This is a genomic window from Lachnoclostridium phocaeense (genome assembly GCF_959599685.1).
In the GTDB taxonomy this organism is placed as follows: domain Bacteria; phylum Bacillota; class Clostridia; order Lachnospirales; family Lachnospiraceae; genus Claveliimonas; species Claveliimonas monacensis.
The window spans coordinates 1-57671 of record NZ_CAUGIN010000011.1 but is presented as its reverse complement, the minus strand read 5'-3'; the positions used below and the strand labels follow the sequence as shown (position 1 = coordinate 57671).

At 51.8% G+C, this 57671-nt stretch carries 56 protein-coding genes (1 of these 56 running past the window's edge); 9 read left to right on the top strand and 47 right to left on the bottom strand.

Going from position 1 to position 57671, the window contains the following annotated elements; genetic code table 11:
• From cdaA to Q5911_RS06790, 24 genes are all read right to left on the bottom strand, one after another.
• Window positions 1-287, bottom strand: the start of a protein-coding gene (gene cdaA, locus Q5911_RS06905; RefSeq protein ID WP_076776932.1) for a diadenylate cyclase CdaA. The gene continues 598 nt to the left of window position 1, outside the view; 287 of the gene's 885 nt are visible here — the first part of the coding sequence; it begins with the start codon at window positions 285-287; its stop codon lies beyond the left edge, outside the window.
• A gap of 17 nt (window positions 288-304) precedes the next feature.
• Window positions 305-1462 (bottom strand): hypothetical protein, encoded by a 1158-nt coding sequence (locus Q5911_RS06900; RefSeq protein ID WP_303181952.1) that lies wholly within the window; start codon window positions 1460-1462, stop codon window positions 305-307.
• Between the two features lie 2 nt (window positions 1463-1464).
• Window positions 1465-1860, bottom strand: coding sequence for a hypothetical protein (locus Q5911_RS06895; protein WP_226394633.1), 396 nt, complete (start codon window positions 1858-1860; stop codon window positions 1465-1467).
• A 58-nt stretch (window positions 1861-1918) separates the two neighbouring features.
• Complete coding sequence (locus Q5911_RS06890) at window positions 1919-2638, bottom strand: ComF family protein (protein WP_303181950.1); 720 nt, start codon at window positions 2636-2638, stop codon at window positions 1919-1921.
• Window positions 2639-4864 carry an SF1B family DNA helicase RecD2 gene (gene recD2 / locus Q5911_RS06885; RefSeq protein ID WP_303181948.1) on the bottom strand — a complete coding sequence of 742 codons (2226 nt, stop codon included), beginning with the start codon at window positions 4862-4864 and terminating at the stop codon, window positions 2639-2641.
• 64 nt (window positions 4865-4928) lie between these two features.
• Complete coding sequence (locus Q5911_RS06880) at window positions 4929-5918, bottom strand: rod shape-determining protein (protein WP_303181946.1); 990 nt, start codon at window positions 5916-5918, stop codon at window positions 4929-4931.
• A gap of 189 nt (window positions 5919-6107) precedes the next feature.
• On the bottom strand, window positions 6108-8948 hold the full coding sequence (gene uvrA, locus Q5911_RS06875) for an excinuclease ABC subunit UvrA (protein ID WP_303181944.1): 2841 nt from the start codon (window positions 8946-8948) through the stop codon (window positions 6108-6110).
• A gap of 53 nt (window positions 8949-9001) precedes the next feature.
• Entirely contained in the window at window positions 9002-10993 is a 1992-nt protein-coding gene (gene uvrB / locus Q5911_RS06870; RefSeq protein ID WP_303181942.1) for an excinuclease ABC subunit UvrB, read from the bottom strand.
• Between the two features lie 28 nt (window positions 10994-11021).
• Window positions 11022-11540 carry an ATP-binding protein gene (locus tag Q5911_RS06865; RefSeq protein WP_303181940.1) on the bottom strand — a complete coding sequence of 173 codons (519 nt, stop codon included), beginning with the start codon at window positions 11538-11540 and terminating at the stop codon, window positions 11022-11024.
• 139 nt (window positions 11541-11679) lie between these two features.
• The gene (locus tag Q5911_RS06860; protein ID WP_303181938.1) at window positions 11680-12237 is read right to left on the bottom strand and encodes an AlbA family DNA-binding domain-containing protein; all 558 of its coding nucleotides are present in this window, start codon (window positions 12235-12237) and stop codon (window positions 11680-11682) included.
• Window positions 12238-12274: 37 nt separating this feature from the next.
• Window positions 12275-12586, bottom strand: coding sequence for a hypothetical protein (locus Q5911_RS06855; RefSeq protein ID WP_076776866.1), 312 nt, complete (start codon window positions 12584-12586; stop codon window positions 12275-12277).
• 4 nt (window positions 12587-12590) lie between these two features.
• The gene (locus Q5911_RS06850) at window positions 12591-13553 is read right to left on the bottom strand and encodes an InlB B-repeat-containing protein (protein WP_303181935.1); all 963 of its coding nucleotides are present in this window, start codon (window positions 13551-13553) and stop codon (window positions 12591-12593) included.
• Between the two features lie 103 nt (window positions 13554-13656).
• Window positions 13657-13830 (bottom strand): hypothetical protein, encoded by a 174-nt coding sequence (locus Q5911_RS06845; protein ID WP_303181933.1) that lies wholly within the window; start codon window positions 13828-13830, stop codon window positions 13657-13659.
• Between the two features lie 200 nt (window positions 13831-14030).
• Window positions 14031-14384: an ArsR/SmtB family transcription factor gene (locus Q5911_RS06840; protein WP_076776863.1), complete on the bottom strand. Its 354-nt coding sequence runs from the start codon at window positions 14382-14384 to the stop codon at window positions 14031-14033.
• On the bottom strand, window positions 14384-15037 hold the full coding sequence (locus tag Q5911_RS06835) for a nitroreductase family protein (RefSeq protein WP_076776862.1): 654 nt from the start codon (window positions 15035-15037) through the stop codon (window positions 14384-14386). The genes Q5911_RS06840 and Q5911_RS06835 overlap by 1 nt, the downstream gene beginning before the upstream one ends.
• Window positions 15038-15157: 120 nt before the next feature.
• Window positions 15158-16549: a 23S rRNA (uracil(1939)-C(5))-methyltransferase RlmD gene (gene rlmD / locus Q5911_RS06830; RefSeq protein WP_303181929.1), complete on the bottom strand. Its 1392-nt coding sequence runs from the start codon at window positions 16547-16549 to the stop codon at window positions 15158-15160.
• Window positions 16550-16651: 102 nt separating this feature from the next.
• On the bottom strand, window positions 16652-16897 hold the full coding sequence (locus Q5911_RS06825; RefSeq protein WP_033126807.1) for a hypothetical protein: 246 nt from the start codon (window positions 16895-16897) through the stop codon (window positions 16652-16654).
• Between the two features lie 136 nt (window positions 16898-17033).
• Complete coding sequence (pcrA, locus tag Q5911_RS06820) at window positions 17034-19271, bottom strand: DNA helicase PcrA (RefSeq protein ID WP_303181926.1); 2238 nt, start codon at window positions 19269-19271, stop codon at window positions 17034-17036.
• An 89-nt stretch (window positions 19272-19360) separates the two neighbouring features.
• The gene (locus Q5911_RS06815; protein ID WP_076776857.1) at window positions 19361-21433 is read right to left on the bottom strand and encodes a heavy metal translocating P-type ATPase; all 2073 of its coding nucleotides are present in this window, start codon (window positions 21431-21433) and stop codon (window positions 19361-19363) included.
• A gap of 96 nt (window positions 21434-21529) precedes the next feature.
• Complete coding sequence (locus tag Q5911_RS06810; protein WP_226394615.1) at window positions 21530-21826, bottom strand: DUF6110 family protein; 297 nt, start codon at window positions 21824-21826, stop codon at window positions 21530-21532.
• A gap of 199 nt (window positions 21827-22025) precedes the next feature.
• A complete protein-coding gene (locus Q5911_RS06805) occupies window positions 22026-22277 on the bottom strand; it encodes a Fur family transcriptional regulator (RefSeq protein ID WP_076776853.1) in 252 nt (83 codons plus the stop codon).
• Between the two features lie 28 nt (window positions 22278-22305).
• On the bottom strand, window positions 22306-22680 hold the full coding sequence (locus tag Q5911_RS06800; protein WP_303181924.1) for a heavy-metal-associated domain-containing protein: 375 nt from the start codon (window positions 22678-22680) through the stop codon (window positions 22306-22308).
• A gap of 99 nt (window positions 22681-22779) precedes the next feature.
• Complete coding sequence (feoB, locus tag Q5911_RS06795; protein WP_303181923.1) at window positions 22780-24780, bottom strand: ferrous iron transport protein B; 2001 nt, start codon at window positions 24778-24780, stop codon at window positions 22780-22782.
• An 84-nt stretch (window positions 24781-24864) separates the two neighbouring features.
• Window positions 24865-25077 (bottom strand): FeoA family protein, encoded by a 213-nt coding sequence (locus Q5911_RS06790; RefSeq protein WP_076776847.1) that lies wholly within the window; start codon window positions 25075-25077, stop codon window positions 24865-24867.
• A 266-nt stretch (window positions 25078-25343) separates the two neighbouring features.
• Here Q5911_RS06790 and Q5911_RS06785 point away from each other — a divergent pair, with 266 nt between their 5' ends.
• Complete coding sequence (locus Q5911_RS06785) at window positions 25344-25703, top strand: metal-dependent transcriptional regulator (protein WP_076780762.1); 360 nt, start codon at window positions 25344-25346, stop codon at window positions 25701-25703.
• 107 nt (window positions 25704-25810) lie between these two features.
• On the opposite strand, the gene Q5911_RS06780 is transcribed toward Q5911_RS06785, so the two are convergent.
• Window positions 25811-29353, bottom strand: a complete 3543-nt coding sequence (locus Q5911_RS06780) for an ABC transporter ATP-binding protein/permease (protein WP_303181920.1) — start codon at window positions 29351-29353, stop codon at window positions 25811-25813.
• A gap of 379 nt (window positions 29354-29732) precedes the next feature.
• Between Q5911_RS06780 and Q5911_RS06775 the strand changes: the two genes are divergently transcribed.
• Window positions 29733-30212, top strand: coding sequence for a hypothetical protein (locus Q5911_RS06775; RefSeq protein ID WP_303181918.1), 480 nt, complete (start codon window positions 29733-29735; stop codon window positions 30210-30212).
• Between the two features lie 79 nt (window positions 30213-30291).
• Here the strand turns inward: Q5911_RS06775 and Q5911_RS06770 are convergent, their stop codons facing one another.
• The 4 genes from Q5911_RS06770 to Q5911_RS06755 form a co-directional block, all read right to left on the bottom strand.
• Window positions 30292-30513: a helix-turn-helix domain-containing protein gene (locus Q5911_RS06770; protein WP_076776840.1), complete on the bottom strand. Its 222-nt coding sequence runs from the start codon at window positions 30511-30513 to the stop codon at window positions 30292-30294.
• 25 nt (window positions 30514-30538) lie between these two features.
• Window positions 30539-31042 carry a hypothetical protein gene (locus Q5911_RS06765; RefSeq protein ID WP_303181916.1) on the bottom strand — a complete coding sequence of 168 codons (504 nt, stop codon included), beginning with the start codon at window positions 31040-31042 and terminating at the stop codon, window positions 30539-30541.
• 207 nt (window positions 31043-31249) lie between these two features.
• Window positions 31250-32545 (bottom strand): phosphopyruvate hydratase, encoded by a 1296-nt coding sequence (eno, locus tag Q5911_RS06760; protein WP_303181914.1) that lies wholly within the window; start codon window positions 32543-32545, stop codon window positions 31250-31252.
• A gap of 190 nt (window positions 32546-32735) precedes the next feature.
• Window positions 32736-33368, bottom strand: coding sequence for a cell wall hydrolase (locus Q5911_RS06755; protein WP_303181912.1), 633 nt, complete (start codon window positions 33366-33368; stop codon window positions 32736-32738).
• A gap of 256 nt (window positions 33369-33624) precedes the next feature.
• Here Q5911_RS06755 and Q5911_RS06750 point away from each other — a divergent pair, with 256 nt between their 5' ends.
• Window positions 33625-34260 carry an HAD family hydrolase gene (locus tag Q5911_RS06750; RefSeq protein ID WP_303181910.1) on the top strand — a complete coding sequence of 212 codons (636 nt, stop codon included), beginning with the start codon at window positions 33625-33627 and terminating at the stop codon, window positions 34258-34260.
• Window positions 34261-34272: 12 nt separating this feature from the next.
• Here Q5911_RS06750 and Q5911_RS06745 read toward each other — a convergent pair whose 3' ends face one another.
• Together Q5911_RS06745 and Q5911_RS06740 are read right to left on the bottom strand one after the other, a co-directional pair.
• Window positions 34273-35193: an AEC family transporter gene (locus tag Q5911_RS06745; RefSeq protein WP_303181908.1), complete on the bottom strand. Its 921-nt coding sequence runs from the start codon at window positions 35191-35193 to the stop codon at window positions 34273-34275.
• Window positions 35190-36110 carry an NYN domain-containing protein gene (locus Q5911_RS06740; protein WP_076780759.1) on the bottom strand — a complete coding sequence of 307 codons (921 nt, stop codon included), beginning with the start codon at window positions 36108-36110 and terminating at the stop codon, window positions 35190-35192. The genes Q5911_RS06745 and Q5911_RS06740 overlap by 4 nt, the downstream gene beginning before the upstream one ends.
• 185 nt (window positions 36111-36295) lie before the next feature.
• Between Q5911_RS06740 and Q5911_RS06735 the strand changes: the two genes are divergently transcribed.
• Entirely contained in the window at window positions 36296-36898 is a 603-nt protein-coding gene (locus Q5911_RS06735; protein WP_303181905.1) for a DUF1836 domain-containing protein, read from the top strand.
• A 44-nt stretch (window positions 36899-36942) separates the two neighbouring features.
• Here the strand turns inward: Q5911_RS06735 and Q5911_RS06730 are convergent, their stop codons facing one another.
• Window positions 36943-37239, bottom strand: a complete 297-nt coding sequence (locus tag Q5911_RS06730; RefSeq protein ID WP_076776821.1) for a YerC/YecD family TrpR-related protein — start codon at window positions 37237-37239, stop codon at window positions 36943-36945.
• 122 nt (window positions 37240-37361) lie between these two features.
• Complete coding sequence (locus Q5911_RS06725; RefSeq protein WP_281725369.1) at window positions 37362-38087, bottom strand: phosphatase; 726 nt, start codon at window positions 38085-38087, stop codon at window positions 37362-37364.
• A 130-nt stretch (window positions 38088-38217) separates the two neighbouring features.
• Here Q5911_RS06725 and Q5911_RS06720 point away from each other — a divergent pair, with 130 nt between their 5' ends.
• From Q5911_RS06720 to Q5911_RS06705, 4 genes are all read left to right on the top strand, one after another.
• Complete coding sequence (locus tag Q5911_RS06720; RefSeq protein ID WP_076776817.1) at window positions 38218-38436, top strand: hypothetical protein; 219 nt, start codon at window positions 38218-38220, stop codon at window positions 38434-38436.
• Window positions 38437-38490: 54 nt separating this feature from the next.
• Window positions 38491-38967 (top strand): hypothetical protein, encoded by a 477-nt coding sequence (locus Q5911_RS06715; protein WP_303181902.1) that lies wholly within the window; start codon window positions 38491-38493, stop codon window positions 38965-38967.
• Between the two features lie 54 nt (window positions 38968-39021).
• A complete protein-coding gene (locus Q5911_RS06710; RefSeq protein WP_303181900.1) occupies window positions 39022-40059 on the top strand; it encodes an ABC transporter substrate-binding protein in 1038 nt (345 codons plus the stop codon).
• Window positions 40060-40311: 252 nt separating this feature from the next.
• A complete protein-coding gene (locus tag Q5911_RS06705; RefSeq protein ID WP_303181897.1) occupies window positions 40312-41130 on the top strand; it encodes a hypothetical protein in 819 nt (272 codons plus the stop codon).
• A 192-nt stretch (window positions 41131-41322) separates the two neighbouring features.
• Here Q5911_RS06705 and fliB read toward each other — a convergent pair whose 3' ends face one another.
• The 6 genes from fliB to Q5911_RS06675 all read right to left on the bottom strand — a co-directional run bounded on the left by fliB (window position 41323) and on the right by Q5911_RS06675 (window position 47708).
• Window positions 41323-42474, bottom strand: coding sequence for a flagellin lysine-N-methylase (gene fliB / locus Q5911_RS06700; protein WP_226394601.1), 1152 nt, complete (start codon window positions 42472-42474; stop codon window positions 41323-41325).
• Window positions 42475-42506: 32 nt separating this feature from the next.
• A complete protein-coding gene (ptsP, locus tag Q5911_RS06695) occupies window positions 42507-44132 on the bottom strand; it encodes a phosphoenolpyruvate--protein phosphotransferase (RefSeq protein WP_076776793.1) in 1626 nt (541 codons plus the stop codon).
• 92 nt (window positions 44133-44224) lie between these two features.
• Window positions 44225-45157 (bottom strand): cysteine synthase A, encoded by a 933-nt coding sequence (gene cysK, locus Q5911_RS06690; RefSeq protein ID WP_303181891.1) that lies wholly within the window; start codon window positions 45155-45157, stop codon window positions 44225-44227.
• A 145-nt stretch (window positions 45158-45302) separates the two neighbouring features.
• Window positions 45303-45752 (bottom strand): RrF2 family transcriptional regulator, encoded by a 450-nt coding sequence (locus Q5911_RS06685; protein WP_303181889.1) that lies wholly within the window; start codon window positions 45750-45752, stop codon window positions 45303-45305.
• A gap of 71 nt (window positions 45753-45823) precedes the next feature.
• Window positions 45824-46276 (bottom strand): RrF2 family transcriptional regulator, encoded by a 453-nt coding sequence (locus Q5911_RS06680; protein WP_303181887.1) that lies wholly within the window; start codon window positions 46274-46276, stop codon window positions 45824-45826.
• Window positions 46277-46295: 19 nt separating this feature from the next.
• On the bottom strand, window positions 46296-47708 hold the full coding sequence (locus Q5911_RS06675; RefSeq protein WP_076776783.1) for an amidophosphoribosyltransferase: 1413 nt from the start codon (window positions 47706-47708) through the stop codon (window positions 46296-46298).
• 260 nt (window positions 47709-47968) lie between these two features.
• Here Q5911_RS06675 and Q5911_RS06670 point away from each other — a divergent pair, with 260 nt between their 5' ends.
• Window positions 47969-48169: a cold-shock protein gene (locus tag Q5911_RS06670; RefSeq protein WP_076776781.1), complete on the top strand. Its 201-nt coding sequence runs from the start codon at window positions 47969-47971 to the stop codon at window positions 48167-48169.
• Window positions 48170-48344: 175 nt separating this feature from the next.
• On the opposite strand, the gene Q5911_RS06665 is transcribed toward Q5911_RS06670, so the two are convergent.
• From Q5911_RS06665 to gcvPA, 8 genes are all read right to left on the bottom strand, one after another.
• Complete coding sequence (locus Q5911_RS06665; RefSeq protein ID WP_226394598.1) at window positions 48345-49040, bottom strand: P-II family nitrogen regulator; 696 nt, start codon at window positions 49038-49040, stop codon at window positions 48345-48347.
• Window positions 49041-49054: 14 nt separating this feature from the next.
• Window positions 49055-50581, bottom strand: coding sequence for a DUF1538 domain-containing protein (locus tag Q5911_RS06660; RefSeq protein ID WP_303181996.1), 1527 nt, complete (start codon window positions 50579-50581; stop codon window positions 49055-49057).
• A gap of 198 nt (window positions 50582-50779) precedes the next feature.
• Window positions 50780-51643 (bottom strand): bifunctional 5,10-methylenetetrahydrofolate dehydrogenase/5,10-methenyltetrahydrofolate cyclohydrolase, encoded by an 864-nt coding sequence (locus tag Q5911_RS06655; protein ID WP_303181879.1) that lies wholly within the window; start codon window positions 51641-51643, stop codon window positions 50780-50782.
• An 82-nt stretch (window positions 51644-51725) separates the two neighbouring features.
• Entirely contained in the window at window positions 51726-52352 is a 627-nt protein-coding gene (locus tag Q5911_RS06650) for a cyclodeaminase/cyclohydrolase family protein (protein ID WP_303181993.1), read from the bottom strand.
• A gap of 61 nt (window positions 52353-52413) precedes the next feature.
• Entirely contained in the window at window positions 52414-53820 is a 1407-nt protein-coding gene (gene lpdA, locus Q5911_RS06645; RefSeq protein ID WP_281725386.1) for a dihydrolipoyl dehydrogenase, read from the bottom strand.
• Window positions 53821-53842: 22 nt separating this feature from the next.
• The gene (locus Q5911_RS06640) at window positions 53843-54841 is read right to left on the bottom strand and encodes a lipoate--protein ligase (protein WP_303181876.1); all 999 of its coding nucleotides are present in this window, start codon (window positions 54839-54841) and stop codon (window positions 53843-53845) included.
• Window positions 54838-56280 carry an aminomethyl-transferring glycine dehydrogenase subunit GcvPB gene (gene gcvPB, locus Q5911_RS06635; RefSeq protein ID WP_281725388.1) on the bottom strand — a complete coding sequence of 481 codons (1443 nt, stop codon included), beginning with the start codon at window positions 56278-56280 and terminating at the stop codon, window positions 54838-54840. Before gcvPB ends, Q5911_RS06640 begins: the two co-directional genes overlap by 4 nt.
• Window positions 56281-56283: 3 nt before the next feature.
• A complete protein-coding gene (gene gcvPA, locus Q5911_RS06630) occupies window positions 56284-57594 on the bottom strand; it encodes an aminomethyl-transferring glycine dehydrogenase subunit GcvPA (RefSeq protein WP_281725389.1) in 1311 nt (436 codons plus the stop codon).
• Window positions 57595-57671 lie beyond the last annotated feature (77 nt).

Sequence of the window (57671 nt, the reverse complement as noted above, 5' to 3'; positions counted from 1 at the left end):
AGCTCAGGCTGGAACACAACAATCAGAGCCGTGGCAAGAACTGTCAGAGAGTTTCGCACGATCCACAGTATAGTGTGCATCTGAAAAAGATACGCCAGGAAAATGAACACACCAAGAACCAGGATACCCTTGAGCAGCATCCAGGCCTTTGTGTTCTTGATCCATATCATAAGCTGATATACCAGAAATGCAATGATCAGTATCTCGACGATATCTGTCAGATGCATTTCCGGAAAGTAGGCGTTTCTTATATATCTTTCAAAGAATTGCGTAATTCTTGCTTCCATGCGTTCACTTCCCGTCTTTAATCATTCCGCTCCTCTTCGTCCAGATGAAGTTCCTTCTGCAGGCTTCTTGTGAGAAGGAGCTGATCCATATTACCGGTGATCCGGCTTTCTTTTTTCCGGGGAGAACGGGATCTGCCGGCTGCGCCGGTTTTCTTAGGCTTCTTTTCGCCTTCCTCTTTTGCCCCGGCGCTCTCAGCGCTCTTTCTGCGGATCTCATCTGTATTGATGATCTCCGTCTCCTGGTTCTCCGCGCGCCGGTTGATGCGCTTCACCGTCTTCTCCGGTGCGGCGACCACGATCTTCGGCACCGCTTTCACGTAGTAATAATATTCATCATCTTCATACTGGACACTCTCCGTCCGAGAATAGTCCACAGCAAAGAACAAAAGTTCAAGGATCAGTCCCACGATCACTGCCGCCACATTTCCAAGGATCAGTTCCGGATAGGAGACTTTTACATCCAGCACAGCACTGCCCGCAGCTACGATAACGATGCCCGCGACAGCCCCGGCTGCCGATGCGCTCTTCCATGCATGGCTGACGGACATCCTGCGAACCTGATACACCAGGAAGAGAGCAATGACAAAGGCAAGGATCATGACGATCATCTCCCTGTTCTGGAACACCTGCTGCAGATACGTCATCACCTGGCTGATCATGCCTTCCGCACCGCCGTTCTCAAGGGCAGATGCGGAGGTTTTCACATAATCGATCATATAGTACACGACTGTACCGCAGATGACAGGCACCACACTGATCGGTGTTCCCACCAGCCCGAACGCCACGGGGATCACATAGGGAATGTGGAACATGAATGCCAGAGGCATCAGAAGGATCACGACCGCAGTCTTCGGACTGAACCGGACATAGAATACAAACATAATAACGAACACCACTGCCGTGACGGCCATGATTCCTAAAGACACAGCCGCCATCTGCACAAGGATCAAAACAGCCGCCGCAAGCACTGTGACGATCATGGGAAGGAACGCACAGATGACCGCCAGCCCCACCGTGATCAGTGGATTGGACAGAAGGCTCATAAAGCCAAGGTCGTGGTTGATCATGTAAAATACAGCCAGAGCCAGTATGAACTGGACACCTTTGTCTATAAACTTTGAATATTTTGCATATACCTGCTGGATCTGGCCCTTTATGACATATAAATTATCCATCGCTATTTATTCTCCTTTTCGTACATTTTCATCAGCTGTAGTAAACCGTGGTTATATCTTTTCATCCGCATTCTCGCATCTCTGTGTTTCCTGTTGGATATCCTGCTGGTGATGATAAATGTAATGATCAGGAGGGCAAGATAGCCGAGGAGGATCACCGCCACAAGCATAATGATCAGAGCCAGCGTCAGTTTCTCCATCCAGCCTGTCATTCCCCAGCCAAGGACCAGGAGCATGGCACAGCCGTATCCGATCGTCGTCCAGATAAATGTGGCAATCATTTTCATGCTCACATAATCTTTTTTATAGTAGGCGCTGATCTTCATATCCTCCCTGCCCTCGTTCTGCTCGTAGAGGGCAAGTTTGGTCATCAGCCTGATTTTTCGTTTATCTAACATAATGCACCTCAAAGTGTAAATTTTCTGGTTTTAATCATTATTTTCAGTATAACAAATATCAGTATCCTTGTCCAATACTTATAGTTAAAAAGTAAACTTTTTCAGCCCCCGCTTTTTTCAGTGTCCGGGACGCACTATCCAGGGTACTCCCGGTGGTATATATGTCATCTATAAGGAGGACCTTCTGCCCCGCAAGGGAACGTCCTGTCCACTGAAAAATCCCCCGCACATTCTCTCTCCTGGCCGCCGGATCCAGGCTCTTCTGCGGCCTTGTATCCCGCCATCTCACCAGATGGTCTGCGTCCAGAGGAATCTGCAGTTTCCCTGACAGTTTCTCCGCCAGGATCTCCGCCTGGTTAAATCCCCGGCTTCTTCGTTTCTTTCGCCCAAGCGGGATCGGAACGATCAGGGTGATGCCCCTTTTTCTGATATAGCCTCCATAGGTCCGGGCCATCTCAGAGGCATAGAACCCTGCGTAAATCCGCCGATTGTGAAATTTAAACTGGTAGATGGACCAGGCCGCCTGCTTCCGGTGCAGCCAGAGAGCCCGGCCTTCGTCAAAGTAGTGGCGCGTGCGGCTGCAGTCCCTGCAGAATTCCTCCTGGTCACTGCCAATAGGTTTCCCACACTTTTTGCAGAGTGGCTCCCGGAGGGGACGCACTTCCCGGGCACAGTCCGGGCAGACTTCCCGCTCTGTCACCCGCCCGCATAAGGGGCAGGTGTTTGGGTACAGGAGACGCAGCGCAGCCTCTCCTGCCTTCCTGATAAGCTGATTCATTTAACATATATCTTGGCAAAACTCCCGTATTCTCTCATCCAGGCTGGTATTCCGGTCCTGTTCACTGTCGTTTTGTATCATGCTCTGGAATACCGTCTCACTCCCCACAATGGTCACACACTTCCGGGCCCTTGTCACCGCCGTGTAAAGCAGATTCCTGTTGTACAGCTGCCTGGGGCCGGAAAGAAGAGGGATGACCGCAGCCGGATACTCGCTCCCCTGGGATTTATGTATCGTGATGGCGTAGGCCAGTTCCAGCTCGTCCAGCATCTGGAAAGGATATGTCACCACTCTGTGCTCATCATACTCAACGGCCAGTGTCTCCTCGTAGATGTTGATAGACTTCACGATCCCCATATCCCCGTTGAAAACCCCCACGCCCTTGTCAATGGTCATACCGTACCTGGTAGAGATCTCCCACTCCAGCTGGTAATTGTTTTTGATCTGCATCACCTTGTCGCCCACCCGGAATTTCTTTTCTCCATACTCCTTCTCTGCCTTGGACGGATCCGGCGGATTTAAGTATTCCTGCAGGATCTTATTCAGCCTCTCCACCCCAAGCAGTCCTTTTCTCATGGGCGTCAGCACCTGGATATCATATGTGGAGGCTCCCACATATTTAGGAAGCTTTTTCTGGATCAGCGTGAGAGTCACGCTGATGATGGTATTGGCGTCCTGCCGCTTGAGGAAAAAGAAATCCTGACTCTTGTTGTCCAACACCACCTGCTCTCCCCGGTTGATCTTGTGGGCATTTACCACGATATCGCTCTCCCCGGCCTGTCGGAAGATCCTGGTCAGCTCCACCACGGCAAAGGCTTTCGAGGCGATCATGTCTTTCAGCACGCTCCCCGGTCCCACGGAGGGCAGCTGGTTCACATCCCCCACCAGGATCAGCCGCGTTCCCGGGCACACGGCGCACAGGAGCGCATGCATCAAAGGCAGGTCCACCATGGACATTTCATCGATGATAATAACGTCGGCCTCCAGCTGATTTTCCATATTTCTCTGAAATCCTGTCCCTGCCCCCTCTTCCTCCGGATTTCCACTTACTTCCAGCAGCCGGTGGATCGTCTGGGCCTCCCATCCTGTAGCCTCTGTCATCCTCTTTGCCGCCCGACCGGTGGGCGCAGCCAGCCGTATATCCATGGCCTGGCTGTCAAAATACTGGATCATCGCATTGATGGTGGTGGTTTTTCCGGTTCCCGGGCCTCCGGTCAGGATCATCACGCCTCTTCCCACCGCCTCTGCCACTGCCTGGCGCTGTCTTTCATCCAGAGGCATATCCATCTGTTTCTCGATGGATGCCAGCCTTTTTGCCACATCCTCTCTGTCTGCTTTCGCGGCAAGATTCAGGTCATGGAGCATTTTTGCTGTGTTCAGCTCCAAATAATAATAGTTGGACGCATAGACCCGCTTTCCGTCGTCCCCCTCTTTGAGGACTACTTTTCTCTCCATGGCAAGATCCATGAGATATTTTTCAATATGCTGGATCTCCACTCCCAGAAGCTCTCCTGCCTTCTGAAGGAGCGGTCCCTCCAGAAGATAAACATGTCCTTCGCCCACGCTCTGGAGGAGCGTGTAAAAAATGCCGCTGCGTATCCGGTAGTCAGAGTCGGCGTGGATGCCGATCTTTCTTGCGATCTCATCCGCTGTCTTAAAGCCGACCCCGCTGATGTCATCTGCCATCTGGTAAGGATTTTCTTCCATGACCTGGTACATCCTGTTTCCGTAATAGTCATAGATCTTTGCAGCCAGCGTGGTGCTGATCCCATATTTCTGCAGGTAGATCATGGCTCTTCTCATATCCTTCTTCTCTTCGATCTGCTCCGCTATCTCACGGGCTTTCCGCTCGCTGATCCCCTTGACCTCTGCCAGGCGCTCCGGCTCCTCCTCGATGATCCGGAACGTGTCCTCCTTAAACCGGCGGACAATACGGCCTGCCAGAGCTGCTCCCAGCCCTTTGACTGCCCCTGATCCCAGATATCTTTCTATGGAGACCAGATCCTCCGGCTCGCACACCTCTGAAGTCTGCACATGGAGCTGGACCCCGTACAGGGAGTGGGTCACATATTCTCCTGTCAGTTTCAGCAGCTCTCCCTCGCTGATGTAGTGGAAAGTACCCACGCAGGTCAGCTCCCCGTCCTCGTTATTCAGATTAAACACAGTATATCCATTATCTTCGTTGCGAAAGATAATGTGCTCCACATATCCTTTTACTTCTTCCATGTAAGTACAAATCCTCTTTGTAATGAAAATTGCCGCCGGAAATCATTCCGGCGGCAGACTGTCTCTAAATCTCTTTCCGATTGCTCATAAATTCTACAAACTGTCCCGTTCCAATGGCAACCACTTTCATGGGATCTTCGGCTGTCATTGTATTGATACCTGTCCGCTCCTCGATCAGCTCCTCCAGCCCGCGCAGCATAGCGCCGCCGCCGGTAAGCACGATCCCACGGTCCAGGATATCCGCAGAGAGCTCCGGCGGTGTTCTCTCAAGCACGCTGATCACGGCTTCCACGATCTGGCTGGTTGTCTCCCGGAGAGCCTCCTCCGTCTCAGAGGATGTGACCGTAACTGTCTTGGGAAGACCGGTCACAAGATTACGGCCGCGCACTTCCATGGACTCCTCCTCCACAAGAGGATAGGTCGTCCCGATCTTGATCTTGATATCTTCCGCCGTCCGCTCTCCGATGAGCAGATTATGCTTTTTCCTCATATAGCGGACGATGGCCTCGTCAAAGTCATCTCCCGCAATCTTGATGGATGTATTGACAACTGTACCTCCAAGGGAGATCACCGCAATATCTGATGTACCGCCGCCAATGTCCACGATCATGTTTCCGCAGGGTTTGGAGATATCGATGCCCGCTCCGATGGCTGCCGCCACCGGTTCCTCGATGAGCAGCACCTCCCGCGCGCCGGCCGCATAAGTAGCCTCCTCCACGGCCTTCCTCTCGACTTCCGTCACGCCGCTTGGAACGCAGATGCTGATCCTGGGCTTTTTAAACGTGCGGCGCCCCATCGCTTTCTGCACAAAATATTTGATCATCTTTTCTGTCACTGTATAGTCAGAAATAACCCCCTGGCGCAGAGGACGCACTGCCACAATATTGCCCGGGGTCCTTCCCAGCATGAGTCTTGCCTCCTCACCGATGGCCTTGATAGCATTAGTATCCCTGTCAAAAGCCACCACAGAAGGTTCTTTTAATATAACGCCCTTTCCCTTAATGTACACAAGGACGCTTGCTGTACCCAAATCAATTCCGATATCTACTGACATGCGCAATGTCTCCTTTCACACGAGCTGTTTATGTCATTTATATTATTTGTCATCTTTCGTCAGATTCACCGTGTTTTCGCGGATTACACATGCTCCTGCATGCACATAACATTATAATAAACTTTCCTGAAAATGGAAAGTATTTTTTCTTAAAACTTTCTTATGTCTTTCTTTCCCTTTTCCGGCCGGCTATCGCTTCAGCATCATGTCAATATACTTTCCTGTATAAGATGCAGGATTCGCCGCGATCTCCTCCGGAGTCCCGCAGGCCACCACGGTACCGCCCCGATCTCCTCCCTCAGGTCCGATATCGATGATATAGTCTGCCGTCTTGATCACGTCCAGGTTATGTTCAATGACAAGGACTGTATTTCCATCCGACGCAAGTCGGCGCAGGATCTCTGTCAGCTTGTGCACGTCGGCAAAATGAAGTCCGGTGGTCGGCTCATCCAGAATGTAGATGGTCTTTCCCGTACTTCTCTTGCTCAGCTCCGTGGCCAGCTTGATCCGCTGGGCCTCTCCTCCGGAGAGAGTGGTGGAGGGCTGTCCCAGACGAATGTAGGAAAGCCCCACATCGTAGAGGGTCTCCATTTTTCTTCGGATGCTGGGCACCGGCTCAAAGAACTCCAGGGCCTCCTCCACCGTCATATTCAGCACGTCGTAGATGCTCTTTCCCTTGTAGAGCACTTCCAGCGTCTCCCTGTTGTACCGCTTTCCGCCGCAGACCTCGCAGGGCACATATACATCTGGAAGGAAATGCATCTCTATCTTTAAAATACCGTCCCCGCTGCAGGCCTCGCACCGTCCGCCTTTCACGTTGAAGCTGAACCTTCCCTTCTTATATCCACGCGCCTTTGCATCCGGCGTGGCTGCAAAGAGATCCCTTATCAGGTCAAACACTCCCGTATAGGTGGCCGGATTGGACCTGGGTGTCCGCCCGATGGGTGACTGGTCAATATCGATCACCTTGTCCAGCTGCTCCATCCCAAGGATGTCCTTATGCTTCCCGGGGATCGTCCTGGCACGGTTCAGCTCTCTGGCCAGCCGCTTGTACACGATCTCATTGACAAGGGAACTTTTGCCGGAGCCGGACACTCCTGTCACGCAGGTCATAACGCCAAGCGGAATATCCACATCTATATTCTTCAGGTTATTCTCCTGGGCGCCCAATACTTTGATCCACCCTGTCGGTTTCTTTCTCTCTGTGGGAACAGGGATTTTCGTTCTACCACTTAAATATGCGCCGGTAATAGAATTTTTATTCTTCATGATCTCCTGGGCCGTACCCTGGGCTACCACCTGGCCGCCGTGCTCCCCTGCACCGGGACCGATGTCCACGATATAGTCCGCCTCCATCATGGTGTCCTCATCATGTTCCACCACGATCACGGAATTTCCCAGATCCCGCAAGTGCTTCAATGTGGCCAGCAGCTTGTCGTTGTCCCTCTGGTGAAGCCCGATGCTGGGCTCGTCCAGGATATAGGCCACACCCACCAAACCGGAACCGATCTGGGTGGCCAGGCGGATCCGCTGGGCCTCCCCGCCGGATAGAGAGCCCGTGGCCCTCGCCAGAGTCAGATAATCCAGTCCCACGTCCATGAGAAACTGGATCCTTGCACGGATTTCCTTCAAAATCTGTCCGCCGATCAGCATCTGCTGCTTTGTAAGCTCCAGGTTTTGCAGGAATTCCTGCAGCTTTTCCACAGAGAGGGCTGTAATCTCCGCAATATTCCTTCCTCCCACTGTCACTGCCAGCGATGACTTCTTCAGTCTCTGGCCGCCGCACTCGTGACAGGGAGTGATGCGCATAAATGTCTCATACTCTGCCTTGGTCACCTCGGACCCTGTCTCTCTGTACCGGCGCTCCACGCTTTTGACCAGTCCCTCAAAAGCCACATCATAAATCCCTTCCCCTCTCTGTCCCCTGTAGTGCACTTTCACTTCTTTTCCATTGGTTCCGTAGATGAGGATATCATGTATTTTCTTGGGATAATCTTTAAAGGGCGTACTCAATGAGAATTTGTACTCTTTGGCCAGGGCTTCCAGAATGGCCCGTGTATAGCTTCCTTTGTCCGTGCAGGACTGCCACCCCAGCACCGCAATAGCCCCCTGGTCAATGCTCAGCGACTTATCCGGGATCATCAGATCCTCGTCAAATTCCATCTTGTAGCCCAGGCCATAGCACTCCGGGCAGGCGCCGAAGGGGTTGTTAAAGGAAAAGCTGCGGGGCTCGATCTCGTCAATGCTGATCCCGCAGTCCGGGCAGGAAAAGCTCTGGCTGAAATTCATAGGTTCCCCGCCGATCACGTCCACCACGAGAAGTCCTTCTGCCAGGTGCAGCACGCTCTCCACAGAGTCTGTGAGGCGCTTCTCGATCCCCGGTTTGACCACCAGCCTGTCCACAATAATTTCTATATTGTGCTTGATATTCTTATCCAGGACAATGTCTTCCGATAGTTCGTACATATTACCGTCCACCCGAACGCGCACATAGCCGCTTTTCTTGGCCCTCTCAAAGAGTTTTGCATGAGTTCCCTTGCGGCCTCGCACCACCGGCGCCAGGAGCTGGATCTTTGTCCGCTCCGGCAATTCCATGATCTGGTCCACCATCTGGTCCACTGTCTGTTTCCGGATCTCCCTGCCGCACTTGGGACAGTGGGGAATGCCCACTCTGGCATAGAGAAGGCGGAAATAGTCATAGATTTCTGTCACTGTCCCTACCGTAGATCTGGGATTCCTGTTTGTGGACTTCTGGTCAATGGAAATAGCCGGGGGAAGTCCTTCTATACTCTCCACATTCGGCTTTTCCATCTGCCCCAGGAATTGTCTCGCATAGGAAGACAACGATTCCATGTACCTTCTCTGCCCCTCTGCGTAGATGGTGTCAAAGGCCAGAGAAGATTTACCCGACCCGGAAAGTCCTGTCAGCACCACCAGCTCATCTCTGGGGATATCCAGATTTATATTTTTCAGATTGTGCTCATTGGCACCTCTGATCTTAATATACTTTGTGCCGCTTTTTGCTGCCATATTGTTTCTCCTTATCTTATGCTCTGCTCACAGGCGATATTTTATACATACTTTTATTCATCGTCCATATCCTGAAGCTGCTTTTTCAGCTCAGTCATCTTGTCACGCAGCTCTGCTGCCGCCTCGAAATTCAGATCCGCGGCTGCCCTGCGCATCTGCTTTTCCAGCTCTTTGATCAGCTTCTCCAGTTCTTTCCTGCTCATGGACTCCGGATCTTTCTCCATGCGCATCTCCTCTGCCGCTACCTTCTTTGAGATGCTGATCAGATCCCGAACTGATTTCTGGATGGTAGTAGGCGTAATGCCGTGTTCTTCGTTGTAAGCCATCTGGATCTGGCGCCTTCTCTGGGTCTCATCCATAGCCTGGCGCATAGAGTCTGTGATCGTGTCTGCATACATGATCACATGGCCCTGCGCATTTCTGGCAGCCCGCCCGATGGTCTGAATGAGAGATGTCTCGGATCGAAGGAAGCCTTCTTTATCCGCATCCAGGATCGCAACCAGTGTGATCTCCGGTATGTCCAGTCCCTCTCTCAGAAGATTGATGCCCACAAGCACGTCAAAGACATCCAGACGCATATCCCGAACAATCTCTGTTCTCTCCAGCGTGTCAATATCTGAATGGAGATACCGCACCCGTATCCCCAGCTCTTTCATATAGTCCGTCAGATCCTCCGCCATCCGTTTAGTCAGCGTGGTGATCAGGATCTTGTTCTTTTTCTCAATTTCTTTCTTAACCTCAGCCACCAGGTCATCAATCTGGCCTTCCACAGGGCGCACTTCCACCTCAGGATCCAGCAGCCCGGTAGGACGGATCACCTGTTCCGCCCGCAGAAGCTCATGGTCTGCCTCGTACTCTCCCGGTGTGGCAGACACGAACATGATCTGGTCGATCCGCTCCTCAAACTCATTAAAACTTAAAGGCCTGTTGTCCAGCGCTGAAGGAAGACGGAACCCGTACTCCACAAGGGTCCGCTTCCTGGACTGATCGCCGTGATACATGGCCCCGATCTGGGGAATGGTCTTGTGGGACTCGTCGATGATGATCAGGAAATCATCTTTAAAGAAATCCATCAGTGTGTAGGGCGGCTGTCCCGGTGCCAGCCCGGACAAATGCCTGGAATAGTTCTCGATACCGGAGCAAAATCCTGTCTCCTTGAGCATCTCCACATCAAAATTGGTCCTCTCCGCGATCCTCTGAGCCTCCAGCAGCTTGTCCTCGCTCTTAAAATACTGAACCCGTTCTTCCAGCTCTTTTTCAATGGCATCCGCAGCCCGCCGGATCTGCTCCGCCGGCACTACATAGTGGGACGCCGGAAAGATGGCCACATGCTCCAGCTCCCCTTTGATTTCTCCTGTGAGCACGTCGATCTGAGTGATGCGGTCAATCTCATCTCCAAAGAATTCCACCCTCACAGCTGTATCCGCCTCGTTGGCCGGAATGATCTCCAGCACGTCGCCCCGCACCCGGAACGTACCTCTCTTGAAGTCCATCTCATTCCTCTCGTATTGGATATCAATGAGCTGCCGCAGCACCTCATCCCGATCCTTCTCCATTCCCGGCCGCAGGGAAACCATCATCTTCTCAAAATTCTGAGGCTCGCCCAGACCGTAGATACAGGACACGCTGGCCACCACGATCACGTCTTTTCTCTCCACCAGGGAAGCGGTGGCCGACAGCCGCAGCTTATCGATCTCCTCGTTGATGGAGGAGTCCTTGGCGATGTAGGTGTCCGATGAGGGGACGTAGGCCTCCGGCTGGTAGTAGTCGTAGTAGGAGACGAAATACTCTACGGCATTGTTCGGAAAGAATTCCTTGAACTCGCCATAGAGCTGTGCCGCCAGGGTCTTATTGTGCGCGATGATTAGTGTAGGTTTATTCAGTTGCTGGATGACATTCGCCATCGTAAAGGTTTTTCCTGAACCAGTGACACCCAGAAGGGTCTGGCACTGGTTGCCTTCCTTGAAACCTTTGACAAGATCGGCGATCGCCTGGGGCTGGTCGCCGGTGGGTTTGTATTCTGATACCAATTCAAAATGATCCATGATAAAAATAACCTCTATTTATAAATGATTAATCCACTCTATTTACAATCCAATAGCCATTTCTATTAGAACCTTTCCGTACTAGAGTACCTTCATTCTTCAATTCCTTAATGTCCGTTTGCATCTGCTTTCTGGTTAATTCTAATTCTTCTGTAAGCTCTGTTTGGGTCATTGTTGGATTCTCTGACAAAAGTTTTAGTATTGCCCGTTTTCTTCCAGCACCTTTTTCAGCTCCTTTTCGGCTCCTTTTCAGCTCTTTTTGGGGTACATCCTGGAATCCCTCGTGGATATAGAATCTGGAAATGAAATAACTTCTCGCCTCATCTGTCTCAAATTCAGGTTTAGGCGAACCATTCGCTTCTAACGCATCCAATATTTTCTTAAATCCGGTATTTCTTCCCTCTGTCAAATGAAGCTCTTTCAGGAAATCACCAATTCTCCGATTTCTGTACCGCCGGTTGGATACATGGTATGACTTCAGTCCTTCCAATGTTACAGATCGGTCAGGTCCGGGAAAACTCACAATTTCTATTTTATCATTTTCCACTCTCACTTCTATTGGTTCACGCTCATCATAAGCTCGATGATATACCGCAATGCCTCCCTAAGTTGCTGATGAATGGGGCCTTTAAATGTCTGTTCTATAATATTATCTCCTCCTAGCCCTTCAGGAAATTGAACAACATCTATCTGCGTGTAAGGGAAAACCTTATCCGGCTCCATACTAAAAACATCAGCCCTACATTTTTAGGTTTCGCATATTCCGGAAGATTACAGATTATGTTCATATCATTACACACTTCAACAAAGTCCCCTGTCTTTGACTTTTCGTACAAAGAACTTTTTACTTCTTTTAAATAGTTTTGGATAAGTGTAATGTTCAAATCAGAAATATCTGCCTGATGATTTACACGATCATCGAAAGGTATCCTGTTAGCAAGATTAAATAAGTCTTTTTCTTCATCATCTGACGGCTCCACTGTATTCGACATTTTTCGGATATAATGAATACGCTCTTTGTTATCTTTCGCCATTGTCTTAGGTGAGGAATATGGTCTACTGTCTCCTCCCGGACACCACAGAACTATAAACTTTTTATTTTCATAATCCACCACTTCCGCTATTGGCATATATGCCGGTCTTATCAATTTACATTTTGCCAAAATACTTTTCTGGTAAAAATCTATTTTGTCTGCCGGAACTCCTTTAAGGGGATAAACAGGACGTCCATTGTTTTCTTCCAATAATCTCGCTGTTTCTTTATCGCAAAAATGACTCAATTTATTTAAAACACTTTCTTTTCTCTCCTGTTATCACTGTATTCCACACTGCCTGCTCCATCTCTGGCTTAATGATATCATTTTCTGATGCTATAATACGACAAACTTCTATTTTATACAATTTATCTTCTTCTATTTTTCCCACTTTGGCTAATATACCTATATAATAGTGGACATTTTTTCTCTCTCCCGCTATTATAGCAGAATGCGAAAACAAAGTACAGAACAAACATTCGAGTTTCAATAACTTATACTTATTCTTCCCTTTCACAGAAAAAAGGATGGCCGAATCCATCCTTTTTCTGATTCTCATCAGTTTACTCCTCCATATACCACGCCGGGCAGGCAGCAATCTCCCCTTCCGATGTATACAGAATTCCGTTTGCACTGTAGTAATTGGGATTTCCGGCCTCTGCTTCAATGTACATCAGATTCGGCAGACTGTCAAAAGCTCCCGGGGCAATATACCGAATATTGGCAGGAATATAGATCTCTACCACCTGGTCAGCCACATCCGCAAGGGCTCCCGCCTCGATTCCCGTACAGGCAGAATTGCTGGGCAAAACCAAAGTCCCATCCACTATGGCCAGATCTGGCGCGCAGGAAAGAATATGTCCTGCATCATCAGACACAAATCCTTCCAACTCTCTCCAGCCTGCGTACAGTTCCAGAACGTCTGTCCCCTCTTCCACTCCTTCAAAAGGCCTGGTACACGCCGCATCCAGATACCAGCCATCAAACACCTTTCCAGGCCTCTGGGGAATACTCCAGTTCTCAGCTGAGAAGGCATTCGCCTGCTCTGTGACAGTCACCGCAGCCGGACTGCCTCCATTTCCATACAGGTGAATGGTCAGCATAGCCGGCAGGGCTCCGGCCTCTTCCTGCTCTTCCGCCAGATCCACCCCACCAGGGATCACAGATGCGATGGCACTGCTTTCTGCCGGGGCAATCACCGGTATAGCCGTGGACACTATGTCTGCCGTCCCCTCCCGTGTTCCCATGTCCGCGGCAGGAGCCGGGGTGGGCGCGGGGACAGCAGGAAAAATGCCTTTGGAAACTTCCGGCAAAGCCACTCCCAGCTCTCCTCCTGCTTCAGTCCGGCTCTGAGCAAAACCGCCAGACACGCTGTATCCAAATGCATCTGCACCGGAGTCCTCCAGACTTCCTGCTGCTGCACACAGCCAGACTCCAAACAAAAGAATTACCACTACTTTGCACAGCTTTTCCGCTGCCCCCTCTACATTCCACATGTATCCGTATAATCTGATCATCTCATCCATATCTTCTGCACCTCATTCTCTTTTTTCTAATAAAATTATAAAGGGCAAAGAAAAAAAGAGAAAGTGGCGTACTGACACATTCGGCCACATGATCTGTTTTTATCTATACTTTCCCGGACTCTTCTCTCATGGAAAACTCCATCTTAAAGGCCGTCTCCTCCCCGTACTCCGGTCTCAGCACGTCTCCTTCTCCCGTCCATGTATAGCCGGTATGCTCTACAGTACATTCGATCTTCACCCCGGCAGCCACAAAGTGCCTCCACATCTTTTTCTGCATTCTATTTAGTCCTCCAGACTTTCCTGTAAAATAAAAAAGGCAGAAACATTTCTGTTCCTACCTATTCATAGTAAAAAACTGCCTATAACTCTATATACTTAGTACAAAATGTAGCCAACATCTTACCTCATGCATGTATGCCCGTCAATAGTTTTCTGAATTCTTCATTCAATCGCCGCTGCAAACTCAGCATTTTGTCGCTACATTTCACTCCTGTCCGGAAGCTCTGAAGCAATGTCCACTGCCATCTGAAGTGCTCTGATGAGCCGCTTCATGGATGCAAGATCCGAGTCAAAATAGTAGTAATTTTTTGTTCCTTCCTTGCGCACGCTCAGGATGCCGGCGGCCTTCAGGATCTGGAGATGATGGGACACCGCCGGTCTTGACAGATGTGTCTTTTCCGTAATGTCCCCCACACGCACGCCGCTGCAGTTTCCCATCTGCATCATCTCGATCATCAGATGCAGGCGGTTCTCATCGCCAACAGCCATGAGAATATCCTTGCAGGCCACGAATTCTTCCGCCAGCTTTTTTATCTCGCTTTCACCTTTCATTAACCTACCCTCTTTCCGGTCGCTGCTTCAAAGTGGTATCTGACGATCCCAAGATCCATCTTTGCATAGAAACCAAAACCAGACACTTTTACAGATACATTGTCCCCGTTAAGCTCAAAAACAAATTTCTGCTGGTTCATGGCCGTCGGAGCAAGCATGACAGCGTCCATTCCTTTTTTGAACCAGTCGGGCATAGTTCCGCCTGTCTTTGTCACATCTGCAATCGGTTTACTTTTATGCGGGACGCCCTGATTTTTCCCATATCCCAGGGCGATCAGACACGCCTGCTTCTCTCCGGCTGTGATTTTGGCAGCACTTTTGCCGTGGGTCATCGCCACCCAGCAGGTATTTAACCCCAGCGACTGGGCAAGAAGGACCAGTCTTTCTCCATAGTAACCACATGTTTCATCCAGGGCCGCTCCCTTAGGTCCGACAAGAGCAATGTAGTTCTGCACCCCTGTAAACTTGCCGTAATGCGCCATCATGGAATCAAAGCACTTCGGCTCGTCAAAAAGGATCTGTATATGAAGGCCGCTTTCTTTATTGATCGCGTCGATTTCTTTCTGCAGAGCTTCTCTCTTCTCCGGTTCGATCTTCTTCTCCTCATACTGGCGTACGCTGTGACGCTCTTCCATCATTTTAATCATATCCATCTTAAATCTTCCCTTCGTTTAATCGTTTAAACCGATTGTATCATATTGCGGGCCAAAAAGGGCATTCGTAAAGAAAATCGAGATGGATATCCGGGATGGAAACGCACTGCTTTCCGGCACCTATTTATCTTTTTTCGACAGCAGAGCCACCGCCTCTACATGTACAGTTCCCGGGAAGAGATCGATGCACCCGGCCCGCTCCACCTGGTACCCTCTGGCCTGCAGTGTCTCCAGGTCTCTGGCCAGGCTGGTGGGCTTGCAGGCAATATAGACCATCTTCTCCACGCCAAAGCCAATGATCTTCTCCAGGGCTTTCGGGTGTACACCGTCCCGGGGCGGATCCAGGACAATGAGATCCGGCACTTCCCCCAGCTCGTCAATGACTTTCAGCACATCCCCAGCCCAGAAAGTACAGTTTTCAAGACCGTTCAGGCGGGCATTTTCCCGGGCCGCCTCCACAGCTTCCTCTACGATCTCCACGCCTGTAACCTTTCTGGCCACAGGCGCCAGGATCTGGGCAATGGTTCCGGTGCCGCTGTAGAGATCAAAGATGACCTTGTCTTTTGTATCTCCGATATAGCTTCTGGCAGCCTCATACAGCACTTCCGCCCCCAGGGAATTGGTCTGGAAGAAGGAAAACGGGGTGATCTTAAACCGAAGGCCCAGAAGTTCCTCGTAAAAATAGTCCTGACCATAGAGAACCTTGGTTCCCTCATCTTTCACCACATCAGCCAGGCTGTCATTGGAGGTGTGGAGTATGCCTGCAATGTGCCCTTTGATCTGCCCCTTCTTTTCAAGATCCAGCAGCCTGTCCGCCCAGGGGACAAGATCCAGGCTGTTCTGTGTGGTTGTCACAAGGTCGATGAGGATCTCGCCGGTCTTTGCCGCCTTGCGCACCAGGAGATGGCGGAAAAAGCCCTCATGGCGCATGCGGTGATAATAGGAAAGGCCTGCCTCCCGGGCAAAGACAAGGGTAGCCGACAGGACTGTGCGGAAATCCTCGTCCACGATCTGGCACTCGCTGACATTCACAATATCATGAAAGCTCCCTCTTTTATGCATGCCGAGGGACATAGGTCCATCCTTGTATTCATCCCCGAATGTAAACTCCATCTTGTTCCGGTAGGCCTCTGTCAGGGGGCTGGCCTTGATCCTGTCCCACTGGTACTCCCTGCCGCCGCCTTTCTTGATGGCTTCATCCAGCAGCCCCCTGACCTGGGACTCCTTCAGCTTCAGCTGCTCCTCATAGGGAAGCGTCTGGTAGGTACAGCCGCCGCACTGCCCAAAATGCGGACAGGCGGATGGAATCTCAAGGGGAGACGGCTTCAGCACTTCCAGCACTCTTCCTTCCGCCCTGCCTTTTCGGATTTTATTAACAGAAATCCTGACCTCCTGCCCCGGAATGGCGTTTTTGACTGTCACAGTGCGGTCCGCACCTTCCACCTTTACACGCCCTTTATTGGGGTAATCTATCTTTTCAACAGTTCCTTCCAGTATCTGTCCTTTTTTCATCTGCTCAAAACTCCTCTTATTCTTCTTCGCTTCCTGCCCATCCCCGGGCAAAAAGAAAGACAGAACATTGCGCTGTCCTGTCTCTTTCTTTTTGTCCCGATCTTATACCTGATCATCTTCGTTAAAGAAGTCGTCATCGAAATCATCGTCAAAATCTTCTTCGAAATCCTCCAGATAATCCGGGGTAAAGAAACAATATACTGCGTATGCGATTGCTGCCACTGCTGCGATAGCTCCAACGATCGCCAGCACCCAGAGCACTGTTCTGCATGTCTTATCGTCCTCATCTTTTTTACGGATCAGTTCGTTCAGCTTTGAAGCTGCAATAATATCTTCTACCTTGCTCATATTTCCCACACATCCTTTCTTCAGTTTGTCCTGCAAGTATAATTCGTTGGCATTATTATAACACCTTCCGGTTCATATTACTACTTATTTTTGTAGGAAATTTTCTGATAAATCATTTTTTATTGTGCTGGACAGATTATATTTTCTGCAATTTTGCAAACGCCGCAAACATCTTTTTTGTCCCGGCTTTGTCAAATTCCACCGTCACTTCGTAGTCCCGGCCGCCCTCCACGATAGCGGTCACAAGTCCCTCGCCAAATTTCACATGGCGCACCCGGTCTCCCACATCATAACCCGGTCCGGTCCCCCCTGCCACTTTAAACTGCTGTACAGGTCTGGGGGAGGAAAATGCTTTTGTGTGAAACGCCTGCCTTGCCTGCTGCCAGGAAGACTGCCTGGAGGTCTCCTCCTCCTTCTCTTCCTTGTCAAACTTCATGCCTGTGGAGAGCAGGTCCATGGGGATCTCCTTCAAAAAGCGGGACATTTTGTTGTACTGGGTCTCTCCCCGCACCATCCGTCTTCTGGCACAGGTCAAAGTAAGCTGCTTCATAGCCCTCGTAATCCCCACGTAACAGAGGCGCCTCTCCTCCTCCAGCTCCTCCGGGCTGTCAGAGGTAATGGTCATATAGCTGGGGAATAGGCCGTCTTCCATTCCCGCCAGGTATACACGGGGAAATTCAAGCCCCTTGGCACTGTGCAGCGTCATAAGGACTACATAGTCACTGTCCTCGTCCAGGCTGTCAATGTCCGCTACAAGGGCAACCTCCTCCAGAAAGCCCCCGAGAGTAGGTGCCTCGCCCCGCTCACGGCAGCTCTCCTCATAGTCCGCCGCCTTGTTTTTCAGCTCGTCGATGTTTTCGATCCTGGCCTCCGCCTCGATCTCTCCCTCTGTCTTCAGCTCTTCGATATATCCCGTCATCTCGATCACATCTTCCAGCAGCTCCAGAATGCTCTTCTGATCTGCCTCCTGTCTGAAATGCTCTATAAGAGCTGCAAAGGACTCGATCTTTGCAAGGCCTCTGCCAATGCCGGGAATCAGATCCGCCGCCAGGACGGCCTCATAAAAACTGATCCCTCTTTGGAGGGCATACTCCTGTACCCGATTCACACTGGTCAGGCCGATCCCCCGCTTGGGAACATTGATGATCCGGCGCACAGCCAGATCATCTCTGGCATTGTCTATGGTTTTCAGATAGGCCAGAAGATCCTTGATCTCCTTTCTGGCGTAGAAGTTGACGCCCCCTACCAGTTTGTAGGGAATATTGGCTGAGACAAGCTTCTCCTCAAAAAGTCGGGACTGGGCGTTGGTCCGGTAGAGAACAGCATTGTCACTGTATGTACAGTCCCCTCTGTCCACGCTGCCGCGGATCTCGCCCACAATATACTCCGCCTCATCATACCCGGTGTCAAACTGCCTGAATTCTATCTTCTCCCCCTGACCGTTGTCTGTCCAGAGGGTCTTGTCCTTCCGTCCCCTGTTGTTGCGGATGACTGCATTGGCCGCATCCAGGATCGTGCTGGTGGACCGGTAATTCTGCTCCAGTTTGATGACCCTGGCATCCTCAAACACATTCTCAAAATTGAGGATATTCCGGATGTCCGCGCCTCGGAATTTGTAGATGGACTGATCGTCATCTCCCACCACACAGAGGTTTCTGTATTTTGACGCCAGGGTGCTGACAAACTGGAACTGGACGTTGTTTGTATCCTGATACTCATCCACCATGATATAGCGGAAGCGCTCCTGGTAATAGTCCAGCACATCCGGCTGGGTCTTCAGAAGCTGCACGGCTTTTACAAGGAGATCGTCAAAATCAAGTGCGTTGTTGGCCTGCATCTGCTTTTCATACTCCTCATATACAGTGGCGATCTTCTGCCTGGAGAAATCTCCTTCTGCCCGGAGCCGGAACTCTTTTGGGGAGATCATCTCGTTCTTGGCGGCGGAGATAGCGGCCAGCAGATTCCTCTCCCGGTAGATCTTTGTGTCGATCTGCAGGTATTTGCAGATGTCTCTCATCAGTGTCTTCTGGTCATCTGTGTCGTAGATTGTAAAATTGGTGTCATAGCCCAGACGGTCTATGTGCCTGCGCAGGATGCGCACGCAGGTGGAGTGAAATGTGCTGACCCAGATGCTCTCTGAGCCAAACCCCACAATGTTGTCCACCCTCTCGCGCATCTCCCCGGCAGCCTTGTTGGTGAAGGTGATGGCCAGGATATTCCAGGGATTTATCCCCTTCTCTTCAATCAGATAGGCGATCCTGTGGGTCAGGACCCGGGTCTTCCCCGATCCCGCTCCGGCCAGGATGAGAAGGGGGCCTTCTGTGTGATAAACAGCCTCCCGCTGCTGCTCATTTAATGTCTCATATATGCTCATGTTTTCTCCTTTAGCTTTGGTGATACTCCCGTTTCGTTTTATCCGTAACTGATATCATACCACAGTTTCCATGAGCTTTCCAGATTCTTTTACCTCATCAGGTCCTGCATGCTTTTCAGGCTGATAACAAGTGTGGATGTATTGTGCAGCAGAGCAGATGTAGTAGGCTGGATCACGCCGGCCACGCCCAGGCAGATGAGCGCTGTATTGATTCCCACGATGGAGCGGTAATTCTTCTGGATCCGTCCCATAAGCAGGCTGCTCAGCTGTTTCAGTGTGACGATCTCGTAAAGATCATGGCCCTCGATGGTAATATCTGCGATCTCCCTGGCGATCTCTGCCCCGTCGCTGATGGCGATCCCGGCATCCGCTGCGGAGAGGGCCGGTGAATCGTTGATGCCGTCCCCGGTCATGACCACTTTGCGGCCTTTCCTTTTCTCCTCCTCCACAAACCTGGCTTTGTCCTCCGGCAGAACCTCTGCATAATACTGGTCCACTCCCACTCTCCTTGCAATGGCAGCGGCAGTTTTTTCGCTGTCCCCCGTCATCATAACGATCTTCTTAAATCCTGCTTTCCGCAGTCCCCGGATCACTTCCGGCGCTTCCTCCCGCAGGGGATCTTCTATGCAGATCACCGCGGCCAGCACATTGTCTATAGCCAGATAGAGGTGGGAATACGCCTCTGAGAGCTGCTGGAACTTTTCCTGAAATTCCGGAAGTATCCGGCATTTTTCATCCTCAAACACAAAATGATAACTGCCGATAACCACTTTTTTGTCTTTTATATAGGAAGAAATGCCGTGAGCCACTATGTAATTCACCTTTGAATGCATCTCCTCGTGGTCAAGCCCCTGCTTCTTCGCAGCTGTCACCACTGCCTTTGCCATGGAATGAGGGAAATGCTCCTCAAGGCAGGCGGCGATCCGCAGCATCTCCCGGGGTGTTCTCCCATTGAAAGTCACCACTTCCTTCACCGTAGGCTTCGCCTTCGTCAGCGTGCCTGTCTTATCAAACACAATGGTATCGGCCTCTGCCACTGCCTCCATAAATCGTCCGCCTTTGACCGTGATCCCGAAAGCGCCCGCCTCCCGAATGGCAGACAGAACAGCGATAGGCATGGCCAGCTTCAGCGCGCAGGAGAAATCGACCATAAGGACCGCCAGAGCTTTGGTCATATTTCTCGTGGTCAGCCAGGTAAGGATGGTGCCTGCAAGTGTATAGGGTACAAGGCGGTCCGCCAGGCTTTCGGCCTTGCTCTCAAGGCCGGATTTCATCTTCTCAGACTCCTCGATCATGGTGACGATCTTTTCAAATCTGGTGGTGCCGGACGTCTGCTTCACCTGCACAGTGATCTCCCCCTCCTCAAGCACGGTGCCCGCGTACACATAGCTGTCCTTCTCCTTTTTTACAGGCATGGACTCCCCGGTCATGGAAGCCTGGTTTACCATGGCTTCCCCGGAAGTCACAATACCGTCAAAGGGAATGACATTTCCCATATGTACCACCACTTCATCGCCGGTCCTGACAACTGAGGCAGGGACAAGCACTTCCTGCTCTTTTGTCTTCAGCCACACTTTTTTAACCTGCAGCGACATACTCCTGGCCAGATCTCCCACTGACTTTTTGTGCGTCCACTCTTCCAGTATCTCCCCGACTCCGAGCAGATACATGACAGAGCCCGCCGTGTCAAAATCTGCTCGCAGGACGGAGACTGCTATGGCCGCCGCATCCAGCACTTCCACCTCCAGTTTCCCTCTCGAGAGACTTTTCAGTCCTTTTGCGAGATACCTGACAGACCTGCACCCTGTGTAGGCAGCCCGGACCGGAAAGGGGAGAAATTTCTTGCCAAAATGGAACAGCGTCCTCCCGATCAGCTTCTCCCGGTAGATCCTGTTCAGCTCCCTCCCGGAATTTTCCAGCACATTGTCCGGCACATGTACATTTCTATACTGAAAAGACCGCAGAGCCCGGAGTATATCTTCTCTTTCCCCGCTATAGCACACCACCGCATCCCCCGTCTGTTCATAGACTCTGGCAGAGGTCACACCGGGCAGCGTCTCCAAAAAGTAGAGAAGTGTATCCGCCTCTTTGCAGGTCATCCGTCTCTGCTCCATATGCAGGCGGATGCGCCCTCTTATCTCGTGTCTGATCCTGTATTTCAACTTTGATCCCTCCATTTTTCATAAGGAGAAGGCGGAGCCATCTGTCGGTGGGGCTCCGCCTTCTCCTCTCTATTTCAGACTTCTCGGTCTTATGTTCTAGTTTTCTTCAGATGCAGCTTCTGCATCCTCCTGCACACAGGCCGCCTCTTCCTTTTCGCGGTCCTCATTGATCTGTTTTGCCTCAGCCAGGATATCTTCCGCATTTTCCTGCACAGTAGTCACTGTCGTCATAACGCTCTCCTTAGCTCGCAGAACAGCCGCTGTGCACTTTGTGTATACATTTTTCGCATCCTTGCTTGCAAGGATCTTTACGCCAGCGGTGCCAAACAGTACACCTCCTGCAAAAATTCCAAGGCCTTTGCCGCATTTTAAACATTTAGAAATCTCAAACATCTCTTCTGCCTCCTTATTTGTGTTTATAACCAGTATAGAACAGCATGACGCAGCAGAATGCCATCATCCATGCCCAGAATTTATGGGATTTCATCTTCATCACTCCCTTACCTTTGCTAATATACTGAGTTGATATAAATTATGATAGTTTTCAGGCAGCCAGTTAGTCAATTCTAAGTAGGATTAACGATAAAACTTATCACTTTCCCGGCTCTTCCGGCTCATAGACGATCCTTCTGCTGAGCACGCCGATCTCTTCCAGGGCATTCACCATGCGATATACAGTGGCAATCCCTATGGACTCATCCTCCTTTGACGCACGGTAAAAAATCTCCTTGCAGCTGGAGCAGCGGTTCTCCATGATAATATCCAGAAGCTCCATGCGCTGCTTGGTAATCCTGCAGCCGTTGGCTTTCAATTTGGCAATAATACGTTCTTTTTCTTTGTCCACGCTGACTCCTCCTACAGCAAAGTAAGTACTAAGAGATGCCTGTCACATGATACCCGGCTTTTTCCACTGCACTCTTTAGAATGTCTTCATCGATCTGTCTGTCAAAGGCAATATTTGCCCTCCCCTTTACAGGGTCAACCTCTGCCCGGACTCCATCGATCTGATTCAGTGCCTGGGTTACAGCCACTGCGCAGTGCTGGCAGTGCATGCCCGATATCCTCATAGTCTTTCTGCCGATCACATGGCCGTCCAGGTTCTTCTTCGGCATTTTACCGCCGCTTGGGCAGCTTCCTCCGGCGGGACATCCAATGCATTTTGCGCCGCTCTTTTTCGCCTTTACCATATATGCAACCGCAGCTGCGACGATCGCCGCAATGACGATCAGAGCAATGATATCTGCCATAATACTCCACACACCATCCTTTCTTCCAGTTCTTAATATAGGCAGTGAACAAAGTCTAGTCAACTCTGTCCACTGCCTTTTTTGTCATCCGCAAGCTGATCATGCGGTGTGTAGGCTGTATTCTGCCGCAAACTCCTGGTCAGATTTGCGAATTCTCCATATAATGATCAGCGCGAACACAAGGACCGCGATCATTCCCGGAGCAAAGGCTGTTCCAAGGGATCCGGTTGTAATGAGTGTGCCGATCTGGTATACGGCAAAAGCCACCGTGTAGCCTGTAGCCAGCTGAAGGCAGATGCCGCCAAACAGCCATTTTCCACTCTTCATCTCAGAGTTCATAGCACCGAGAGCCGCAAAGCAGGGCGGTGTATAGAGATTGAACATCAGGTAAGCCAGAGCTGCCACTTTAGTCAGTCCCATAACAGTCGCCACTTCGTTTCCACTGCCTACCAGGGCCAGCTCCTCGGTATCGATCAGGTTGGTGACGCCGTACACAACAGCAAGCGTTCCCACCACATTCTCTTTTGCGATAAATCCTGTAACGGCCGCGGCCGCAAGCTGCCACACACCAAATCCCAGGGGGATAAACAGGATAGAGATCGGATGCGCAATGCTGGCAAGGATTGAGGTGCTTTCTGCGCCCTCTGCCACAAGCTGGAACTGCCAGTTGAAGCTCTGCATGATCTGTACCACCGTATTGCACACCAGTATAATGGTTCCGGCTTTTATAATGTACGCTTTTCCGCGCTCAAGCATAGATACGCACGCTCTCTTTAAGCTGGGAAGTTTATACTCCGGAAGCTCGATGATAAAGAATGATTTACGGTATTTCTGTCCGGTGATCCTCTTTACGAGCAGGGCTCCCAGCAGAACCAGCACGATCCCTACCAGGTACATGGTAGCTGACACCCACCATGCGTCTGCGAAGAACGCTCCCGCGAACAGGGCAATGACGGGAATCTTGGCGCCGCAGGGCATAAAGGGCGTGAGCATAGCTGTTGTCCTGCGCTCCCTCTCATTTCGGATCGTTCTGGAAGCCATAACGCCCGGGATGGCACATCCGGTACCGATCACCATAGGAATGACAGATTTCCCGGAAAGACCCACTCTCTTGAAAATAGGATCCAGCACAACGGTTGCACGGGCCATATAACCACAGTCCTCAAGAAGCGCAATAAGGAAGTACATGACCATAACCAGCGGCAGGAAGCCGACTACCGCGCCGACACCGCCGATAATGCCGTCAACCAGGATGGCGTACAGCAGCGGATTGGCATTTTCCATCAGTCCACCGACCCACGCCTGGAACGTCTCGATCCAGGCCACCAGCCAGTCCGCGATCCATGTGCCAAGAGTTGTCTGTGATATGTAAAACACAAGGAAAATGATAGCTGCAAAGATCGGGATACCAATGATCTTGTGGGTGATCACACTGTCAATCTTATCCTGGAAATTCTTATCTTTTGTAAAGACCTTCCTCTGCTCTACCTGCTTGACGATGCCTCCCACAAACGCGAATCTCTTTCTGTCTGCAGCCTCCACCTCAGCTTTATCTTTCAGATCGATGTCTGCCTGCACATAGGGAGCATCCTGTCCCATCCCCTTAAGAGCTACGGCCTGGGCCAAAACTTCCTTCAGATCCTCATGTCCTGAGGCGGTGGATATAGTCTTGATGACCGGGCAACCCAGTTTCTCGGACAAAAGTTTTTCATCGATCTTTGTTCCCTTCTTTTCGGTGAGATCACTCTTGTTCAGCGCTACCACCACCGGAACGTCAAGCTCAAGCAGCTGGGTCGTGAAGAACAAACTCCGGCTCAGGTTTGTGGCATCCACAATGTTGATGATCACGTCAGGATGTTCGTTTTTTACATACCCGCTTGTGATACTCTCCTCTGAAGTAAAGGGTGACATGGAGTAGGCTCCCGGCAGATCCACTGCAACCAGTTCTTCTGCTCCGCCATAATAAGCCTTCTTGATCGGACTCTCCTTTCGCTCCACCGTAACACCTGCCCAGTTTCCAACGCGCTCGTTTCTGCCTGTCAGCGCATTGTACATGGTTGTCTTTCCGCTGTTAGGATTTCCTGCAAAAGCAATTCTCATAGCACATTTTTCCTCCTTCATCTCCTATTCGATTAGAAACAACTAACTCTGGTGCAAAACAGTGCAAAGATCCACTGTTTCTTGTTATATTGAAATAGCTTTCGCTAAATCAGTATCCATATTGTATCTTCCATCCTTGATGGAGACTACGCATCCTCCCCGCATCCGGGAAACTACAGTGATGGGTTCTCCACTGTAGCAGCCAAGGGAAAAGAGAAAGGCTTCCAATTCATCATCATTTGTGGCAATATCCTTTACAATATATTCCCTGCCCTCTTCGGCTTCCAGCAAAGTCATCTTATCCTGCCTCCTCTATGAATAATTTTATTTATAGTATACAAGACTAACTTGTTTTTGACTCTTCTAACATTTGATAGTTTAAACTAACTCGCTCTGTTTGTCAATTCTTTTCTAAAAGAAAAATATTACCTTCTCCGGAGCATACTTTATAACCATCATTTCCAGGTTTACTCCGGCCGCTTTTTTATGTTATACTGTAAAAAATAGGTCCTCCTTCCGGGCTGTCGGCAAGAAGGAAAAAAACTGAGGTGAAACTGATGAGTATAAACACAAATGAATCTTCTGAAAATTATCTGGAGACGATCCTGATCCTGAGCAAAAAGCACCCTGTTGTCCGCTCTGTAGATATTGCCACGGAACTGGATTTCAAAAAGTCCAGCGTCAGCGTTGCCATGAAAAAACTGCGGGAAAGCGGGCACATCCAGGTATCCCCGGAAGGCTACATTACATTGACAGAATCTGGCCGCGAAATAGCGGACTGTATCTATGAACGGCACCAGCTTATCTCCTCCTGGCTGATCCGCCTGGGTGTAACCCCGGATGTAGCCGTAGCGGACGCCTGCCGCATGGAGCATGTAATCAGCGCCGAGAGCTTTGAGGCCATCAAGCGACATATCAAATAGAGAATGAACGAACGATTAAAAAGGCGTAAAAAAGGATATACCTGCTCATAAAGCAGATATATCCTTTTTATTATCTATTGTCCGTTTCCTTTTTCGCTCAATAGCTCCTACTCTACTCTAAGAGCTGTCACCGGATCGCTCTTGGCCGCTTTCCTGGAAGGGATCAGTCCGCCAAGAAGAGTGAGGACGATACTCAGCGCAATGAGGATAAATGCCGGTAGAGGAGACAGCACAGCACTGATATCCTCTGTGCCGGCCAGATAGTGTATCAGCATGTTGCCCGGGATCAGAAGCAGCAGGCTCAAACCGATGCCGATCAGACCCGCACATCCTCCTATGATAAAGGTCTCTGCATTGAACACCTGAGAGATGTTCCGCTTGGAAGCACCGATGGCCCGCAGGATACCGATCTCCTTCTTCCTCTCAAGGACACTGATGTAAGTGATGACACCGATCATAATGGAAGATACGATAAGGGAAATAGCCACAAAGGCAATGAGCACGTAGCTGATCACATTGACAATATCTGTCACAGAGCTCATCAGCGTTCCCACCATATCCGAGTAGGTGATGACCTGCTCCTCCTTCCCCTCTTCCTCCATGCGACTGTTGTAGTCATCCAGAATCTTCACCACCTGATCCTTGCTCTCGAAATCCTTCGGATAGATGCTGATGCCTGCAGGCTCATCAAAATCCGCGTAGCCCAGGGCAGTCAGGTTCCCATCGCAGGAGGCAGTCTCTGTGGACTGGAAGGACATGAGCAATTCCGCCAGCTCCGTCTCATCCATATTCATCTCAAAAGCATTCTGGAACGCCTCCGGATCAACGCTGAGGGCATTCTGTATATTATTACCGATCTGTGCCGCCGCCGTGCGCATAGCGCTCTCCATGCCGGATGTGATCTGTCCCATCATGGTCTGTACAGCCGCCGTGATCTGTCCCTCCAGCGCCTGGGCGGTCCCGCTCTCCATGACAGAAGCCATATAACTCCGGACTGCGCCTGTAAGCTGCTGCTCCAGAGCCTCCGTGTCCAGCATACCGGCAAGCGCTGCTGTCATCAGCTGCCGGGCCTGCTCTGTCCCCAGATAAGCAAGGAAGCTCTCCTGTATCTTTGAGGGATCCGGCAGGTTATTTTGCGACGCATAGAGCTGATACCCTGCAGCCAGCTCGCTGGCAAGCTTCTGGAGCTGTTCCTCGGTAATGTCAATCTCTATACCAGATGAAAACACTTCCCCTGCCCAGCTCTCCAGGATCACCCGCGCCTCTTCTGTCTGCAGATAGACCATCAGGTATTCATCAAAGCGCTCCCTGTCCGTCCATCCGTTTGCCTGGACATACGCCCTGTATCCTTCCAGCACCCTTGTCAGCAGGTCCTGCAGCTGCTCTGTCGTGACAGTAGCCCCGCCGCCTGCCTGGATGATCTCCCGGATGTTTTCCTCCAGAATGGCCCGTGCCTCGTCCGTGTTCAGATAGGTGACAAAAGCTTCTCCAAGCTTTGTGTAATCTGTGGCAGGATTCTGGGAAGCATAGGCCTGATACCCATTCAGCAGACCTTCCGCCAGACTGCTGAGCTGTTCCGGTGTGACAGTAAAATCCATAGACTCGCCCAGCTCTGACAGATCGAAACCATCCATGGCCGGCAGCTGCGCCTCTATGGCACTCAGGTCGATCATTTTGGACAGGTCCATCGTTCCTCCGCTCAAACTGTCCGACAGCCCCATAGAGCCGGAAAGCCCCTCCGTCATGGCAGAAGCGTCAAAGGAAAAGGCATTCTGCAGTTCTTCTGCATTGACAGTGAACATGGATTCCAGATCCAGCCCCTGGCTGCTCTCTTCTCCAAAGGGCTCGCCGGAGAACACATCGATATCCGGATTGGCGAGCTGCTGCTGGACGATCTGGCTGTCCTCGGCCTCCTCTACCAGGTGCTTTGTCAGGGCAGCCGGGTATCCGATACCGGACTGGAGCATCATGGCGTTGCCGTCCTCTGCAGGCTGCACGACGCCCACCACAGTCAGGTCCTCTCCGTTTTCTGCCAGATCCCGGATATACGACTGATCACCGGACCGGTCCGTCCACACCTGATACTGACTGTCATAGACATAGTAATCCGCACTGTTTACCAGTTTAAAGGTTGTTCCGATCATGTCATCGTAGGAGTAGGCTCCCACACTCTCCGGCGTGTCTACATCTTCTTCATTCAGAAACTGCTGGATCATCTCATCCAGTTCCAGGGGATCCCGCAGCCCCAGCGTGTAGAGCAGCATATCGCTGATGCTGCCCCCCTGGGTCAGGACTACCACACACTCATTGTAGTTTTCCGGCCATCTCCCTGCCTTCACGTCATACTGGCTCTCATAAAGGGAGGCGTTTTCCGGCATCTCGTAAAACACATCTGTGCTCATCATGGAGGACATCATACTGCTGGAACTGGAGGACGAGCCAAACCCGAGAGCGTCAAAAGAGTGGTCCGGGTTTACCTGGCGCACCTGGCTGTCGTTTATCTTATAGATCTGAGGCGTCACATTGTAGCTGTATTCCACTGCGTTTGTGTAGTCCTCAATACCGCTTTCACCGCTCTCAAAATACTCTTTCAGCGACTCCAGGTCATTGGAGTCCATCCTGGAAAACGTATCTGTCACCATCTGGATGACGTTCACCTCCCCGGACCCTCCCTGACCTCCAGCTCCCGTGTCCACCATAGAAGAGAGGTCAACTCCCGTGCTCTGGATCTCCAGCGGATACTCCGAGAGCGTCTCCTCCTCCATATTCTGGATATAATCATTGACCCCAGTAGAGAGGGACAGTATAAGAGCAATACCGATGATGCCGATAGATCCCGCAAAAGAGGTAAGGATGGTGCGGGCCTTTTTCGTCCGCAGATTGTTGAAACTGAGAGACAGAGCCGTGAGAAATGACATGGATGTCTTCCCCAGATTTCTGTGCTCCGGCTCCTCCATTTTGCTCTCATCCACCTCATAGGGGTCTGAGTCTTCCTGGATCTTTCCGTCCCTGAGCCTCACAATGCGGGTCGCGTACTCCTGGGCCAGCTCCGGGTTGTGCGTCACCATGACCACAAGCCGGTCCTTTGCCACTTTCCGCAGCAGTTCCATAACCTGCACGCTTGTATCACTGTCCAGCGCGCCGGTGGGCTCATCTGCCAGCAGAATATCCGGATTATTGACCAGAGCCCTGGCAATGGCCACCCGCTGCATCTGCCCTCCTGACAACTGGTTCGGCTTTTTGTGCAGCTGCTCTCCCAGCCCCACCATAGCCAGGGCATCTGCTGCCCTCTGCCGCCGCTCTGCCTTGCCGATGCCGGATATGGTGAGAGCCAGTTCGACATTGGCCAGAATAGTCTGGTGCGCAATAAGGTTGTAACTCTGGAACACAAAACCGATAGTGTGATTGCGGTAGGAATCCCAGTCCCTGTCCTTATATTTCTTGGTTGACACGCATCCGATGACCAGGTCGCCGCTGTCGTATCGGTCCAGACCTCCAATAATATTCAGAAGCGTAGTCTTTCCTGATCCGCTCGGTCCCAGGATAGCCACAGATTCGTTGTCTCTTAAGTTCAGGCTTACATGGTCCAGCGCTTTCTGCACCAGACTCCCGGTCCTGTATTCTTTACAGATGTCTTTGATCTGAAGCATGAATCATCCCGTCTCCTTCTTTTCCGTAAATATTTATACGGTGATCTTATCGCTAAAGATCACCGTCTCTCCCCAGAAAAATAGACTTAAGGTAAATTATAACGAGCGTGTTTCCCAACGTCAATACATATGCCTGCATCATTTCGTCTCTGTTTTCTTTCCCAATCTTCTTCTCATAGAGATGAAAGCCCGGACGCGTTCCTTATGGGTTTGTAAAAAGCGTATAGAAACTGAAAATCCATAGGCAGAAAAAATATTATGGAATTTTTAAGAGGTTATCTCTGGCATTTTTCCCTCGCTCATGCTATACTTATTTCACAGATTTTTACGTAAACTTCTGAGTTTCCTGCTAACATTTCCCTTTAGGAGGTGAATACATATGTCAAATGATGAACTGCTCCGATATATAGCACAACATATGGTGACAAAAGAAGATATCCTGGACATGACTACCAGGGATGACCTGAAAACCCTTGAGGCTAAAATGGCTACCAAAGATGAGCTGAAAGCCCTTGAAGCCAAAGTTGCTACCAAAGATGAGCTGAAGGCTCTTGAGGCTAAAATGGCTACCAAAGATGAACTGAAGGCTTTTGAAACCAGCGTAGCTGTCCGCTTTAAAAACTTTGAGGAAAAAATGGTGACGAAAGATGAACTTAGAGAGTCAGAGAATATGATACTCACTGAGGTAGACCGGATCCAGGAACGGGCAGAAGAACACTATACTGAACTGAGTACCCGCATCAGAAATCTGGAAAACAAAGTTGTCGTAAGATCAGAGCAAAGCACCATCAATCTGCTGGTGGAAGTCGTTTCTACTTTAAAGACTGACGTCGAATATCTGAAAACCAAAATTTCTTAGTTACCCCCATAATTGCATAATATAGATGCAGGAGGGCGGGAACAGAAGCCCGCCCTTTACAATCTGATCATTTTCTCCTTTATCTGCCCTGCGGCTCTTCCCGCTGGTATTCCAGTATATCGCCGGGCTGGCAGTCCAGCACATCACAGATAGCATCCAGAGTGGAAAAGCGGATCGCCTTCACCTTTCCAGTCTTTAAGTTGGACAGGTTTACATTGGAAATCCCCACTCTTTCCGACAGTTCGTTCAGAGACATTTTCCGGTCCGCCATGACCCTGTCAAGCCGAAGTATAATAGCCATCTCTTTCACCTCATCCTGTCTGAATCTATATCATTTGTTCCATTTCCTGCTGGTAGCCCACCCCGATCCGGAGGACATAGCCAAGGATCAGACACAGGAGGCCTATAACAAACGGGAAACCATCTATGGTAAAATACTCTCCAAATTGTATAAACAGTCCCATCTCAATGGTATACCCCTTTATAAACGGAAAAAGAAATGCCACCAGCATGAGTCCCGCTCCTGTTATATACATACCCAGACTTATCTCTCTTCCAAAAGGTCCTCTGCCTTTATGTATCCGTACAAGGATACAGATCAGTACCGCCGACCAGATCCATGCCAGCAGCGACACGGTCAGTCTCCACAGAAAAATATTTACCCCCATCTCACTCCACGCATTCCTGTCAAAAAGATCTGGCAGGTACATAAATACAGAAACAGACAAAACTACCACATAGAGCAGCGTGCACACAAGCAATACACGAAACCTTCTCCTGCCGCTGACCTTCGCTTCCCTGCTGCAGTCCTTCCTGATCTTCTCATCCATAAGATATGCCTCCTTCCCTTTCATCTTCGCCCTGTAGTTATCTTTATTATAGCATTCCATTTATATATTTCAACACATTTTTAATGATAAACATTAAATTATAATCGCAATACATAAAATCAACTACTAAATGGACGCAGAAAAGGCAGGCTGTCCGGGAAACCCTGCAGACAGTCCTGCCCAAAAGGAGAAAATGTTATCACTGATCTATCTTTTGATATTGAAAGCGTCAAATCCCGGATACACCGCAGCCTCTTCCAGTTCTTCCTCAATCCGCAGAAGCTGGTTGTACTTGGCCACACGCTCACTCCTGCTGGGAGCTCCCGTCTTGATCTGGCATGTATTCATAGCTACGGCCAGATCTGCGATAGTAGTATCCTCCGTCTCGCCGGAACGGTGGGAAGAGATGGCTGTATAGCCTGCCTTGTGAGCCATCTTGATAGCTTCAAGGGTCTCGGACACGGATCCGATCTGGTTCAGCTTGATGAGAATGGAATTTCCGCATCCAAGGTCAATTCCCTTTTTCAGACGTTCTGTGTTTGTTACAAAAAGGTCGTCACCCACAAGCTGTACTCTGTCGCCCAGCTCTCTTGTCATCATCTGCCAGCCTTCCCAGTCCTCCTCGTCAAGCCCATCCTCGATGGAGTAGATGGGATATTTGTCACAGAGATTTCTCCAGTGTTCCACCAGCTCTGCTGAGGTAAATCTCTTCCCGCATTTCGGAAGAACATACTCACCCTTTGTCCCACTCTTCCATTCGCTGGATGCCGCGTCCATGGCAAGGACAAAATCCCTGCCCGGTTCATATCCGGCTTTTTGCACTGCTTCCAGAATATACTCAATAGCCTCCTCATCACTTGCAAGATCCGGGGCGAATCCGCCCTCGTCCCCCACCGATGTGGCCAGTCCGTTCTCCTTCAGAAGAGCAGCCAGCGCGTGAAACACCTCCGTACACCAGCGCAGTCCTTCCCGAAAACCGGGTGCCCCCACCGGCATGATCATAAATTCCTGAACATCTACCGTGTTGGCCGCATGGGCACCGCCGTTCAGAATATTCATCATGGGAACCGGAAGACGGTTGCCTGCTGCCCCGCCCAGGAATTTATACAGAGGCAGATCCAAAGCGCAGGACGCCGCCCTGGCGCATGCAATGGAAACTGCCAGAACAGCGTTGGCTCCCAGGCTGGATTTGTCTTTTGTCCCGTCAGTCTCTATCATGGCCCTGTCCACTGCATAGATATCGGAAGCATCCATCCCCTTTAATGTATCGTTAATCACTGTATTAATATTTGCTACTGCCCTGGAGACGCCTTTCCCTCCGAACCTGCTCTTGTCTCCATCCCTCAGTTCCAGTGCCTCAAACTCTCCCGTGGACGCGCCGCTGGGTGCGGCCCCCCTTGCGATCGTGCCATCTGCCAGATGTACTTCGGCCTCCACGGTAGGATTTCCCCTTGAGTCAATGATCTCCCGGCCTTTTACCTTTTCAATTTCTAAAAAATCCATCGTTCCTTCTGTCCTTTCCCATGGGACTTCCCTTTGCCCTGCCTGCCAAGGAAAAGAGCAAAAGGAGTCATCCATGATTTATTCACACACAGTTAGCAAAAACTAACTATATGTATCGTACCAGAAGAAAGATGGATTATCAATCATTTATTTGAGAATTTCTCTCATTTATGTTGTATTTACTTTTCTACTAGTGAAAATAGTGCGCTCCTATGCGAATGCCGTAGTTTCCATTTCCAAAAGAAAGACAGCCCTCTACCGGATCGCTGCCTGCCATAGCGTCCGCCGCAGCCTGCATAGCCGTCTGGGTATAGCTGCCGTTTGCAAGAACCTGGTCCAGCCATCCTGTCATGGCCGGGCCAAACTGGCCGGACTGGTAGATCACTTCCCGGATGGAACCCGGATAAACGCCGCTGTTCACCCTGTTCAGGACAACCGCTCCTACAGCTACCTGCCCCTCATATGGCTGATTTCCAGCCTCGCAGAATATCAGGGCAGCCAGCAGTCTCTGATCTGACTCCCTGGCCTGCCGGGCCGCCTCCTCAGCCGCCTTTCTGGCCTCTTCCGCCTGCCTTTCGGCTTCCTCCTGTGCTTTCAGCTCCTCTTTTCGCTGGATCTTCTTCTCCTCAGCGATCTGTCTGGCAGATGCTGTCATAGCCTGAGCGATCTCATCTGTAAGCACACTTTCATCTCCAGTGAGCATGCCTCCATCTCTCCCCTGGTCCGGCGACATAGCATAACTGGTAAATCCAGCTGTATAAAGCGTACATGCTGTCATAACAGCCGCAGCACAAAACAGCCTTTTTGTCCTCATTAAATTCATATACTCCTCCTGATCCCCTGCAATATTCTTACATTTATTTTATATTTATATGCATTTTATTTCGTGCATATTACGAATATTACAAAAATGTTACGCCGGCTATTCTACTATAAACTTTCCTTACTGTCAACTTTTTTATTTCTCCTCCCCAAACTGACGCTGGTTTCCCTGTAAAACTGCACAATATTTCTCCCAAAACACAGGAAGTTATGTTAGACTGGAATAAGAATTTTTACTTTCGGGAAAGGAAACCATTATGAAATTTGAAAATATTATATTTGATGTGGACGGAACTTTGTGGGATACCACCAAAACTGTAGCCGACTCCTGGAATTATGCGGTGGAGGTACTTGGTTATCCTCCCGCCGGCATCACAGGAGAACAGCTGAAAAACGAATTCGGGAAGACAATGGACGTGATCGCACAGGATCTCTTTCCTCATCTTCCACTGGATCAAAGAGATATACTGATGGAAGCCTGCTGCAGATATGAAGATGAATTTCTGGAAGAACTGGAAGTGCCGCCCCTCTACCCGGATATCCAGGAAACGATTGCCACTCTTTCTAAAAACCATCGGCTCTTCATTGTCAGCAACTGCCAGAGCGGCTATATTGAGCTCTTTCTCCGCAAGACCGGTCTGGAAAAATATATCACCGACATCGAATGCTTCGGAAATACGAAAAAGACAAAGGGCGAAAACATCCGGCTTGTCATAGGCAGAAATATCCCCGGCAGTACCTGCTATGTGGGAGATACTGCCGGGGATCAGGCGGCTGCCGCCTACGCGGGCATTCCTTTTATCTTCGCCTCGTATGGATTTGGACAGGTGAGTGAAGAAGATTCGTTTGCATCCATATCTTCTATACGGGAGCTGCCGGACCTTGTCAAATAATGGATATAACTGTCACAGCACGCTGTGTATGATCAGGCTCCAAATGGGGATCGCAGCCATGGACAACATGGTGGTGAGCACCACACACTGCGTGGCAAACTCCTCATCTCCATGGTACTTCATGGCAAGGATCGCTGTGGTCGTACCAGCCGGCATGGCTGCCAGGGTCACAGAAACGCCGGCCACCACAGAATCGATGTTCGCCAGCCAGCATCCCGCAAACACAACGGCAGGGATAAAGACCAGGCGGATGAAAGAATAAGCCACTGTGGTCCGGGTCAGGATGTGACGCATATCCACATCTGTCAGGATCGTTCCGATCAGCATCATGGTGATGGCTGTAGTACACCCTCCCACATTTTCTATGGCAGAGCTCAAAAATCCCGGAAGCTGTACCTGGGTCACCATCAGTACAATGCCGATCTCTACTGCCACGATGCAGGGATGCTTCAGTACCTTTTTTACCACTTCTTTTTTGCTGGGGCACTCTGTAAAATAGGACACCCCTGCCGACCACATGACGATCCTCTGGGGGATCAGATACACAGAGGCATAGAGAAGACCAACCGAGCCGTACAGCCCTTCCGCCACCGGATTGCCAAGAAAACCCGCATTGGAGCAGACTGTGGCGTACTGCAGGACCATCCTTTTCTCCTTCGGCACCTTCCTGTAAAGTATTCCGCTGATAAAAGTGCAGAAAATCTGGATCAGGATAGAAATTATAAGGATCTCCACTCCTGACACAAACACAGAGTGGTCCATAGGCATGTAAAAGGCGGATATGATATTGCAGGGTAGGATCAGATCAATGACCAGATCCGTCAGCATGCCCTTCCCCTCTTTTGTAATAATGTTCATTTTTCTTAAGACGACCCCCACAGCCATGAGTAAAAACATCATAACCTGGAGGTCAAAAAGTCCGTCTATTTTCATTTATGCTCATCCCTTTTGCTGTAAATGACTCTGTTATGCTCTCCGTCGTCCAACACATGCACGCCGGGGAAACTCTGGATATACTGTTTGAACTGGGAGTACCCGTAATCTCTCACTTTAAAGTCCCCGAACTTGTTTCGGATCCTGTTCCCCAGAACACTCAGGAAAATGCCGTGTTTTCCGCTGTCCCGGATCTGCTTCAGGATAAACTCCTCGATCCGCTCTTTTTTACTCTTGTCCTCAAAAAGCGTCACTGTGATCTGGGATCCGGACTGTATCAGTTTCAGCTTGGGGAAAGACTCAAGGAATCTGGACAGAAGGCTGTACCCATACCGCCGCACATCAAAATCCGGATACATCTTCACAAGGCGGCTTCCCACCTCACCCAGGCCGGTCTCCCTGTCATCATTCTGGTTTTCGGTAATAATCCGGATCACAGCCTCTTCAATCTGGCTTCTGGCCACCGCATCATTCTCGCTCATGCTGTCCTCCAGAAGGAGCTCCAGCACGGTAAAAATGTCACACGCCTTTCTGAAAGGCGCCGGCGTCTTATTTTCCCCCATTCCAATGACAGTCTTTCCGCTCTCCCTGAGCCGGCTGGCCAGCTTTGTGAAATCACTGTCGCTGGACACAAGGCAGAATCCCTCCAACTCACTTGTGTACAGCATGTCCATGGCGTCAATGATCATGGCCGAGTCCGTTGCATTCTTTCCGTGTGTGTAGCTGAACTGCTGGATCGGCGTAATGGAGTTGTTGAGAAGCTCATCCTTCCACCCCGCATTGTTGGTGCTTGTCCAGTCTCCGTAAATTCTTTTATACGTTACGTTTCCATATTTTGAAAGCTCATCCAGTATAGGCTCAATGTATTTGGATGATACATTGTCCGCATCAATGAGCAGCGCAAATCTGTCTTCCATGCCTGTTACCTCCCCGTTGTTTTCCGTTCTGAATATGGCATTCTTATTTATTATAGCAGAATTTTCTGCCGGGATATAGTAAAGGCGGAAAGAAATGTGGAAAATATATTCAGAAAACATTTTCAAGCCGCTCTTGTCATCTGGTTTTTAATACTATATAATGGGGATGTTGAGGTGGTGAAACTATGACAATTGATACAAAAAATATGCTGAACAGTATTCTGCAGAGTCTGTCACGGATTGACTACGTGAAACCTCAGGATATTCCAAATATTGATCTCTATATGGACCAGGTCACAACATTTATGGAGAGCCAGCTCGGCTCCACCCGCCGGTACAACGAGGACAAGATCCTGACAAAGACCATGATCAACAACTATGCAAAGAACAATCTTCTTCCCCCTCCGGTGAAAAAGAAATATTCTAAAGAGCATGTGCTGGTCCTGATCTTTATCTACTACTTTAAAAATATCCTTTCTATCCGGGATATTGAGACTCTGCTGAAGCCTCTCACAGAGAAGTACTTCCACAACGGAAAGGACTTTGACATCACTTCTGTGTATGAAGAAGTCTGCAGCCTGGAGAAATCCAGGATCGACCAGCTGGCTAAGGATATTGCTAAAATGTACAGCACTGCTTCCGATACCTTCCAGGACGCTCCGGAAGAAGACCGGGAGGCTCTGCAGCTTTTCTCTTTTATCTGCAGCCTTGCGTTTGATGTCTATGTAAAAAAACTTCTCATGGAAAAGCTGATCGACCAGCTCCCTGATCCGGAAGGGAAAAAGTAAAGAGCATAAAAAAGAAGATTGCACAGCGCAATCTTCTTTTTCATTTAGTCTTCTTTAGGATTAATCCTCTCAAATACCATGTCGTACCCGTCATTTCCATAATTCAGAGAACGGTTCACCCTGCTTATAGTTGCAGTGGATGCTCCGGTTTTATCTGCAATTTCCAGATAGGTCTTGTGCTCTCTGAGCATCTTTGCCACCTCAAACCTCTGAGACAGGGAAAGCAGCTCATTGATCGTGCAGATATCTTCAAAAAATATATAACACTCTTCTTTATCTTTCAGACTCAGTATGGCGCTAAAGAGATAGTCAACCGCCTCTGTCCTGATTTTTTTGCTCATATTTATTCTCTCCTCCGAAGTGAAATTCATTATGCGTATATTTTAGCACACTAAATTCATAAAGTCCATAGGCGGGCAGAATATTTTCCTCCATGCGCCCCATATACCGCATTCCCTGTTTCTCAGCGCCAGGCCCTGCGTTTCAGAACAGACAGCAGCTTCTCTAAAGACGTATTAGCCACCAGCTCTTCCGGGAAATCCGCCTCCAACAACAGACGCTGTGAATACTCTGTGTTCACAATATCCACATCCACATGTGCATCGCTGCCCAGGGTGACCATTGTACCATACTTTTTACAGCAGCGGAGCATTTCCAACGCATTTTCATAAGTATTTTCCCGGAAGCCTCCCGGCCGCAGAGAAGAATTGTTGATCTCCAGCAGAGTTCCCGTCTCCCTGGCAGTCCTGGCAAGAATATCGTAATCCGGCCCGTACCGCCCGTCATCAGGATGCCCGATAATGTCGATAACCTCCTTCTTCATAGCATTGACATAGGCTCTCGTGTTCTCCTCCTTCCCACTGGTCCTTCCGTAGCATGGAGGATGAATACTTGCCACTGCTATATCCAGAGAACGTATCGTATCCTCCGGCAAGTCCACCGTACCGTTTTCATCCAGGATATTCAGCTCTACGCCAAAGAGAAGGCGCAGATTCTCCATCTGTCTTGGGACTACCTTCAGATTCTGGAAATAGTAAAGCCCGCAGCTTCCGGGCATCTTCGGCGCATGCTCCGTAATAGCAAGTCCCTCAAGCCCTTTCCGCGCAGCCATAGAAGCCATTTCCCGGATTGTATTGTAGGCATGTCCGCTGGCAATGGTGTGGGTGTGGGTATCAATTTTAATTTCCATCTCTTCCTCCTTGTCATTTGCTGTCGCTTGTCTCTATTTTCTTCACTCTGATAAAGTATAAAATTCCTCTGTCCGGCAATTATTATAACGTAAACTATTTTATTTAGCAAATAGAGGAGGCCTCAGTTCTATGAAGAATGAGAAAAACAAAACTGTATCCACTTCAGAAAAAGACAGAGAAAACCAGTCCCTCATCGACTCCTATGACTACATGGCGGGCGCCGCGTCAGCCGGCGACTGTACCGGTCTGATCCCCGCCGCCCCGGTCTCCGAGGCAGAGCGAGAATCCTACCAGGACCTGTATGCCTATCAATATCGCCCGCCCAAATTTCCCCCAAAGGAAAAATAGAGAAACACATTCCTTGTTCCCGGCATATAGTAAGGAAAAAAGGACTGTATCACTATGGAAAATCAAACACTCGTCCCGGTAAGCGGTGTGATCCAGCGCATCACGCCTCTTTCCCAGGACTGCTGCTCCCTGCAGGTCTCCATTGTAAACAACAGCGGCGTATCCAATTTTATCGTCAGCCCCTCCACCTACGTTGTCCAGGAGATCCATCTGCGGGCCGGTATGCTGGTGACAGCTTTCTACGACAGCAATCTGGCCATTCCCCTCGTATATCCGCCAGAGTATCAGGCTGTGATCATCAGCCGCAAGAATTCTAACGAAACCATCTATGCCGGGTGGTTTGACGACAACCTTCTGGCTGTGGATCAGTCACTGAAACTGAATGTAGCTCCCTCTACTCAGATCATAACCTCCAACGGTCAGAGATTCAACTGCAGTCTGGGCGGACGGCTTCTCATCGTCTACTACTCCGCCACCACTATGAGCCTGCCGCCCCAGACCACGCCCAGGCGTATTATTGTGGTATGTTAGCACTTTTCCTCCTTCCGCATATACTAAACCACCAGAATTTTTAAGGAGGATATTATGAAAAAGCGTCTATTTAGCGCAATGCTGGCAGCCGTCCTGGCCTTATCTGTCCTGGCCGGCTGCTCATCCAAGGAGAAGGAAGTCAGTTCTGACAGCGGCCAGACTGACGGCGACTCCAAAGAACTGACAAAGGTTGTACTGAACGAGGTAGCCCATTCTATTTTCTACGCCCCTATGTATGTCGCCATAGAGGAGGGCTACTTTGAAGAGGAGGGGGTACAGGTCGAACTGGTGAATGGTTTTGGCGCCGACAAGACGATGACCGCCGTCCTCTCCGGCGAGGCTGATATCGGATTTATGGGATCCGAGGCCTCCATCTACACTTACAACGAGGGGGCAGAGGACTATGTTGTCAATTTTGCCCAGCTGACTCAGCGAGCAGGCAATTTCCTTGTAGCCCGGGAACCCATGAATGACTTTTCTTGGGAAAATCTGAAAGGCCATCTTGTTCTGGGCGGCCGCAAGGGCGGTATGCCGGAGATGGTATTCGAATATATCCTGCGCCAGAACGGCATAGATCCGCAGAAAGACCTGTCCATAGACCAGAGCATTGACTTTGGTTCCACCGCCGCAGCGTTTGCCGGGGGGCAGGGGGATTTTACCGTGGAATTCGAACCGGGAGCCACCAGCCTGGAGCAGGAGGGAAAAGGCTATGTAGTGGCGTCCCTGGGTACAGACAGCGGCTATGTCCCCTACACCGCATTCTCTGCGAAGAAAAGCTATATAGAGGAGAACCCGGACGTGATCCAGGGATTTACCAATGCTCTTCAAAAGGGAATGGACTATGTACAGAGCCATACGCCGGAAGAGATCGCCGGCATCATAGCTCCGCAGTTTGAGGAGACGGATCTGGATACGATCACCACGATCGTAACCCGCTACTACGACCAGGATACATGGGCTGACAATCTGGTCTTCTCAGAGGACAGTTTTGATCTGCTCCAGGATATTCTGGAAGACGCAGGCGAACTGGAAAAGAGGGCTCCCTACGAAGATCTCGTGACAACCGAATTTGCCCGGGAGGCAGCCAAATAGATATGTTACCCGGAAAGGGGCTGTCTCAAAACCTGGCGGACCATCCTGCTGTGCAGGCTGATCATATATATCGCTGTCCTGCCTGTGTCACTGCAGCGCAAGGGCAGCCGGGCAGGCGGCATCTTTTGATGCCCCTGCCCATTTTTTCGGATTTCTGAAGAAAACCTTATGACTTTATAAAGCTTCTGTGTCTTTGCTTGCATCGCCCGGGCATACATTATAGAATAGTCCTGTTATAAAGGAGGTATACATATGAACGGCAAATCATACAGTGACTTTTTCGATGACGACTTTGAGGTAATCTATGAGGAAGATCTGCCCGAGATCAATATAAATGACACCCGCACGAACAAGCTGGCAGACACTGACAGCCTGGAGGATTATGATCTCCTGGAGAATGAAGATCTTGAGGATGAGGATCCTGATGACGATGAGTACGATGACCGGCGCCGCAAAAAGCAGGGCAAAAAAGAGAGCGACTCCAGACAGAGCAAAAAAAGAGACCGGGACAGGCAGCAAGACAGACGGGAAAAGTCCCGTTCCAGAAGCAGACACAATATCCTCTCCCCCGTAAAAAAGACAGCGCAGACAGGCGCTAAGGCCGCAGCGCGGCTCATACAGATGGTGTGTAAAATCGCATCCCTTGTGCTGATCGCAGTGATTACCTTTATTATGGGAGCTCACTTCCTGGAGGGGCTCTACACCTACGGAAATCCGGCCACAGCCCTGGCAGAGCGAAATTATACCATGGGAGCCTATGCAGCATTCGCCCTTTTTCTGCTGCTCTTTGAACTTATCTCCTTCCTGTGGGCGCTGACGGGTCCCCGGGTTGCCAGGGACGGGCGCCGCAGCTTCCAGAGTGATACAGGGAGGGGCATGTTCTCTTTCATTCTTGTGGGTGCCGGCTCTGTCCTGGCCTACATCCTGGCAGGCTTCATCCCCGGATGTCCTGCGCCCCTGACGGGGCTTAGGGGCGCTGTAGAAATCTACGGATCCCTCAGCTCCACGCTTCTCCCTCTGTGCATTGCAGGCGTCATAAGCTGTATACTTAGAAAGCTCTTTTCAAGGTAACACACAGGGGACTATATTTCTTCAAAATACTTTTCTCTCCATTTCCTTCCCGCTTCCCGGCCTCTCTCAGCCTCCTCCCGCAGAGTGGGCAGCCCCCTCATAGTCCGGCACAGACAAGTCCGGGCATTTTCATATTCAAACCTGTGTTCAGACATGCAAAAAGAGCGCTGGACCGGACAGCAATAGACCGGCTCAGCGCTCTGATAGGTTATATGTATGCGTTCTGTTCCAAAAGTAGTCGTCCAGAGCATTCAGATTTGCATCTGAATGCTCAATCTCCCTTGCATAGCGGTAAGACATCTGTATCAGCGCCGCCATATCAGCACTGGCTCCGTGAACATACCACTCCATCATCAGCAGTTCCTGTATCCACTCAACTGAGAAAAACGCCAGGCACACCTTGGCATGGACTGCGTCATCGTATACCGCGCCGCAGAAATAGGTGTAGATAAAAAACAGAGCCAGCCTTTCCAGACTTCTGTCCCACTCTTCCTTTCCCGGTCCGCAGCTGATCTGGCTCTCGCGGAAGCTGGCCCGTATCTTCTCATATTCCTCATCTCCTGCCATAAGAAGAAAAGTCTGCTCCTCTCCAAGCAGCTCTTCCCAGCAGGGATCCAGCCTCTCCAGCCCTTTCAGGATCTCCAGTTCTTCCAGCAGCATGGTGCGCCGGGTCAGAGCCCCGCGGTGCAGCAGCCACCTTTCGCCGGATGGAGGCGTCTGCTCTCCCTCCATACCAGCCTGTATCCATTCTTCCATACCAGAAAAGTCGCCTTCCTCCAGAAAGTCCTGTATCCCTCCTGCAAAGGCCAGGCAGAAACGCTCCTTCTGCTCAAAAGTCACTTCCCGCTTTCCAAGCAGTGCATACAGAACCTCCCTTGCATCCACCAGTTTGGTATACAAGAGAAAGTCAAAGCCCTCCTCAAATGTTTCCTCCTCATCTGTGTCCTCTGCCACAAAAGAAAGGTCATCCGCAGCTTCCAGCATGATCCTGGCTGCCTCCGGGCAGGACAGGGAGAGGGAAAACTCCCTCACATTTTCAAACTCCTCCACATGTCTGGGATACTGCGTACATGTATGGCACAGCGCGTCTTCCCCTTTTTCTATATAGAGATCACACAGTCCCTCTTTGTTGAGCATGGCGCAGCGCCCCTCATGCTGACGGAAGGTGCCGTCATCCCAGGAGACAGACCGCTTCATCCGCACGCCGAACTCTCCGGAATAGTTCCTGTACTTCTGGAGAGACTCCTCATCGATGACGATCTGCCACCCCTCACAGCAGGAGGCGGGGCACTTCCCCGCCACACATCTGAAATCATCATAATAAACCGGTCTGATATATCTCATAGGCTGCTCCTGACATCAAATTTCCTGTAAGATCAGCGTATCTCCCTGATCTTCTTCCGAAGCGGCAGCACTTTTCCCGGCGCCACCGAGAGCTCATCTATCCCCATTTGTATAAATGTCTCCGTCATATTCGTGTCTGCTGCCAGATCACCGCAGATACTGATATGTTTTCCCTCCAGGTGGACATTGTTGGTCACAATGCGTATCATTTTGACAAGCGCCGGGTGATACGCGTTGTAGTATCCTGTCAGTTTTCGATTGGTGCGGTCCATAGCCAGGGTATGCTGGGTCAGATCGTTTGTCCCAATGCTGAAAAAGTCCACTTCTCTTGCCAGCTCACCGCTGATCATAACCGCTGCCGGTGTCTCGATCATGACTCCCACTTTAATATTTTCATCAAAGGCCGTCTTCTCTTCCTTCAGTTCCGCCTTTGCCTTCTCCAGCACTTTTTTCGCACCTGCCACCTCCTCGACAGAGGTGATCATGGGAAACATGATCTGCAAATTTCCAAAAGCAGACGCCCGCAGGATAGCTCGCAGCTGGGTCTTGAACATCTCCTCTTTATCCAGAGAGATCCGGATCCCCCGGTATCCCATCATAGGATTGTTTTCTCCCGCGATCTCCATATTTTCGGGCAGCTTATCGCCGCCTAAGTCAGCGGTGCGCACAACAACCTTCTTTGTGCCCATGGCCTCCGCCGCCAGCTTATACACCTGGAACTGCTGATCCTCCGTGGGCAGCTTTCCGGGAGACTCCATGTAGAGAAATTCGCTGCGGAAAAGACCGATACCGTTTGCGTCATTGCGCAGCACTCTCTCGATGTCCTCGCGGCTCCCTATGTTGGCACACACGTCAATTTTCTGGCCGCTCTGGGTAACATTCTCTTTTCCCTTCAGGCGCTCCAGCGTCTCCACTTTCTGGAGATTCTGCTGCTTTTTCTGCTTCATCTTCTCCATGGTGGTCTGGTCCGGCTCAATATACAGCTTTCCGTCAAACCCGTCTATAATGACCATTTTGCCCTCATAGTCTCTCTTGAGAGCCTCACCGATACCGATCACAGATGGAATGCCTTTTGTCCTGGCGAGCACCGCCGTGTGGGAGTTGATGGAGCCATACATTGTGACAAATCCCAGGACTTTTGTCTTGTCCAGCCTGGCAGCCTCGCTGGGATACAGATCTCTGGCCGCCATGATAAACGGCTCATCCATAAACATGCGGTCTTTCCGGCTCCTGGACAGTATGCGCAGGACGCGGGACGCCACATCCTGCACATCCGCCTCATGTCCCCGCACATAACTCTCCGGTCTGGCGGAGAAAACTTTCAGGAAATCCTCGACAGACTCCTTCACCGCATACTCCGCATTCAGCTTCTGATCTGTGATGATGCGCACCACCCGGTTGACAAACTCCTCGTCGTCCAGGACCATCTGCTGCATCTCAAAGATTGTGGCGTTGGCCTCACCCAGCTCACTGGCCGACTCTTCATAGAGTTCACGGATCTCTGCCGCTGTCTTCTTTCTCGCCTTCTGAAATCTGACCAGCTCTTTCTCAGCGTCCTCCACATAAATCTTGCGGATCTCCCGCTCCCCTCTGTTAAAAAACACAAGCCGGCCGATTACGATTCCTTCTGATACCTTTTTCCCTGTCAATGTAATCATATGATACTTCCTGCCCCTTTTTTGTTCTGTATGTCTTTTACTTTACACGCTGGGGCAGATCCAGTCAAGTGCCAGCCGCACCTTACGCCCCCTTACTCTTCAAAGAGTGCTGTGGACAGGTATCGCTCACCTGTGTCCGGCAGAAGCGCCACAATGGTCTTGCCCTGGAATCGGTCCTGGCCGGCAAGCTGAAGTGCCGCGTGGAGAGCTGCGCCGGATGAAATTCCCACCAGTACACCCTGACGCTTAGCCAGCAGCCGGGCCGCCTCGAAGGCCTCCTGTGTCTTCACTTTCATCACTTCACTGTAAACTTCCGTGTCCAGGATCTCCGGCACAAATCCTGCGCCGATTCCCTGGATCCCGTGGGGGCCCGGCCTGCCGCCTGAAAGCACCGGGGAATCCTCAGGCTCCACGGCAACGATGTGGATGTCCGGATTTTTCTCCTTCAAAAATCCGCCTGTCCCGGTAACCGTGCCTCCGGTTCCCACGCCTGCCACAAAGATATCTACTTTCCCATCTGTATCCTCCCAGATCTCTGGTCCGGTGGTCTCCCTGTGGGCTTTGGGATTGGCGGCATTTACGAACTGTCCCAGGACAACAGCTCCCTCCATGGACGCTGCCAGCTCCTCCGCCTTTGCGATGGCGCCTGACATGCCTTTTGCCCCCTCTGTCAGTACGATCTGTGCTCCGTAGCTCCCAAGCAGCTTCCTTCTCTCCACACTCATTGTCTCCGGCATGGTAAAGATCACCCGGTAGCCACGGGATGCCGCCACAGAGGCAAGCCCGATGCCTGTGTTTCCGCTGGTGGGCTCAATGAGCGTATCTCCCGGGCGGATCAGACCTCTCTCCTCCGCGTCCCGGATCATAAAGAGGGCCGCCCTGTCTTTCACGCTCCCTGCCGGATTGTATGACTCCAGCTTTACAAGCACTCTTGCCCTGAGTTCTTTTTCCCTCTCCAGGTTTGTCACCTCCAGGAGGGGGGTCCTGCCGATCAGTTCCTCTACGCTTTTATATATCTTTCCCATTGTCTGTTGCTCTCCTTTCTTGTCTCCTTTGCACATTTGTGTGCCCTGTTTGCCAGCCATCCTTCAGCCGCCGCTCCGGGCACTGCCTCTCTAAATATAATATATTACTTTAGTAGGAATTGATCTCAAAAAGAAAGCTGCCCGGCTAGGCATCTGTCTCTGCGTGGACCTGTTTTCCCGCATTGTCAGGATCAGCCTCCTTCTTTATCAGGTCATTCAGTGTCTTTTCCTCCAGAAGGCAGGCTGTCCGGCGGTCAATCTCTTCCCACAGAAGGGCTCGGACTGCTCTGCTTATCTTGTCCTCCCTGCCGTCCCGATCGGCATCGGTAATGCAAAAAGGTCCCTCCAGCACTTCCAGTATTTCTCTGACCGTGATGCAGGACGGGTCCCGGGAAAGACTGTAGCCGCCCCCGGCCCCCTTTGTACTTTGGAGTATGCCGCCCCGGCGGAGCTGGCCAAACACCTGCTCCAGATAATTCACGGACACTCTCTGCCTTGCGGCGATCGCCGTCAGAGGGACCGGCTGTCCGCTGACATTGACCGCCAGATCCACCAGCGCCCTGAGGCCATATCTCCCTTTTGTGGATATTTTCATCTCCTGCACCGCCCTATACGCTTATTTTTATTTCCTACCAATTCAATAAATATTATATGGGTCTACTTATACTATATCTGCTCTGTCCTGTCAATCTCTCTTTTTTCTTTCCGCTTTGTCTCCTCAAGAATATGAGCAACCGTCACCTGATCCGCCGCATCCAGAATGCAGTCCCACATTTCCTGCCACAGCGGTCTGGTAGGGCAGACATCGCAGTCCATCTGACAGTCTGTCTCCCCTGTCAGGCAGCCCACGGGAGCAAGCGGGCCTTCCACAGCCTGCAGCACCATTCTCGCCGTCAGCTGTTCCGGGGATACCAGGAGGCGGTACCCGCCTCTGGCTCCCCGCACGCTCTCCACAATGCCCTTCTCCTTCAGCGCCTTTATGATCCTCTCCAGGTACTTTTCTGACAGTTCTCTGCGCCTTGCAATATTTCCCAGGCTCTCCTTTTGTTCTTCCCCTGCATGCAGAGCCAGGTCTGTCACAATCTCCATGGCGTAGACGCCCTTTGTCGATATCTTCATCTTGCACTCTGCCCCGCGGCTACTCTTTTCCGTTAAAGCAGTACGTACATACTTTACACGGCTCTATGCCAATGGAAGCAAGCAGATCGTCCAGACGGTGATATCTGAGAGTTGTAAAATTCTGCTCCTGGCGGATCGCTTCGATCATCTGCGCGTAGCGGCAGGAATCCGGATCTGTGTACTCCTCCAGCACTTCCTTAGGACAGTTCTCCCCCTCTTTCTCCCGGATTACCCGCCTGGTGATCAGTTCCAGCTCCGATTTTGTCCGGGAAAAGTTGAGGTATTTGCAGCCGTACACAAGAGGCGGGCAGGCGGGCCGCACATGCACTTCCTTTGCACCGCTCTTGTACAGGAACTCTGTGGTCTCCCGCAGCTGAGTTCCTCTGACAATGGAGTCGTCAATGAGGAGCAGCTTCTTATCCTCGATCAGCTCCCGCACCGGTATGAGCTTCATACGGGCGATGAGATTTCTCTGGCTCTGGTTCTGGGGCATAAAGGACCGGGGCCAAGTAGGCGTGTACTTGATAAAGGGCCGGGCATAGGGAATGCCGGACTCGTTGGAGTATCCGATGGCGTGGGCCACTCCGGAGTCAGGGACACCAGCCACGATATCCGGATGCACCGTTCCGCAGTCCCGCTTTGCCAGCATGCTTCCGCATCTGTATCTCATGGCCTCCACATTGACTCCCTCGTAGGAAGATGTCGGATAGCCGTAGTACACCCACAGGAAGGAGCAGATCTTCATCTTCTCTCCCGGCGGGAGCACCGTCTCCACACCCTCCGGCGTAATATAGGCGATCTCCCCGGGCCCCAGCTCCCTGTAATCGCTGTAGCCCAGATTGATATAGGCAAAACTCTCAAAGGAAATACAGTAAGCGCCCTCTTTTCTGCCCACTACAAGGGGTGTTCTCCCCATCAGATCCCTGGCCGCATAGATTCCGCCCTTTGTCATGATCAGCATGGTCAGAGAACCGTCGATGGTCTCCTGGGCATAGCGAATCCCCTCCGCAAAAGAACTCTTCCGGCAGATCAGGGACGCCACCAGCTCTGTGGCATTGATCATTCCTCCGCTCATCTCCTGAAAGTGGGAATGTCCTTCTCTGTATGCGTTGTCCAGGATATCGTCCAGGTTGTTGATCTTACCCACCGTGGCAATGGCAAAACTGCCCAGATGGGACTGTATGAGAAGCGGCTGGGGCTCATAGTCCGAAATGCATCCGATCCCCAGATTTCCTTTCATCTCCTCCACATCTCTCTCAAACTTCGTGCGGAACGGAGAATTCTCTATATTGTGGATCGCCCTGCAGAATCCTTCCTTCCCGTGAGCGGCCATGCCGCCCCTTCTTGTTCCCAGATGAGAGTGGTAATCCACCCCGTAAAACAACTCCAGTATACAGTCCTTCTTGGACGCCACACCGAAAAGTCCTCCCATGTACTTTTCCTCCTTTATTCAGCATTCTTTTATCCAATACAGTTCCTTCAATAGATACTTTTTCATTATAAATGATTTGCCCCCTAGATACAAGCCGAATTGTACAGCTGAATATTTGTTTTATGGGAATTTTCTGTATATTTCTGTCATATCAATTGACTTTTTCAAAGATTTATGCTACGCTGTCAGAGTAAATTTACAGACAATTCTGTAGATTTATGAACCTTTTATTTTTTATTCAATTGGTATGGAGGTAGCATATGCACAAAGGTACTGTAAAGTGGTTCAACAACCAGAAAGGCTATGGCTTCATCTCAGACGAAGAAGGGAATGATATCTTCGTTCACTACTCCGGACTTCTGATGGATGGTTTCAAATCCCTCGAAGAAGGCCAGGCAGTAGAATTTGATGTGACCGAAGGTACAAAGGGACCGCAGGCTGTCAATGTTGTCAAGCTGTAACTGAAAAACATTAATCGGAATAAGATGTACCTTTTATTTATATAAACGGCAATTTCATTTAGATATTTAAAAGCAATACATGCGAATGCGATTAAACACTGTGTGAAACACAAGAACGCTGCCCGGGGCTCGGATTTCCATCCGTCTGCCCCGGGCAGCGTTTTATTCTGTCAGACTACTCGTCTGCTTCTTCCTCTTCCACAAGCCGCAGTCCCGCCGTGTCTGTCACCGGCAGAGAGAATATAATGGCCTTTGCCTTGGTATCCATACCGGCCTGCTGCATGACAGCCTGCATAATGGCGTTCTTATTCTCCGTCTTTGTCACGATCAGGATCAGCTCCTTCTCGGAGACAAGGGAAACCCCGAAGAATTTCTCCGCTCTCTTCATGCCGGTTCCCCTGGCGTGGAGTACAGTGCCGCCCGCAGCCCCGGCGCTCCTGGCCGCGGCCATCACCATCTCATTGTACCCCTGGTTTGCAATTACGATCAAAAGTTCATGTGCTGTATCCTTCAATACCGTCTCCTCACCTTTCTCAAAATTCTGGTTATCCAGAAGAAACAGAAGCTCTCTCTTCCCACCGATACTGCTGACAGGCACAGTAAAGGCAATGCCTGTCCCCGGGATATCGATCTTGAACTGCTGGCGCAGCCCTTTTTTCAGCGTCTTCCACACTTCTCCCGTCACAACGCTCAGGATCACTGTCTTCTCCGACTCCTCCAGCCCCAGGTAATCCAGCATCTCACTGTTTGCCGTTCCCCTTCCCAGAGTGACCATGTTGGCGTCCACATGGTTTGCCTGGTAAAACTCCAGAAAATCCACGGCCGCCTCTTTCCAGTCAGTGATCGTCACCATCATATATACTTCACTCATAATTCAGCCCTCTTTTACAATTCGATAATCGCGTCATCCGCGTACGCTTCCAGGGATGTAACCTGGCCTTCCGCCGCTGCCGCTTCCGCGTGTCCTGCCTGCAGTTTGTAGATCAGTCCGATCACCTGTATGGTGATCAGCGGTGTCATGGCAACCATGGCAACCACGCCGAAAGCGTCCGCCACGATATCCCCGCCCACGGAGGTACATGCCCCTATGGCAAAAGGCAGAAGAAAGGTGGCCGTCATGGGGCCGGAGGCCACTCCGCCCGAGTCAAAAGCCACAGCCGTAAAGATCTTCGGCACGAAAAACGACAGCACGATGGCCACCAGATAGCCCGGTACAAGAAGGTAGAAAATGGAGATCCCTGTCAGCACACGCAGCATGGCAAGACCTACTGAGACAGCCACACTGATGGACAGACCCGTCTTCATGACGCCGCCTTCAATGGCTCCATCCGTCAGCTCCTCTACCTGCTTTGTCAGCACGTACACTGCCGGCTCGGCGATAACGATAAAGTAGCCGATCAGCATTCCGATCGGTATGATAATCCACTTGTAGGACAGAGATGCGATCATCTGTCCGAGATAATTTCCTGCAGGCATAAATCCCACGTTCACTCCTGTCAGGAACAGCACTAAACCTATATACGTATAGAAAAGTCCCACCAATATTTTGATCAGAGGACGTTTTTTCAATTTCAGTGAAAAAATCTGGAACAATCCGAAAAAAACAACGATTGGTAGAAGTGAAACTGCGATCTCTCCAAAATATTCCGGAAGTGCGTGTAAAAATAGTTTTCCAAGCTCAACGGAGTCTTCCACCCCCGTGAGCGAGGACATGCTGTAGGCTCCCCCGTCCGTCTCATAGATCAGCCCCAGTATGAGCACGGCCAGGATGGGACCGATGGAACAAAGAGCCACCAGGCCAAAGCTGTCGTCCGCCGCGTGGCGGTCGCTCCGGATGGCAGATATACCGATACCCAGTGCCATGATAAAGGGAACTGTCATAGGACCTGTGGTCACTCCACCCGAGTCAAACGCTACCGCAAGAAAGGCCTTCGGCGTAACTGCTGCCAGGGCAAACACAATAATGTAAAAGAACACCAGCATCCGGGAAAGGGGAATGCCGAACAAGATCCTCAGGAACGCCACCACAAGGAAAATCCCCACGCCTGTCGCCACGGCAACTATGATGACCATATTGGGGACTGCCGGGACCTGCTCTGCAAGCACCTGAAGGTCCGGCTCCGACACTGTGATGACAAACCCCAGGATGAAGCCCAGGACAACCATCACCCACAGCTTCTTCGAGCGGGTCATACTGCTTCCCACCCTCTCTCCCATGGGAGTCATGGCCATCTCGGCCCCCAGGGTAAAAAACATCATCCCGATCACCAGCATCACTGCTCCAACGAGAAATTCCAGCATAGTGTCCGTTGAAACCGGAACAATCGTAAAGCACAGCGCCATCACGATCACGATGATGGGAAGCACCGCGCTGACAGCCTCTCTCAGCTTTTCTTTTAATCTCTCCTTCAGTCTTTCTCTTACTTCTGCCTTGTGAAATTCTTCTGAATAAGTCGTACTGCCTTTTTTGCTCAATAATCGTCTCCTTTCTTCTGCCGTGTCAAATTGCTAACTTTATTAGTAATTATACATGGAAAAGGCAGCCCTGTCAAATCCAACCGGGCTGCCTGGAGCGTCCCTCTCCTTTATGCGCTGACTATATGATATTGTTTACACTCTGCTTTGTCCACTCAGGGATTCTGCCGCCCGGACCACGTGCTGTGCCAGCACGGATGTGGTGACGCTCCCCACGCCCCTGGGGACAGGACTGATAAAGGAGGCCCCTGGCTCCACCGCCTCAAAGTCCACATCCCCGCACAGATTTCCCTCCGAGTCCATATTGATGCCCACGTCCACCACCACAGCGCCTTCCCCTGCCATGGGGGCTGTGACCATCTTCGCCTTTCCGGCGGCAGCGATGAGTATGTCCGCCGCCCGGCAGGTGCCTGTCAGGTCCTCTGTCCGGGTGTGGCAGATGGTGACTGTGGCGTGCCGCTTAAGGAGCAGCATGGCCAGGGGTTTGCCCACCACCATGCTCCTTCCGATGACAGTCACCTTCTTTCCCTTTGGATCAATGCCGTAGTGGTCCAGCATCTCCATCACCGCCTCCGGCGTACAGGGCGCATAGCCGCTGTCGTCCCCGGAAAAGACCTTCGCTATATTGACAGGGCTCATGCAGTCCACGTCCTTGACCGGGTCGATAAGGCTCTTTAGGGGCTCCTCGTCCAGATGCCCGGGAAGGGGGCGGAACACTAAGATCCCGTGTACGGAAGGGTCCCTGTTCAGCGCTTCCAGCGCCTCCTCCAGCTCCCTCTGGGAGACGTCCTCCGGAAGCTCTGTCACCTGGCATCCGATGCCCGTCAGCTCCATCCGTTTCTTTGCTCCCCGCTCATAGGAGAGGTCGTCCGGCCTTGCCCCCACCCGCAGGATGGCCAGCTTTGGCTCTGTCCCCCTCTCCTTCAGCGCTTCTGTCCTCTGTATCAGGCGCTCCTTCATGGCCTTCGCCACTTCGGTTCCCAACATCACTGTTCCCATCTTTTTGTCCCTCCTGTGTTGTGTCTGCATGCTGCTTCCGCATATCGTCCGTCCGCCGTCAGGCTTCCGGATCGGTACCGCTCTATTTTACACTCTGGAGCACCTGGCTGTAAATACGCTCTTTCTTCCCCCGGCCCTCCGCGATCATCCGGTCAGCCCGGCCGTTCAGCTCCTCCGCCCGGCCTCTGTCCTTCATGAGCCGTGTGTTGATAAAGACATTTAAGGAGGCTCCCTCCAGGGCCGCCTGGGCAAAGAGGATGCCCACCCCCACGTCACTTAAGGCCAGCCTGCTGCCCTTCTCCCCCAGGACCTCCAAAAGGTCCATGGAGGCGAGCACGGTCTCCATGATCTCCAGCGGGGCCACGCTGGCGTCGTAAAGGGCGGACTCCATGACTTTCTCCCTGGCAGCCTTCTCCTCCTCTGTATTTTTCGGGAGCCCGTAGGCCCTGGACAGGGGCTCAAAGGCCTGGGCGTCCCGGTCTGTCAGGGCGACCAGCCTGTCCCGCAGCTTCCCCAGCTCCTCCAGGGCCGCCAGGATCTCCTCCTCCACTGCCGCGTATTTCTTTTTCCCCACAGTCAGGTTCGCCACCATCATGCCAAGGGCAGCCCCGAAGGCTCCCACAGCGGCGGAGGCTCCCCCTCCCCCAGGCACGGGGGCCTTGGAAGACAGCTCCTCAAGGAACTCCGTAGTCTTCATCTCCAGCATCATCATAGTCTTTCTCCTTCTCTTTTTGTCTCTGTCCTTCTGTCTGTTCTCTCTGGCTCTTCTGCTATCTCTTCTTTCTGGGCATCACATGGATGGCTCCGCCCTTCAGCTCCTCCAACGCCTCCGCCACGCCCTCATTGTAGGTGGGGTGGGGACGCATGGCCCGGAGCACCTGGGAAGCCGTCAGATGGTTTTCGATAGCGCTGACAAACTCGCCGATCATGTCTGTGGCCCGGCCGCACATCATCTGCACGCCCAGTATCTCCTCTGTCTCCTCATGGACGACCACCTTGATAAAGCCTCTCTCCTCCTTTGAGATGAGGGATTTCCCGTTGGCGCTCATGATGAACTTGCCTGTCCGCACAGGGATCCCTTCCCCTTTGGCGGTCTCCTCGTCCAGCCCCGCCGAGGCGATCTCCGGCTCCGTGTACACGCAGCCCGGCACCACCGCCAGGTCCACAGAGGGCTCCTGTCCTGCCAGCAGCTCCGCCAGCACCATGCCCTGGGCGCTGGCAGCATGGGCCAGCTGTGCGCCCGGGATCATATCCCCGATGGCGTAGACGCCCGGGATGCTCGTGGCAAACCTGTCATCCACGAGAACGCGGCCACGCTCCATATCCGGGACTGCGCCCTCCCCAAAAAGTCCCTCCGAGGCGGGCCGTCTCCCCACGGCGCAGAGCACATACTGTCCGGAGACGGACTGCTCTTTTTCCTTCTCCTCAAACCGGCAGACAAGTCCGCCCGCCGCCTCTTCCACAGACCGGACTGCCGCTCCCGTGTGGATATCCACTCCTCTCTTCTTCAGGATCATCTTCAGGTTCTGGGAGATTTCTTTGTCCATGTTTGGCACCAGCCGGGGCATGGCCTCCAGGATCGTCACCTTACAGCCAAGGGAGGAATAGATGGTGGCGAACTCCACGCTGATGACGCCTCCCCCTATGATGATCAGGCTCTCAGGCACCTCCCGCAGCGCAAAGAGCTCGTCGCTTGTCAGGACACCAGGCAGATCCATGCCCGGGATGGGCAGGATGACAGGTCTTGAGCCGGCCGCCAGCACCACTTGCTCCGCCTGGTACACCTGCTTTTCTCCGTCCTTCTCCACTTCCACCTGTCTTCCCGGGAGGAGCCTTCCCCTGCCCGCCAGACAGGTCACGCCGCCTCCCTTAAGGAGCTGCTCCACTCCCTGCACCAGCTGGTCTGTGGTCTCCTCCTTGTAGGCCAGGATCTTCTCAAAGTCAAAGCTGACTCCCTCTGCCTTTACCCCGAACCGCTCCGCCTGCCGGATCTCCCGGTAGAGTCCGGAGGCGTGGAGCATGGCCTTGGCCGGGATACAGCCCCGGTTCAGGCAGGTCCCCCCCGCCCGGCTCTCCTCCACAATGGCCGTCTTCAGCCCCAGCTTTGCGGCCTTGATGGCGCACACATAGCCCCCGGGCCCCGCGCCTATGATGATCAGATCGAATCTTTCTTCCATATCCTCTTCTCCTTTTGTCTCCCTATATCTCCTCCGACGCGACCCACCGGATGACATCCCGCAGCATCTCTGCCTCAGCCGGGTCGGCCGGGTGGAGCAGGCCAAGCTGCCTGCAGAGGGCCTTCCTGCTGTACCTGGCGTTTTTCAGACAGTCGGGAAGAGCCAGGATAAGCCCCGGCTTCAGGGCGTCTGAATAGACCGCCGCGTCTGTCACTTTTCCCTGATCCACCTTCAGCTCCACAGAGAGGCTCCCCCAGGGAAACCGGTGAGACAGCTCAAACTGGAATTCCAGCCTGCGCCCGAATTTCCACTCCCAGGATGCAAAATATTCCTCGTCGGCCTTCAGCCTCTCCCCGTCCAGCTCCTCCTCTGTCAGGAGAGTGCTCCTCTGGCCGTACACCTCCTCAAAGGCCTGCCGCAGTGCTGCCTTCAGCCTGTCTATAGTCAGGTCCGGGACAAATTCCCGCAGGTTGGCCACTCTGGAGCGGACAGAGTCCACACCCTTGGACTTCAGCTTCTCCTTATTCACCGTGAGATAGCTGCCCAGCACCTCCTTGTCCACGTCCGCCATCAGCGTACCGTGGTGATAGCAGTAGTCTCCCTGCTCATAGTAGGCGTTCCCGGAGAATTTCCGCCCGTCTGCCAGAAGGTCGTTCCTGCCCGACCGGACCGCAGGGATGCCCAGGGCCCTGACCGCCCGCAGGATCACCTCGGTCTGCCTTTCCACGCTGTAATCCTTCTTTCTCACAAGGAAAGTAAAATTCAGGTTCCCCAGGTCATGGTAGACAGCACCGCCTCCGGAGAGCCGGCGGGCCACATACCCGCCGTCCTCTTCCAGGCGGCTCACCCTGCACTCCTTCCAGGCATTCTGGTTCCTCCCGATGACGACCGTTCTCTGGTTCTGCCAGAGATACAGGATGCACTCCCTCTCGCCGCAGGTCTCCAGAAGATATTTTTCCACAGCCAGATTGTGGTATGGCACAAACTGCCCGCTCTCTGTATATCTGATGGTGTCGATCATGCTTCTCCCTCTGCTCCGAAATCATAGGTGAGGACCGGATGTCTGGCCGCCTCCACCTCGTCCAGCCTTGTGACCGGCGTGGTGACAGGCGCCTCGTGCAGTTTCTCCGGATCTGTCTTCGCCAGCTCATACAGGCTGCGGAACACCTGGATGGCATCGTCCAGCGTCTCCTTTGACTCGGTCTCCGTGGGCTCCACCATGAGGGCCTCCTCCACAATCAGGGGGAAGTACATAGTCGGCGGGTGGATGCCGTTGTCCAGCAGTCCCTTGGCAATGTCCATGGCCGAGATGCCGGTCCCCTTCTTCAGGTCCGCGAGGCTCATGACAAACTCGTGCATGCAGGTCTCGTCATAGGCCATGGTGTACAGATCCTTCAGGGCGCATCTCATGTAGTTGGCGTTCAGCACTGCGTTCTGGCTGGCCTCCCTGATGCCCTCTCTCCCCAGGGTGAGGATGTAGGTGAGGGCCCGCACCACCACAAGGAAATTGCCGTAGAAGCTCTTCATCTCCCCGATGCTCCGGGACGGCCTCTCAAACCGGCAGCAGTCCTCCCCCGTCACGAGAACGGATGGAAGGAAATCTGTCAGCAGCTCCCTGCAGCCCACCGGACCGCTTCCCGGGCCGCCACCTCCATGGGGCGTGGAAAAGGTCTTGTGGAGGTTCAGATGGACCACGTCAAAGCCCATGTCCCCCGGGCGCACAGTGCCCATGACCGCATTCAGGTTCGCCCCGTCATAATAACACAGTCCGCCGCACTTGTGCACGATATCTGTGATCTCAAGGATATTTTTATCAAACAGTCCCACTGTGTTGGGATTGGTCAGCATCAGGCCCGCCACGTCATCGCCGGCCGCCTCCCTCAGCTTCCCGATGTCCACACATCCCTCCGCGTTGGAGGGGATGGTCACCACGGAGTAGCCTGCCATGGCCGCGCTGGCCGGGTTGGTGCCGTGGGCCGAGTCGGGAACAAGTATCTTCGTCCTCTTTCCATCCTTCCTGCTCTCATGGTAGGCCTTGATGAGGAGAAGCCCGGTAAATTCCCCGTGGGCTCCCGCCGCGGGCTGGAAGGTCATACGGTCCATGCCGGTGATCTCACACAGATATTTCTCCGCCAGGTGGAGCACCTCCATACAGCCCTGCACCGTGTCCTCTCCCTGGAGAGGATGGATCTCGGTAAATCCGGGAAGGGAGGCCACCGCCTCGTTGACTCTGGGATTGTATTTCATGGTGCAGGAGCCCAGGGGATAAAAACCGTCGTTGACCCCGTGGGTCTTCCTTGCAAGCTCCGTGTAGTGCCGGGAGATCTCCACCTCGGACAGGGCGGGCAGGTGGAGCTCCTTCCCCCGTCTGTCCCCCTCCGGCAGGCTCACGGTCTCCACATCGCAGGGAGGAAGCGCAGGGCATCCTCTGCCTGGTCTGCTCTTTTCAAATACTAACATGCCTTACACCTCCTTCAGGATGCGGACTGCCTCGTCCATCTCTTCTTTTGTGTTCATCTCCGTGCAGCACCAGAGGATCCGGTGGTCGTCCAGGGGAAGTCCACCCAGGATGCCGTGCCCCTCAAGGGCCTGCAGCGCCCGGCCGGACTCCTTCTCCGACACGGTCACGAACTCGTGGAAAAACCCGCCCCTGTTCTCCAGCTCAAAGCCCGCCTCTCCCAGCCTTTTTGCAAAGTAGTGGGCCTTGGACAGGCAGGAGGAGGCGGCTCTTTCAAGCCCCTCATTTCCCATGGCTGTCAGGTAGACGCCCACCGCCAGGGCGCAGAGGGCCTGGTTGGAACAGATGTTGCTGGATGCCTTCTCCCTGCGGATATGCTGCTCCCTTGCCTGCAGGGTCAGCACGTAGCCGGTCTTTCCGTTCCGGTCCTTCGTCTGTCCCACGATCCTGCCCGGCAGCTTGCGCATCATGGCCCTGGTGGCGGCCATAAAGCCCAGGTAGGGTCCGCCGAAGGCGAGGGGAAGTCCCAGAGGCTGCCCCTCTCCCACCGCCACATCGGCCCCGTACTCGGCCGGTGTCTTCAGGATACCCAGCGAGATGGGATTCACGCTCATGATGAATTTGGCCCCCGCCTGGTGGACTGCCTCGCCGATTTCCTTTGCCGGCTCCAGGTTCCCGTAGTAGTTGGGGTGCTGGATGAGGACGCAGGCTGTCTCTTTATCCAGGTGTGCCTTCAGCCACTCCACATCTGTCACACCGTCTTTTTCCGGTATCACCTCCAGCTCCATCCCGTTCCCAAAGCAGTAGGTCTTTACCGTCTCAAGGATGCAGGGAAGGACCGCGGCGGATATGCAGGCCCTGCCGCGCTTCCTCTCTCTGCACATGGCCACTCCTTCTGCCGCGGCTTCAGCGCCGTCATAGACGGAGGCGTTGGAGACATCCATCCCGGTCAGGTCACAGATCATGGTCTGGTATTCAAAGATGGACTGCAGGATTCCCTGGCTGATCTCCGCCTGATAGGGGGTGTAGGCAGTCTGCAGATTTTCCTTGGATGTCACGCTGCCCACCACGGCCGGGATGTAGTGGCGGTAGGCCCCCGCCCCCCGGAAGATGGTGGGGAACACTTTGTTCTTTGCAGCTATGGACTGCATCTTTCTCTTCACTTCCAGCTCAGAAAGCCCTTCAGGTATGTTCAGTCCGCCCTTCAGCTTCACCTCCTCCGGGATATCCCGGAACAGGTCGTCCATAGACGCATAGCCGACGGCCTCAAGCATTGCCTGCCGTTCCTCCTGGGTGTTCGGCACATAGCTTCCCATATATTTTCCTCCTTCTTCTCTCCGGTAGTGTCCAAAACTACCATGCTTTTTATTGGTTAAAGTTACGTTTTACCTTG

What these genes read in the sequence shown, in the direction of transcription:
- Q5911_RS06900 (WP_303181952.1), bottom strand. Translation starts at nt 1,462, where the DNA reads ATGGATAATTTATATGTCATAAAGGGCCAGATCCAGCAGGTATATGCA.
- Q5911_RS06895 (WP_226394633.1), bottom strand. Translation starts at nt 1,860, where the DNA reads ATGTTAGATAAACGAAAAATCAGGCTGATGACCAAACTTGCCCTCTAC.
- Q5911_RS06890 (WP_303181950.1), bottom strand. Translation starts at nt 2,638, where the DNA reads ATGAATCAGCTTATCAGGAAGGCAGGAGAGGCTGCGCTGCGTCTCCTG.
- recD2 (WP_303181948.1), bottom strand. Translation starts at nt 4,864, where the DNA reads ATGGAAGAAGTAAAAGGATATGTGGAGCACATTATCTTTCGCAACGAA.
- Q5911_RS06880 (WP_303181946.1), bottom strand. Translation starts at nt 5,918, where the DNA reads ATGTCAGTAGATATCGGAATTGATTTGGGTACAGCAAGCGTCCTTGTG.
- uvrA (WP_303181944.1), bottom strand. Translation starts at nt 8,948, where the DNA reads ATGGCAGCAAAAAGCGGCACAAAGTATATTAAGATCAGAGGTGCCAAT.
- uvrB (WP_303181942.1), bottom strand. Translation starts at nt 10,993, where the DNA reads ATGGATCATTTTGAATTGGTATCAGAATACAAACCCACCGGCGACCAG.
- Q5911_RS06855 (WP_076776866.1), bottom strand. Translation starts at nt 12,586, where the DNA reads ATGAGAATCAGAAAAAGGATGGATTCGGCCATCCTTTTTTCTGTGAAA.
- Q5911_RS06850 (WP_303181935.1), bottom strand. Translation starts at nt 13,553, where the DNA reads ATGGATGAGATGATCAGATTATACGGATACATGTGGAATGTAGAGGGG.
- Q5911_RS06845 (WP_303181933.1), bottom strand. Translation starts at nt 13,830, where the DNA reads ATGCAGAAAAAGATGTGGAGGCACTTTGTGGCTGCCGGGGTGAAGATC.
- Q5911_RS06840 (WP_076776863.1), bottom strand. Translation starts at nt 14,384, where the DNA reads ATGAAAGGTGAAAGCGAGATAAAAAAGCTGGCGGAAGAATTCGTGGCC.
- Q5911_RS06835 (WP_076776862.1), bottom strand. Translation starts at nt 15,037, where the DNA reads ATGGATATGATTAAAATGATGGAAGAGCGTCACAGCGTACGCCAGTAT.
- rlmD (WP_303181929.1), bottom strand. Translation starts at nt 16,549, where the DNA reads ATGAAAAAAGGACAGATACTGGAAGGAACTGTTGAAAAGATAGATTAC.
- Q5911_RS06825 (WP_033126807.1), bottom strand. Translation starts at nt 16,897, where the DNA reads ATGAGCAAGGTAGAAGATATTATTGCAGCTTCAAAGCTGAACGAACTG.
- pcrA (WP_303181926.1), bottom strand. Translation starts at nt 19,271, where the DNA reads ATGAGCATATATGAGACATTAAATGAGCAGCAGCGGGAGGCTGTTTAT.
- Q5911_RS06810 (WP_226394615.1), bottom strand. Translation starts at nt 21,826, where the DNA reads ATGTTTGAGATTTCTAAATGTTTAAAATGCGGCAAAGGCCTTGGAATT.
- Q5911_RS06800 (WP_303181924.1), bottom strand. Translation starts at nt 22,680, where the DNA reads ATGGCAGATATCATTGCTCTGATCGTCATTGCGGCGATCGTCGCAGCT.
- feoB (WP_303181923.1), bottom strand. Translation starts at nt 24,780, where the DNA reads ATGAGAATTGCTTTTGCAGGAAATCCTAACAGCGGAAAGACAACCATG.
- Q5911_RS06790 (WP_076776847.1), bottom strand. Translation starts at nt 25,077, where the DNA reads ATGACTTTGCTGGAAGCCGAAGAGGGCAGGGAATATATTGTAAAGGAT.
- Q5911_RS06780 (WP_303181920.1), bottom strand. Translation starts at nt 29,353, where the DNA reads ATGCTTCAGATCAAAGACATCTGTAAAGAATACAGGACCGGGAGTCTG.
- Q5911_RS06775 (WP_303181918.1), top strand. Translation starts at nt 29,733, where the DNA reads ATGTCAAATGATGAACTGCTCCGATATATAGCACAACATATGGTGACA.
- Q5911_RS06770 (WP_076776840.1), bottom strand. Translation starts at nt 30,513, where the DNA reads ATGGCTATTATACTTCGGCTTGACAGGGTCATGGCGGACCGGAAAATG.
- Q5911_RS06765 (WP_303181916.1), bottom strand. Translation starts at nt 31,042, where the DNA reads ATGGATGAGAAGATCAGGAAGGACTGCAGCAGGGAAGCGAAGGTCAGC.
- eno (WP_303181914.1), bottom strand. Translation starts at nt 32,545, where the DNA reads ATGGATTTTTTAGAAATTGAAAAGGTAAAAGGCCGGGAGATCATTGAC.
- Q5911_RS06755 (WP_303181912.1), bottom strand. Translation starts at nt 33,368, where the DNA reads ATGAATTTAATGAGGACAAAAAGGCTGTTTTGTGCTGCGGCTGTTATG.
- Q5911_RS06750 (WP_303181910.1), top strand. Translation starts at nt 33,625, where the DNA reads ATGAAATTTGAAAATATTATATTTGATGTGGACGGAACTTTGTGGGAT.
- Q5911_RS06745 (WP_303181908.1), bottom strand. Translation starts at nt 35,193, where the DNA reads ATGAAAATAGACGGACTTTTTGACCTCCAGGTTATGATGTTTTTACTC.
- Q5911_RS06740 (WP_076780759.1), bottom strand. Translation starts at nt 36,110, where the DNA reads ATGGAAGACAGATTTGCGCTGCTCATTGATGCGGACAATGTATCATCC.
- Q5911_RS06735 (WP_303181905.1), top strand. Translation starts at nt 36,296, where the DNA reads ATGACAATTGATACAAAAAATATGCTGAACAGTATTCTGCAGAGTCTG.
- Q5911_RS06730 (WP_076776821.1), bottom strand. Translation starts at nt 37,239, where the DNA reads ATGAGCAAAAAAATCAGGACAGAGGCGGTTGACTATCTCTTTAGCGCC.
- Q5911_RS06725 (WP_281725369.1), bottom strand. Translation starts at nt 38,087, where the DNA reads ATGGAAATTAAAATTGATACCCACACCCACACCATTGCCAGCGGACAT.
- Q5911_RS06720 (WP_076776817.1), top strand. Translation starts at nt 38,218, where the DNA reads ATGAAGAATGAGAAAAACAAAACTGTATCCACTTCAGAAAAAGACAGA.
- Q5911_RS06715 (WP_303181902.1), top strand. Translation starts at nt 38,491, where the DNA reads ATGGAAAATCAAACACTCGTCCCGGTAAGCGGTGTGATCCAGCGCATC.
- Q5911_RS06710 (WP_303181900.1), top strand. Translation starts at nt 39,022, where the DNA reads ATGAAAAAGCGTCTATTTAGCGCAATGCTGGCAGCCGTCCTGGCCTTA.
- Q5911_RS06705 (WP_303181897.1), top strand. Translation starts at nt 40,312, where the DNA reads ATGAACGGCAAATCATACAGTGACTTTTTCGATGACGACTTTGAGGTA.
- fliB (WP_226394601.1), bottom strand. Translation starts at nt 42,474, where the DNA reads ATGAGATATATCAGACCGGTTTATTATGATGATTTCAGATGTGTGGCG.
- ptsP (WP_076776793.1), bottom strand. Translation starts at nt 44,132, where the DNA reads ATGATTACATTGACAGGGAAAAAGGTATCAGAAGGAATCGTAATCGGC.
- cysK (WP_303181891.1), bottom strand. Translation starts at nt 45,157, where the DNA reads ATGGGAAAGATATATAAAAGCGTAGAGGAACTGATCGGCAGGACCCCC.
- Q5911_RS06685 (WP_303181889.1), bottom strand. Translation starts at nt 45,752, where the DNA reads ATGAAAATATCCACAAAAGGGAGATATGGCCTCAGGGCGCTGGTGGAT.
- Q5911_RS06680 (WP_303181887.1), bottom strand. Translation starts at nt 46,276, where the DNA reads ATGAAGATATCGACAAAGGGCGTCTACGCCATGGAGATTGTGACAGAC.
- Q5911_RS06675 (WP_076776783.1), bottom strand. Translation starts at nt 47,708, where the DNA reads ATGGGAGGACTTTTCGGTGTGGCGTCCAAGAAGGACTGTATACTGGAG.
- Q5911_RS06670 (WP_076776781.1), top strand. Translation starts at nt 47,969, where the DNA reads ATGCACAAAGGTACTGTAAAGTGGTTCAACAACCAGAAAGGCTATGGC.
- Q5911_RS06665 (WP_226394598.1), bottom strand. Translation starts at nt 49,040, where the DNA reads ATGAGTGAAGTATATATGATGGTGACGATCACTGACTGGAAAGAGGCG.
- Q5911_RS06655 (WP_303181879.1), bottom strand. Translation starts at nt 51,643, where the DNA reads ATGGGAACAGTGATGTTGGGAACCGAAGTGGCGAAGGCCATGAAGGAG.
- Q5911_RS06650 (WP_303181993.1), bottom strand. Translation starts at nt 52,352, where the DNA reads ATGATGCTGGAGATGAAGACTACGGAGTTCCTTGAGGAGCTGTCTTCC.
- lpdA (WP_281725386.1), bottom strand. Translation starts at nt 53,820, where the DNA reads ATGGAAGAAAGATTCGATCTGATCATCATAGGCGCGGGGCCCGGGGGC.
- Q5911_RS06640 (WP_303181876.1), bottom strand. Translation starts at nt 54,841, where the DNA reads ATGATCGACACCATCAGATATACAGAGAGCGGGCAGTTTGTGCCATAC.
- gcvPB (WP_281725388.1), bottom strand. Translation starts at nt 56,280, where the DNA reads ATGTTAGTATTTGAAAAGAGCAGACCAGGCAGAGGATGCCCTGCGCTT.
- gcvPA (WP_281725389.1), bottom strand. Translation starts at nt 57,594, where the DNA reads ATGGGAAGCTATGTGCCGAACACCCAGGAGGAACGGCAGGCAATGCTT.